This window comes from Bacteroidales bacterium (genome assembly GCA_041671145.1).
GTDB lineage: Bacteria > Bacteroidota > Bacteroidia > Bacteroidales > JAHJDW01 > JAQUPB01.
This window is the reverse complement of record JBAZBZ010000017.1, coordinates 1-57,671: the sequence shown is the minus strand read 5'-3', so window position 1 is coordinate 57,671 and position 57,671 is coordinate 1. Positions and strand designations below refer to the sequence as shown.

The 57,671-nt window shown below is 34.8% G+C and carries 28 protein-coding genes (1 of these 28 running past the window's edge); 12 read left to right on the top strand and 16 right to left on the bottom strand.

What is annotated here, in order from left to right; translation table 11 throughout:
* Positions 1-41 carry the beginning of a GxxExxY protein gene (locus tag WC223_07440; protein ID MFA6924073.1) on the bottom strand. It extends 334 nt beyond the left edge of the window, so the window shows 41 of its 375 coding nt (coding positions 1-41); its start codon is at positions 39-41; the stop codon falls past the left edge of the window.
* A 39-nt stretch (positions 42-80) separates the two neighbouring features.
* Positions 81-626, bottom strand: a complete 546-nt coding sequence (locus tag WC223_07435; protein MFA6924072.1) for an RNA methyltransferase — start codon at positions 624-626, stop codon at positions 81-83.
* 120 nt (positions 627-746) lie between these two features.
* On the opposite strand from WC223_07435, the gene xerD reads away from it, so the two are divergent.
* The 3 genes from xerD to WC223_07420 all read left to right on the top strand — a co-directional run bounded on the left by xerD (position 747) and on the right by WC223_07420 (position 5,102).
* Positions 747-1,646, top strand: coding sequence for a site-specific tyrosine recombinase XerD (xerD, locus tag WC223_07430; protein ID MFA6924071.1), 900 nt, complete (start codon positions 747-749; stop codon positions 1,644-1,646).
* A 220-nt stretch (positions 1,647-1,866) separates the two neighbouring features.
* Positions 1,867-4,455 (top strand): gliding motility-associated C-terminal domain-containing protein, encoded by a 2,589-nt coding sequence (locus tag WC223_07425; protein MFA6924070.1) that lies wholly within the window; start codon positions 1,867-1,869, stop codon positions 4,453-4,455.
* Positions 4,456-4,493: 38 nt separating this feature from the next.
* Entirely contained in the window at positions 4,494-5,102 is a 609-nt protein-coding gene (locus WC223_07420; GenBank protein ID MFA6924069.1) for a riboflavin synthase, read from the top strand.
* A gap of 185 nt (positions 5,103-5,287) precedes the next feature.
* Here WC223_07420 and WC223_07415 read toward each other — a convergent pair whose 3' ends face one another.
* The 6 genes from WC223_07415 to ung form a co-directional block, all read right to left on the bottom strand.
* A complete protein-coding gene (locus WC223_07415) occupies positions 5,288-7,309 on the bottom strand; it encodes a DUF2723 domain-containing protein (protein MFA6924068.1) in 2,022 nt (673 codons plus the stop codon).
* Positions 7,310-7,405: 96 nt separating this feature from the next.
* Positions 7,406-8,083 carry a futalosine hydrolase gene (gene mqnB, locus WC223_07410; protein MFA6924067.1) on the bottom strand — a complete coding sequence of 226 codons (678 nt, stop codon included), beginning with the start codon at positions 8,081-8,083 and terminating at the stop codon, positions 7,406-7,408.
* 111 nt (positions 8,084-8,194) lie between these two features.
* The gene (locus tag WC223_07405) at positions 8,195-9,100 is read right to left on the bottom strand and encodes a CfrBI family restriction endonuclease (GenBank protein ID MFA6924066.1); all 906 of its coding nucleotides are present in this window, start codon (positions 9,098-9,100) and stop codon (positions 8,195-8,197) included.
* Entirely contained in the window at positions 9,097-10,479 is a 1,383-nt protein-coding gene (locus WC223_07400) for a DNA methyltransferase (protein ID MFA6924065.1), read from the bottom strand. The genes WC223_07405 and WC223_07400 overlap by 4 nt, the downstream gene beginning before the upstream one ends.
* A gap of 97 nt (positions 10,480-10,576) precedes the next feature.
* On the bottom strand, positions 10,577-12,316 hold the full coding sequence (locus WC223_07395) for a hypothetical protein (GenBank protein ID MFA6924064.1): 1,740 nt from the start codon (positions 12,314-12,316) through the stop codon (positions 10,577-10,579).
* Positions 12,317-12,417: 101 nt separating this feature from the next.
* Positions 12,418-13,101 (bottom strand): uracil-DNA glycosylase, encoded by a 684-nt coding sequence (ung, locus tag WC223_07390; GenBank protein MFA6924063.1) that lies wholly within the window; start codon positions 13,099-13,101, stop codon positions 12,418-12,420.
* 107 nt (positions 13,102-13,208) lie between these two features.
* Here ung and WC223_07385 point away from each other — a divergent pair, with 107 nt between their 5' ends.
* The 4 genes from WC223_07385 (at position 13,209) to WC223_07370 (ending at position 15,470) form a co-directional block, all read left to right on the top strand.
* On the top strand, positions 13,209-13,346 hold the full coding sequence (locus WC223_07385) for a hypothetical protein (protein ID MFA6924062.1): 138 nt from the start codon (positions 13,209-13,211) through the stop codon (positions 13,344-13,346).
* 91 nt (positions 13,347-13,437) lie between these two features.
* Complete coding sequence (locus WC223_07380) at positions 13,438-14,190, top strand: hypothetical protein (protein MFA6924061.1); 753 nt, start codon at positions 13,438-13,440, stop codon at positions 14,188-14,190.
* 23 nt (positions 14,191-14,213) lie between these two features.
* Positions 14,214-15,050 (top strand): lipoyl synthase, encoded by an 837-nt coding sequence (lipA, locus tag WC223_07375; GenBank protein MFA6924060.1) that lies wholly within the window; start codon positions 14,214-14,216, stop codon positions 15,048-15,050.
* A gap of 207 nt (positions 15,051-15,257) precedes the next feature.
* A complete protein-coding gene (locus tag WC223_07370; GenBank protein ID MFA6924059.1) occupies positions 15,258-15,470 on the top strand; it encodes a DUF6485 family protein in 213 nt (70 codons plus the stop codon).
* Positions 15,471-15,491: 21 nt separating this feature from the next.
* On the opposite strand, the gene WC223_07365 is transcribed toward WC223_07370, so the two are convergent.
* Genes WC223_07365 through WC223_07350 form a run of 4 tightly spaced genes read right to left on the bottom strand, consistent with a single transcriptional unit; the run spans position 15,492 to position 20,887 of the window.
* Positions 15,492-16,091, bottom strand: a complete 600-nt coding sequence (locus tag WC223_07365) for an aminotransferase class IV (GenBank protein ID MFA6924058.1) — start codon at positions 16,089-16,091, stop codon at positions 15,492-15,494.
* A complete protein-coding gene (locus WC223_07360) occupies positions 16,066-17,142 on the bottom strand; it encodes an aminodeoxychorismate synthase component I (GenBank protein MFA6924057.1) in 1,077 nt (358 codons plus the stop codon). The genes WC223_07365 and WC223_07360 overlap by 26 nt, the downstream gene beginning before the upstream one ends.
* Entirely contained in the window at positions 17,120-17,737 is a 618-nt protein-coding gene (locus WC223_07355; protein MFA6924056.1) for a polysaccharide deacetylase family protein, read from the bottom strand. Before WC223_07355 ends, WC223_07360 begins: the two co-directional genes overlap by 23 nt.
* Before the next feature lie 24 nt (positions 17,738-17,761).
* On the bottom strand, positions 17,762-20,887 hold the full coding sequence (locus WC223_07350; protein MFA6924055.1) for a DUF2723 domain-containing protein: 3,126 nt from the start codon (positions 20,885-20,887) through the stop codon (positions 17,762-17,764).
* A gap of 230 nt (positions 20,888-21,117) precedes the next feature.
* Here WC223_07350 and WC223_07345 point away from each other — a divergent pair, with 230 nt between their 5' ends.
* Complete coding sequence (locus WC223_07345) at positions 21,118-24,777, top strand: T9SS type A sorting domain-containing protein (GenBank protein MFA6924054.1); 3,660 nt, start codon at positions 21,118-21,120, stop codon at positions 24,775-24,777.
* A 406-nt stretch (positions 24,778-25,183) separates the two neighbouring features.
* On the opposite strand, the gene WC223_07340 is transcribed toward WC223_07345, so the two are convergent.
* Entirely contained in the window at positions 25,184-27,730 is a 2,547-nt protein-coding gene (locus tag WC223_07340; protein MFA6924053.1) for an adenosylcobalamin-dependent ribonucleoside-diphosphate reductase, read from the bottom strand.
* Positions 27,731-28,293: 563 nt separating this feature from the next.
* Between WC223_07340 and WC223_07335 the strand changes: the two genes are divergently transcribed.
* The 4 genes from WC223_07335 (at position 28,294) to mqnE (ending at position 34,150) form a co-directional block, all read left to right on the top strand.
* Complete coding sequence (locus tag WC223_07335) at positions 28,294-30,510, top strand: OmpA family protein (GenBank protein ID MFA6924052.1); 2,217 nt, start codon at positions 28,294-28,296, stop codon at positions 30,508-30,510.
* Between the two features lie 75 nt (positions 30,511-30,585).
* Positions 30,586-31,752: an AIR synthase related protein gene (locus WC223_07330; GenBank protein ID MFA6924051.1), complete on the top strand. Its 1,167-nt coding sequence runs from the start codon at positions 30,586-30,588 to the stop codon at positions 31,750-31,752.
* Positions 31,753-31,922: 170 nt separating this feature from the next.
* Positions 31,923-32,993 (top strand): peptide chain release factor 1, encoded by a 1,071-nt coding sequence (gene prfA, locus WC223_07325; protein ID MFA6924050.1) that lies wholly within the window; start codon positions 31,923-31,925, stop codon positions 32,991-32,993.
* A gap of 44 nt (positions 32,994-33,037) precedes the next feature.
* Positions 33,038-34,150, top strand: coding sequence for an aminofutalosine synthase MqnE (gene mqnE, locus WC223_07320; protein ID MFA6924049.1), 1,113 nt, complete (start codon positions 33,038-33,040; stop codon positions 34,148-34,150).
* Between the two features lie 31 nt (positions 34,151-34,181).
* On the opposite strand, the gene WC223_07315 is transcribed toward mqnE, so the two are convergent.
* From WC223_07315 to WC223_07305, 3 genes are all read right to left on the bottom strand, one after another.
* Positions 34,182-51,566, bottom strand: a complete 17,385-nt coding sequence (locus tag WC223_07315; GenBank protein ID MFA6924048.1) for a hypothetical protein — start codon at positions 51,564-51,566, stop codon at positions 34,182-34,184.
* 478 nt (positions 51,567-52,044) lie between these two features.
* Positions 52,045-56,163, bottom strand: a complete 4,119-nt coding sequence (locus tag WC223_07310; protein ID MFA6924047.1) for a T9SS type A sorting domain-containing protein — start codon at positions 56,161-56,163, stop codon at positions 52,045-52,047.
* Positions 56,164-56,548: 385 nt separating this feature from the next.
* A complete protein-coding gene (locus tag WC223_07305; GenBank protein ID MFA6924046.1) occupies positions 56,549-57,343 on the bottom strand; it encodes a DUF268 domain-containing protein in 795 nt (264 codons plus the stop codon).
* Between the last annotated feature and the right edge of the window lie 328 nt (positions 57,344-57,671).

Below are 57,671 nucleotides of genomic sequence, written 5' to 3'. Positions count from 1 at the left end.
ATTATTTGGTAGCTCTCTTCTTTGAATAATATTTTTTCCATATCATATTTTTTATTTGCCACGAATCCACGAATGGTTTTTTATATTTTTATTCGTGTATTCGTGGCTATTTTACAAAATTCCCACAAAACTATTCCAACGCTCACCACAATATTAAAAGAATGCTTTGTTCCGAACTGAGGAATTTCAATACATTCATCAACTGTTTCCATTACTTCATCGGAAACTCCGTTAATTTCATTTCCGAAAATGAAAGCATATTTTTTATTTTCATCTGCTTTAAAATTATTCAGAAAAACACTGTTTTCGGCTTGTTCAATTGCAATAATTTTATAATTATTTTTTTTCAATTCACTGATTGCATCAACTGCATTTATGAAATATTTCCATCCAACCGATTCGGTTGCACCAAGTGCTGTTTTATGAATTTCCTTATTTGGCGGTTGTCCTGTAATTCCGCACAAATAAATTGCTTCAACAAGAAAAGCATCGGAAGTGCGAAAAATCGAACCAACATTATTCATGCTTCTAACATTGTCCAAAATAATAATTACAGGAATTTTCACGGAATTTTTAAATTCTTCAACTGACTTGCGGTTAAGCTCTTCATTCTTTAGTTTTCGCATACAAAAATCATAACTATAATTTAACAAATTTAAAATTTATTATTAATTTAGTAAAAAATCTTTGCGTCTCTGCGTCTTGGCGAGAAAAAAATAACCGCAAAGACGCAGAGAAAAGAAAATATGAATTGGAATAGTTACATAAAAGGATTTGAGTCGTATCTGAAACTGGAAAAGTCGCTTTCAATCAATTCTATTGATGCTTATATTCATGATATTGTAAAATTAGTTCAATTCTTGGAATTAAAAAAACAAGAATTAATTCCCGAAAAAATTGAACTTTCGCATTTGAAAGATTTTATTAGTTGGGTGAATGAAATAGAAATATCAGCAACATCGCAGGCAAGAATTATTTCGGGAATAAAAGCATTTTATAAATATCTTTTGCTCGAAGATGTTATTAAAAGCAGTCCTGCCGAATTGCTCGAAGCTCCGAAAACAGGAAGAAAATTACCTGATGTTTTAAGTGTTGTGGAAATTGACGAATTAATTGCAGCAATTGATTTAAGCAAATCAGGAGGCGAACGAAATAAAGTTATGCTCGAAATGCTTTATAGCTGTGGCTTGCGTGTATCGGAACTTGTTAATATGAAAATTTCAAACGTATTTTTCGATGCCGGTTTTATTAAAATTACAGGAAAAGGTGATAAAGAAAGATTGGTTCCTATGGGTTCGACAGCTAAGAAACTTTTAAAATCATATATCCACAATATAAGAAGTCATATAAAAGTTTTAAAAGGGAATGAAGATATTGTTTTTCTGAATAACCGAGGTTCAAAGCTTACGCGGAATATGATTTTTATGATTATTAAAGAACTTTCATCAAAAATCGGATTAAAGAAAAAAATAAGTCCGCATACTTTCAGGCATTCTTTTGCTACTCATTTGATTGAAGGAGGTGCTGATTTGCGGGCAATACAGGAAATGCTCGGTCATGAATCAATTACTACAACCGAAATTTATACTCACCTTGACCGTGATTTTTTAAGAACCGAAATAATGCAATATCACCCGAGGGCATAAAAGTGTTTGTCCATAATTATGGTATTTTTAAAAATAAAAATATCGAATATCGAACACCGAATGTCAAATATAGAAGTTTTCTGTGTTTAAGTTTAGGTACAAACTACAAAATTCCGAAGAAATCGGGCATTATGGACAAACTCTATTTAACTATTTTTATAAGAAACTTTGTCGAAATATTCGAAAACTATCGTATATTCGTATCTCGTTTTTCTATCCAATGAAAAAGATTGCATTAATAATATTATTTCTTTTTTTTATAACACAATTATTTGCCACACATAACCGTGCCGGAGAAATAACTTATAAATGTATTGACCCTGCCCATTTTACTTATGAATTTAAAATAGTAACTTACACTTTAACTCAAAGCCCCGCAGACAGGCCTCAGCTTACCATTAACTGGGGCGACAGTGATTCGGATACCTTAAACCGTTACATTATAATACCAATAACAGATTCTATACGAAGAAATGAATATATTGGAACTCATAGTTACAGTGGAGCAGGAACTTTCAAGATTTCACTGGAAGATCCGAACAGGAATGGAGGAATAGTAAATATTCCGAATTCGGTGAATGTTGTTTTTTATATTGAAACAATAGTTGTAATAAATCCATTTCTTGGTTGCAACAATTCTCCTGAATTAAAATATCCTCCAATTGACAATGCTTGCATAGGACAAATATTTATTCATAACCCTGTTGCTTTTGACCCCGATGGTGACAGTTTAGCTTATGAACTTATAAAATGCAAAGAGCAAAATGGCAATACAATACCAGGTTATTCTTATCCGCAAACAAACAGTTCATTCACATTAAATCCCGTTACGGGCGATTTGATTTGGGATAGTCCTTTATTTCAGGGCGAATATAATGTTGCTTTTTTAATTAAGGAATACAGAAAGGGCGTATTTATAGGTTCAGTTGAAAGAGACATGCAAATTACAGTTGTAACATGCAACAACCATCCACCATATTTCGATGATATTAAAGACACTTGTGTGGTTGCAGGCACCAATCTTACTTTTAATGTTACTGCACATGATAATGATGTTCCTATTAATAATATAACTCTCACAGCTTATGGTGGTCCTTTTATTGTAAATAACCATGCTCACTTTCTTCCGCCGTATATAGGTTCTGGTTCGGTTTCATCAACTTTTTCATGGAGCACAAATTGCGAAAATGTTAAAAAGAATCCATATTCTGCTACATTCAGAGCAGTTGATAACGGTAGTCCGGTTAATTTAGTGGCTTTGAAAACCGTAAATATCAGAATAGTTGCTCCTGCTCCAACAAATTTAACAGCTTCTCCTATAGGAAATACAATAAAACTGCAGTGGGATTCATATGTATGTTCAAATGCAAAAGGTTTTAAAATTTTCAGAAAAGATAATGGTGCTTCGGGATGGATTCATGGATATTGCGAAACAGGAATACCATCAGGTATTGGATATGTGAGAATTGCCACTGTCAACAATATTAATGATACAACGTTCATTGACAATAATGGTGGCAGTGGCTTGATTCATGGCAACGATTATTGTTATATGCTCTATGCCTATTTTACTGATGGTGCCGAAAGTTATGCCTCAAATGAAACATGTGTACAACTTAAAAAAGATGTTCCCGTTATTACAAATGTTGATATTAAAACTACTGATGCTGCGAACGGTAAAATATATGTTGCATGGTCGAAGCCTGCCGGAATGGATACCATAGTAAATCCGGGACCGTATAAATATCTTATTTATCGCTCAAGCGATTTTTACGGAAATAATTTAACTTTAATTGACTCCAACTACAAAGGCATAAATGATACATTATATAATGATACTATTATTCCATTAGATACAAAAAATTATCCTCATTCATACAGAATTGTATTAAAAAATAATTTTGGTATTATTGGAGAAACACATATTGCATCTTCCGTATTTCTGTCAATTGCACCTTTCGATAACAGATTGCTACTGACATGGGAAGAACATGTACCATGGACTAACAATTCGTATGAGATTTACAGATATAATCCGGTTACAACTAATTTTGATTTTATTGCTACTGCATCAAATAAAAATTACACCGATACAGGATTGACAAACGGAAGAACTTATTGTTACAAAATAAAAAGTATAGGAGAATATTCCGGAGCAGGATTCATAAAACCAATAATTAATTTTTCGCAAGAAGTTTGCGAAACACCAGTAGATAATGAACTTCCGTGTCCGCCTGTTTTATCCATTATTCCAAACTGTGATAACGTGGAAAACTTTTTAATTTGGACAAATCCCAATCACTTCTGCTCTAATGATGTTGTTAAATATTATATTTATTATTCACCTGAAGATAATGGTTCTTTTGAACTTATTAAAACTATTACAAACCTAAGTGATACAATCTTTCTTCATAATAATCTGAAATCTATTGCAGGTTGTTATTTCATTACGGCAATTGATTCTTTTAATAACGAAAGTGCAACTACAAATAAAATATGTCTTGATATTGACAGTTGTTCACTTTATAAATTACCCAACGTTTTTACTCCTAACGATGATGGATTTAATGATTACTATCGTCCATTTCCTTATAAATTTGTTCAGAAAATTGATTTAAAAATTTATAACCGATGGGGAAATGTTGTTTTTCAAACTTCAAATCCAGATATAATGTGGGATGGCAAAGACCAACATACAAAACTCAAATGCAGCGACGGAGTTTATTATTATGTTTGTGCTGTTTATGAACAACGATTAGCCGGCTTGAAGAAAAGAACTTTGCATGGATTTGTTCAGATAATAAGATAAAATAAATTAGAAATTAGGATTTAAAAATTGAAAGATTTATGTTTACAGGAATAGTTGAAGCATTGGGAACTGTTGTTTCTCTCGAAAAAGAATTCGGAAATTTGCACATCACAATTGAAACACCGATTGCAAAAGAATTAAAAGTTGACCAAAGCATTGCACACAATGGAGTTTGCATGACTACCGTTAAAGTTTTTGCAGAAAAGAATCAATACACAATCACGGCTATTAAAGAAACACTCGACAGGAGCAATCTTGGTTTGTTGAAAACAGGAAGCAGGATAAATCTTGAAAGGTGCATGAAAATTGATGGTCGTCTTGACGGGCACATTGTTCAGGGACATGTTGACCAAACTGCAATTTGCAAAAATGTTGAAGAAACTGACGGAAGCTGGCTTTATACTTTCGAATACGATGCAGACAGAGGAAACGTAACTGTTGAAAAGGGCTCTATCTCTATTGACGGAGTGAGCTTAACGGTTGTAGGTTCGGGAAAAAACTGGTTTTCGGTTGCAATAATTCCATATACCTATCACAATACGGTTTTTCAGGAATATAAACCGGGTTCAGTTGTTAATATTGAGTTCGATATTCTCGGAAAATATATTACAAAATATCTTGAGCAACATTTCGGAAATAAAAAGTAAATATTATTATTTTGTTTAAAGTCATGCATATTGAACTCTTTAGAACAATAAATAGGATTAACAATAAATAAAATACTAATTTAAAATTTTAAAAAATCTAAAACAAAATAAATTTAAGAGTAGTAATATCAAATAACAGAAACATTAAACTACTTTTAATAACTATACTTTATTAAAAACACTAATTATTTTACTTGTTTCAATTCTTCAATTCTATTGTAAATAATATTCTGCGCATCTTTATTATTCCTGAAAAAAGGAATTGCAAGATTATAAAACTTTAATGCTTCGGTTTTGTTTTCAAATTTCTGAAACAAAGATGCTCTTTGCAAAACAAGGCCTCCATAGTATTCACGAAATTTAGGGAGCAACCTGTCAGTTGGATTATCGGCATTTATAAAATCTTTAAAATCAAAATCTGAATACTCTGCTTTTGTTAAATTTTGTTCTCTCGGAATTTTATAAACAGCCAAAATTGATTCGCGGGGATAGTTTTTTAATATTTCGTTTGTTTCTGCATCTATATAAGCAATGTAAACATCTCTGCCTTTACTTAAATTTTTGTCAATTAATGAATGAATCATATTTTCATAACATGATTGTATATAAGCTCCATCATACGATATTCCTTTTTCGAAAGGAGCTACCGCTTCAAGAAATCTGTCAACTTCTGTTTGTGACAATTTGATAATTTCGGGATAATAATTTTTCAGATATTGAATATACCAGCTTCTTTTAAGTAGTTTTATATCCAGAGAAAGAATATCCTGTCTTTTTTTCTCAACATTCTGAAAGTAAATGAAAGGGAAACAATATGGGTCCCAGTCACCAATAACTATTGAATTTTTTGTAGCAATTTTGAAAACATTATCAACATATTTTTGCGGATAATAATAATTGCTCATATCATTGTTATTGTAATTTCTATATATTCCGCTTAATGAAAATGCAACAAATAACAAAGCAACAAAATAATGTATTCTTGTTTTGAGCAAACTTAAAATGTAAAAAAAACCAGCACCTGTGAGTAATGAAAGTATCATATATGAAGGAATATAAAATACAGATACAAGTGAACCATTTTCAATGGCAACATCTTTGCTGCTTGTAACATCAAAATTCGTTTCATACGTCATAATAGGCATGCTGAAAAGCACGAATGTCAGAACAAAGTAAAACAACTTTTTATTTTGTTTATAAATAAGGAAAAATCCGATTACCGCAAAAATCAGAAATACCGGGTACCATTGCTCGGGAAGAAGTTGATTTAAATAATATTTAAACTGACTGATAAATCTTTCTGTAGTATGGGGGTCTTCAGATTTGTACTGATGACGTGTTACAACTCTGAAGAAATTAGTAAGATTCTCGGGGTTGCCCCAATCCATAGGAGGATTGTGCATTGATGCAAACGGCAGATAAAGAAATGGAAATAAACCAAGAATGAAAAATAAGAATGATTTTAAAATCGTTTTAATGTTCAATAATATTTTATAATCAACAGCTAATACAAAAACACCAAAAATAGGAATCAGCATTAAAGATGTTGTATGGCATGTAAATGACAATGCCATGATAAAACTTACAAGATATAAATATTTTTTTCTTTTTTCAATAGTATCCTGCCTTTTCCAGATAAGAGCAAGTAATATAAATAAAGAAACAAAACAACTGTTCAGTCCATATACTTCAGTCATTACGGCTTGTTCCCATGTTTCGTTGCAAAATGCGAAAAACAATCCGCTGCTTAATGCGATTAAATATTTTAAAATATTTAAAAACTTTTCATTGTTGGCTTTCCAGAATTTAGTTGAAATAAAAGTGTCTTCAATTATCAAAACCGTTGAATATGTTATTAAAGCAGAAGCTAAAGAAGTGAAAAATGCCGACATCATGTTTACTCTGTATGCAATGCTTCCGAAAGGCACGATTAGTGTAAATAATTTTCCGAAAATTGTAAACAAAGGATAACCGGGTTCATGTGGAACACCCATAAAATAGGCAGCAGTAACAAGCTCGCCACTGTCTTCAAAAGAAATTGTAGGAGCAAGAGTAAAAATGTAAATAACAAAACTCACCAGAAAAGACAATCCAAGAGTTGAATAAAAAAATAAATTTTTATTTTTAGGATAATTTATTTTTTCCTTGATGATTTGTTGTTTTGCCAGTGTGTGATGCGGAATATGCTTTTTTGTTTTTTTCTGCATAAACAAAATATTGTGTTTGTTGTTAAAATTTATTGACATTAAACTAACAGGTCTTGGAGACCTGTTAGGTTTTGAAATTTAAGTTTTTAATTTATTTTAAAAAGAATTAATTATTTTCATTGCAATATTATTAAGATTTTTTATTGCTTCGGAAATATTCCATTTATTTTTATTTCTCGGTTCAACGTAGTTTGAAATTGCACGGAGTTCGGCAAAACTTATTTTTTCATTTTTACAGGCAAAGAAAAAAGCTGCTCCTTCCATTGATTCAATATCGGGTTCAAATAATTTTCTGATTTTTTCAATGCTTTCAAAATTTCCATGAACTGTATTTACCGTAATTCCTGTAACTTCAATCAGCTTTTTTATTTCGGAATTATTAAGTACCGAATTATTTATGAGTTTTCCTTCTTCAAATATTTTACTTTCAGTTCCGAGTCCTGTTTTGTAAAGTGGAATAAAGGTTTCATTATCTTCGATTCCGAGTTCCGAAAATATTTCGGTTTTCACATTTACAACTTTTCCGATTTCAATTTCTTTTTTAAAACTTCCTGCAATTCCAAGATTTAAAACAAAGTCATATTTATTATTTTCAAAAACTTTCCCGAGCCGAAAAGCTGTCGACACCATTCCTACACCTGTTACGAGTATATCTATTATTGTATTTTTGTGTTCGTATCTTTCTAATCCGAAAGATAACTGACTCTCTTTTTTTAGAAGGTTTTTTAAAGGTTTTATTTCATCGTTTGTGGCGGAAACAAGGAGTAGGTTCATTTTGAGAATGAAAAATTAAGAATTACAATTTTAGTATCCAAATAACTTTATGTTTAATACAAGATTTAGTATGTTTTTCTTTATGTTGTTTTATAGGGTCAACAATATAACTTAGTCAAATACTTCATCAAATATTTTTTCTAAATCGTTGTCAATATTTTCATTGTAATTTTTATGAGGAATACCAATGTTTTCTAATGCTATCTTGAATCTTTTATAACCATCTTTAGATCGTAATTCGACCCAATTTATTTTCAAATGATCAAGTTGATTTTTATTTTGAATTGAAAGTTTGTCTGCAACGAATAAATTTGTTGCTCTTGCTATCACAGCATCTGCACTCTCAGGATTTCCACTTCCCATGAGCTTTACTTCACATAAATATTCTTTATTGTTTTTGATTAAATAAAAATCTATTTCTCTATCAAAACCTTTAGAGTTATCTTTTACGAATTTTGCTTTATAATTTTCTTCGTTCACAGAATAAAGCTTACAAAGTGTTTTCATTAATGGATTTTCAACTCTTTTACCTGCTGTACTCCAAAGTCCGCCCCTTAATTCTGCTCGTTTTACGGCAAGTGTATTGATTACAATTAAACTTTCACTTACATTCAAATCAACACTTACTCCTTTAAATTTTATAGTAAGAGTTAAATCTAACTCATGCTCACTTTCAACCAATTTTTTTATACTTTCGAAAAGTATGTCGTAATGTTCATTTGCTGCATCAATTATAATTTCTTTTGTAGAAGAATTAAACATATTGTGAATTGTCTTTTTGTTTAATCCTGAATTGATTGCTATTTCTTTTGCAGGTAAATCTGGATTTAAAAATTCTTTTTTATACCAATCAACAATATTTTTACTTTTCAATTTAGCATCAATAATTTTTTTGAAGAAATCAATTGCAAATTGCAAAAATTCAGCATTAATAAGCGTTACAACTTCTATTCGGTAATCATCACCTTTTAAAAGTTTCCTAATAATATTCTTTGCTACTTGTTCGGTAAGTGTCATTTTATCGTTTCTTTAAATTCGCTTAATGTTAAAAATGAAGTCGGTTTTTCTTTAAACAAACTTTCTTTTTTTAAAAAGGTCTTCATGTACTCAAAATATTTTTGTTCTTGTTCAGTAAGGAAAAACAATCTCCCTAAACTTTTTGCAGTTCTTCCTAAAGTTCCGCTACCAGCAAATGGATCAAAAATCAAATCGTTTTTAAAAGAATAATACTCTATAACTCTTTTGCATAATTCTGCGGGAAATACTGCTGAATGTATTTTATCAAATTTAGGATCAATTTTCCATACATTTGTTGTTTCATAACCTTCAGAAACTTTACTTTCTTCAACAGTTTTGTAATCATATTGACGAATATTCCAATCTAATAATTTTTCCGTTTGTTTACGATAAACCATTAAATATTCTGTAATGGAGTTTGGTTTATATGCTAATGGTTTACGATGTTGTTGAAACCCGCCAATTCTATTCTTTACACTATATTCTGGTTTTAACCAAATAATATCGTCAATAAACTCCCATCCCATCTGCATTAAATAATGGTGTATGTCAAAAGGTATTGGGTAACGTTTACTTGAATGTGCTCGACTAACTCTTGGAATAATAATAGGTGAAGTATTTACAATTAAAAATCTTCCTTCTTTTGTTACTCTATAAGTTTCTAAAAAAACTTCTTCAAGAAAATTCAGATATGCTTTGTAACTTGGATAAATTGAATAATCTCTGGCATTATAATATGGTGGTGATGTAAAAGTTAAATGAATACTTTCATTAGGAACATTTTTTAATACTTCCCGCACATCACCATTAACTATAACATTCTTAAGATATTCATATGTTTCAGCATGTGGTTTCTCATTTTCCCTTATGCGTTCTTTAGCAAAATATTCTTTGTAAATAACAGTTCTAACCATTTCGTTTTCGTGATTAATTAATGATTTTAAACTGTTATCAACTTCTTCATCGTTTTTAAATACCAATAATCCACGAATTGCTTGGCACACAATTTTGGGATCTTTATCTTTAAGAATTTTTACAAGTAGTTTATTATTATTAATATTTCTCATTCTGCCAATTGCCGAAACAGCTTCCCTGCGTACATTAGTGTCAGTGTCTGTTTTAATAATTTTATTTAATGTTTCAATATATTCTGTTTGTGTTAATTTAGCAATATTTTTTACAGCAAGTTCTCTTACCTGAGAAAATTTACTTTGAGTTAAATCCAGCAACCACTTACCATCAAAATTAATAGGCAGATGTCCTAAATTTTCTAAAATAAAAACTAAGTTGCCAATATTTGATGAATTGTCACGAACAAGTTCACCAAACAATCCGTTACCATTAATTTTTAAGTCCGTTATATATTCTTTTGTTAGCATAAAATTTATCAATTCATTTAAAACAAAAATACTCAAAATTTATTTACAATCATTAATATTTTGAGTGATGGCAAATCCCGTTTATTAAAAATGTTTTCTAAAAATAATTCACAATACCGAAATGCACTTTTGAATTTTTAAAATATATAGGATTATTAAATTGCTTGCCGAGTGCATAACTTATTGAAAATATTCCTGCTTTTGTTTCGAAGCTAATGCCTGCACCGAAGCCATAAGGAGTATCGTGAATATTTTTTTTGTTACTGCTGAAATTTTCATAATACGCCCAGTCGAAAAAGCCGAATAAATATGATTTTTCTTCAAATAAAAACCTGTATTCGGCAGTAAGTATTGAGTATTTCGATGCAAAAATTGATTCTTCATCAAACCCACGCAATGTTTTTAAACCACCGATTTTAAAAAGTTCATTTTGAAATAAATTGTCATTTATAATCCAGCCGCATTGCGAACCAAGTTTTATAACCGAACGATGTGAAACGGAAAAATAATTATCAAGTTCGCTTTCTATATGATATTGCTCCGAGTTCAATTTTATGTTATTATAAACTTCGGAATTTATTTCGCTGTTTTTCTTTATATTTTTTGTTCCGGCACCGATGCTGATTTTTATGAAATGTCCGCGTCGCGGATTTAACACGTAGTCCAAATGCTCTCTTTTAAATTCCAATCCGTAGATATTATTTTCGATATCGGCATAATCGGGTAACACTGTTGTGCTCTTAAGACCAACTGTTGAAAGTATATTTGAACTTTTATTATCAAGAAAAAATTTTAGATAATCTCTGCCCGAAAAAAAATACTGAATTCCGATATTACGGGTTATAGTAATATAAGTGGTGTCTTTTTTATAAATCGAAAATTTTAAATCAATTCCGAAAGGCGTAGAAAACAAATAGGGATATGTGAAGTTAATTTTCAAATCCTGAGTTTTTTCCTGTAAGCTGCGCCAGTTGAAACTCATAAATTCGCCCCTGCCAAATGAATTGATGAGATTGAGATGTACTTCTCCGGTCAAATCAATTTTACTCGGATTTTTATCATTTTGCTTGAAGCCGACTATTCCATCAAACTGACTTGATTTATTTTTTTGAAGATATAAAATGATTTTGGAATACTTCGGCGTAAAAATTAAATTGTATGACTTTGCTTCTTTGATAAATGAAATTTCCTTTAATCTTGCACTTATTTTTTTAATTTGCGATTCATCATAAACCGAACCTTCTTCAATTCCAAGAAAACCGAACAAATATCGCTTTGAGATTTTTGCATTTCCTTTTACTATGATGCTGTCAATATTATATTTTTTGTTTCTTTCAATATTCAAAACTGCCTTAGAAACATTTGAATCTGTTTCAATACTGTCGAGTTTTACTGAAACAAAAGGATATCCGTTGTTTTCAAAATGTTCGATTATTTTTTTGTTTAATTTAATTATATCGGAATACAGCATTGTGGTTTTTCCGTCAATATTTTTTCTGCCTGTAAATTGTTTCAGAAAATCTTCATCAACATTTGCTTTTTTAATTATCACCCATTTATAAATTTTGCCGGGAATTATTGTTGCAAGCATGGAAACCGAATCGGTTGTTCTGATGCTGTCGAAATAAGCAGCCAGATAGCCCTTTTCATATAATTTATTCAGGTAATTATAAAGTTCTTTTTTTCTTTCAAGTGTGTCGTAAAATTCTTTTTTATAGTCAATTTTTGAAATTTCGGAATGAATAGAGTTATTTTTTATTTGTAATTTATATAATTTCTGGGCATTGACCTGCAAAAAGCCAATAACAATAAATAATATTAAATTTATTTTTTTCAAATGAAGAAGAAATGTTTTTTTTATTAACTTAAAATACCTACAAATATTGTGATTTTTTCAGTTATAAAAAAGTTTTACTAAACTTTGAAAGTTTAGTAAAACTACAATATCCAGTTGATTTCTTCCAATCCCTGCTGACGAAGAATTTCGTTTGTTTTTGAAAAATGCTTGCATCCGAAAAAGCCGGTTGCCGAATATGGCGAAGGATGAGCTGCTTTGAGAATATGATGTTTTGTAGAATCAATAAGAGTTTCTTTTGCAATTGCAAAATTTCCCCATAAAAGAAAAACCACTCCTTGTTTTTTTTCTGAAATTGCTTTTATTGCAGCGTCGGTAAATTGTTCCCAGCCCTTTTTCTGATGTGAGCCGGGTTGACCTTCGCGAACCGTTAAAGTTGCGTTTAACAACAAAATTCCCTGTTTTGCCCAGTTTTCTAAACATCCGTGTGCAGGAAGAGGAATTCCTAAATCACTTTGAATTTCCTTGAAAATATTTACTAGTGACGGTGGTGGTTTTATCCCTTTCTGAACCGAAAAACAAAGTCCGTGTGCTTGTCCCTTACCATGATATGGATCCTGACCGATGATAACCACTTTTACTTTTTCAAAAGGTGTATAGTTAAAAGCCGAAAAAATGAGTGAACCAGGAGGATATATCACATATTTTGCTTTTTCTCCAACTAAAAAATTTTTAAGAGCAAAAAAACAATCAGATTGGAATTCATTAAGCAACAGTGCCTTCCAACTTTCTTCAATAATGGGGTTAACTTGGCTTGTATTTTGCATTTAGTAGTTAAGTTATATTATTTTCAATATTTTTATTTAATTTTACACGAAATTACAATAAAATAAATTATATTTGCAATTCTTGTTACGGTTAAAACTTTAAAAAGATGAAAAAGAAAGCAGTTGTTATAATATCTTTAGTAGCAATATTAGCAATCGTAATTGCGTCGTGCAAAACCCATCAGAGATGTCCTGCATACAGCAAGGCGAGTAATTTTCATACCAGAAAAGCAAGCATGAATTAATTATTGCCATTCAGATTATTTAAGAATTCGTAAATATTTCCTTTTAAATTTACACGAAATTTATTATCTTTGTTTTATTAAAGCATTTAATATGCTTAAAAAGCCGTATATATTATTTATCATATCATTTATTCTTATTACTAATTCCTATTCACAGGAATTAACTAAGGATGACAGCAGGGGTATTTTATACCGTATAGAGAGGACAGGAGGAGCATTAATTCATACAGATGGATGGGGAATCATATATAGACAAGGTAAACATATTACCGGTTTTAAAAAAAGAATGTATGAATTTGAATTTGTGAACATGAAGCATCCCAAGGAGATGAGAACTTCAAATGAGAGTTATTCAAATTCAAAAAGTTTTATTTATGGCAAGACAAATAATTTTTTCATTTTAAGAACAGGCATAGGTCTACAAAGAATTATAAATGGAAAATCAAACCCCACAAATGTTGAAATACGTTATTTGCTTTTTGGTGGTTTATCAATGGGTATGACAAAACCTGTTTATTTATACATTTTGGACAATAACAATATGCCAACAGAAGATACTTTTATAATTGAAAAATACGACCCTTCAAAACATAATTCAAATAATATCATTGGCAGAGCACCTTTCTTAAGGGGTATGGAAGAAATGAAATTTCATCCGGGACTTTATTCTAAATTTGGTATAAACTTCGAATATTCTTCCGAAGGTGGTAGAATTAAATCGCTTGAAGTAGGAGCAATTGTTGACGCTTACCCTAAAACAATAGATATTATGGCTTTCGCAAAAAACAAAAACATATTTTTATCATTCTATCTTTCTTTTCATTTGGGAGTGAAGAAAAATTAATCTGAAGTTTGGATAATACAGTTATGTTAAAAAAACCCGATTGGCTAAGAATTAAGCTGCCCTCAGCAAGAGAATATTCACAAGTAAAGTTTTATTTATGGAAACACAAATTGCATACGATTTGTGAAAGTGGCAATTGTCCTAATCTTGGAGAATGCTGGGCTGCCGGCAACGCAACTTTTATGATTCTCGGCGATATATGCACGCGTTCCTGTGGTTTCTGTAATGTAAAAACAGGCAAACCAAATGATGTTGATTTTGATGAACCAGCAAGAGTGGCTGAAGCAATTAAATTAATGGATCTTAAACATTGTGTAATTACTTCGGTTGACAGAGATGACCTTGAAGATGGCGGCTCGGGAATATGGGCTGAAACCGTTGATGCAATACGCAAACTTAATCCTGATACAACAGTTGAAACTCTTATTCCCGATTTTCAGGGGAAAATTGAAAATCTTCAGAAAATATTGAATGCAAAGCCCGACATCGTTTCCCATAATCTTGAAACGGTAAAAATCTTGACAAAAAAAGTCAGGAAACAGGCAATATACGAAAGAAGTTTAGATGTGATAAAAAATATTTCAAATGCAGGAATTAAATCTAAATCAGGAATAATGGTTGGCTTGGGAGAAACAAAAGAAGAAATTCTGGAAACAATGGATGACTTGATAAAAGCAGAATGTAAAATTTTCACTGTTGGTCAATATCTGCAACCCACAAAAAATCATCTTCCTGTTACGGAATATATTCATCCCGATATCTTTGAGGAAATAAAAAAAGCCGGATATGAAAAAGGATTTGAATTTGTGGAAAGCGGACCGCTTGTGAGGTCATCATATCATGCCGAAAAACAAATTTAAGAGCACCTCTAAAAACTCGCCTCTCATCGTTGGACTTCGAAATTCAAATCCTCATTAACAGAAAGTTAACTCCGGTTTGAATTTCTTGTCCGCCTCGATATCCGAGTTTTTAGAAGTACCCTTATTATATTGAACTCTCCAAGGGTTTTATGCAGGGTTCAATACAGAGTTTAACAACTTTAATTCATCACTTAAAATTTTATACAAATGAGAAATTGTAATCAACAAAAAAACATGACTAACTGCAATTGTACACACGAACCTTGCAGCAGAAAAGGCAATTGCTGCGATTGCTTGCATTTTCACCGTCGTGCAGGAGAACTCCCTGCATGTTTTTTCCACGATGAAATTGAACGTAATCTCGACCGTTCAGTTGAGACATTTATTTCCGCATGGCAGCAAGGAAAGAAAAGGGTTTAAAGTTGCTAAATGACAAAAAAATTAAAAATAAATGTTCCCAATACTAATAAAATTATTTTCATCAATATCGAGCATTGCATTGAGCAAACATGCTTTTTGAAATTTCTTCAAATCATCGGGATAGATTTGTTTTTCAAAAATTATTTTTTTCTGTAAAAAAATTTCTCTTTTTGTTCCTTTTAGTAATGGAGTAAAGGGAGTGAGCCATTTACTTCCATCAAAAAAAACAATATTGCTGAAAGAAGTGTCGGTGATAAAATTATTTTTTACAATTAAAATATCATCAAAGTCATGATATTTATTTTTGAGGTTTTCAAATAAATTTCTGTCAGCAAATTTGTAACTGTAATTAATTTCATTACAAACAACAATTTTAAGTGTCTCGATTTTTTTAGGTTTATAGGAAATAAATTCTATTTTCTCAATTTCTTTTTTATAAAGTACTCTGCATCGGTATAAGCCATGAGCAAGGTTTCCGGGAATATAAATATTTTTTTCAAGTTCAATAAAATCACTGCAATTGAATAAATCTTTTCTTGATTTGTTCAACCTTTGGTTGTGAAAATTAATATTACAAAATTCTTTATTTAAAACTTTAATTGTTTCCAGTAACTGGCACATAAACTTTATCAATTAATTCATTGTATTCCGATTTCATATCGCTGTATGCAGTGATGCCACCGCCGCTTTTATAAAAAAGAGTGTTATTGTTTTTTTCAATAAATCGTATCATAACGCCACTATCAAGGTTACGACCATCGAAATAACCAAAAATTCCGGTATAATAACCTCTTTCATATTTTTCGGTTTCTTTAATAATTTCAATTGTTTTTTTCTTCGGAGCTCCGCTTATTGAGCCGGCAGGAAGTAGTGAAAAAATAATGCTTCCGAGAGTGTCATTAAAATTTTCTGAAAGTTGTCCGGTAATTTTTGAACTTATTTGCAGCAAATCTTTATTATTGGTTTTTATTTTTTCAACATATCTGAATTTTTCAACTCTTACATTTTTTGCAACAATACTGAGGTCGTTGCGGAGCAAATCAACAATAGTGGAATGTTCGGCAAGTTCTTTTTTGTCGTTAAGAATAATTTTTTCGGCATCAGGAATTGATGCGTCAATAGTGCCTTTCATCGGAAATGAGGAAATCTGGTTATTGGAAATTTTTATAAATATTTCGGGAGAAAAAACAACAAATTCATCCTTATATAAAAGTTTATATCGGGCATTACTGCGAAGAAAAATTTCTTTAAGACAAAGATTAATTTCAATTTTTGTGGGTTGTGTGAGATTCAAAAGATATGAATTTCCGTAATTAATGTTTTCAATTATTTTATTAAAAGCAATTTCGTATTGCTCAATACTGATAGGAAATTTTTTAAAAATAATATTTTTGTTAATAGAAAATTTTTTTTCGTAATTCTTAAACCCATTGATGTCAAAAAGAATTTCTTTATTTTTTATAGATGGTGGCTTTAATATCTGAAAATTCACTTTACCCCTAACCCTGAAGGGAGACGAATTTTCAGATGCCCACACTTCATCAAGTTTAAAAACTAAAGGATTTAAGAATTCGAAATCAATAATAAAAAAGAAAGGGATTTTATTTTTCCCAAACTCGTTCATTTGATTTATTGCATCTGACTTTTTATCAAGCCAAAGCTTTGAATTCATATCCTTTTTCGGAATAATGGTGTAGAAATTTGGGTAAAGCATAAAGCATATTTTTTTTGGCTTTCAAACTGTCGTGAAAAACAACAATAGAGCCGTTTTTTGTATACTTTATTACATTATCAAGACATTTTTCGGGAGAAATTTTTTTGTCAAAATCGCCGCTCAATACCGACCACAAAATAATTGAATATTTTTTTTTGAGCTTTAAAACCTGCAAAGGACGGATTTTTCCGTAAGGAGGGCGAAAAAGACGGGTGTGAAGCAGGTCATCACATTTTTGTATGTTGGCAAAATATTTTTTCGAAAGTGTAGTCCATCCGCTTATGTGATTAAAAGTGTGATTTCCCACAGAATGTCCGGCATTTAAAATTGATTTATAAACTTCACTATGCTTCTGAACATTTTCCCCCACACAAAAAAAGGTAGCTTTAGCATTATACTGAGCAAGTATTTTCAGAACTTCATAAGTTACTTCAGGAATAGGACCATCATCAAATGTAAGGTAAATTTCGTTTTTTTTATTCACCGGAATATTCCAAACAACACTATTCCCCGAAAGACGAGAAATTAAAAACGGTGATTTTACATAATACATTTTTATGTAGTTAAATTTCGCAAATTATTTGCTCGTGTTTTGCTGATACTGGCTGTAATATTTGCTAAACACCGTTTCGATTTCTTTAGCCAGCTTATCCTGTTTATACATTTTTGCTATTGACGCAAGTCGGTTCATCACAGATAATGCTCTTTGTTTATCATCCTCGATGTATTTTGCATCAATAGGTTTTAAAGAAAAATAATATTTCAAATAGCCGTCATAATAATCAGCAACTTTTTTAATAATAGAATTTCCTTTATCATTTTTCCCAATTTGATAATAAAGTTCACCTATGGGGGACATGAAATAATCATAAGGAGCACAATTTTCGGGCGTAACTTCTTCACACCTTTTCAAAACAGCCAGTGCCGAATCTTTTGAACCTTCCTTTATTAATGTTTCTGCCAGACGCGTGAAATTGCTTCTGAAATTCATTATCATCCTTCTATTGGTTTCGTCAAGATAAACTTTAGGATTGTTCATATTACCCCATTTGAATTTATTCATAACATTATTATACATTATTTCTGTATTGACAACACCTGACTGACCTCCTTCGTTAGCTGTATCTTTAATAGGAATAAAGCGGTATGCTAATCCTTCAAGCTGAAAATATTTTTCAAGGTCAATATAGCTTTCGTGCCCTGTGGTTATGGCAAAATATATAGGACGTTTCCAGTTAAAATTGGCAAGAAGGTCAAGCACCATAAGCTGGCTTTTCATAATTCCTCTTTCATTGTAAGTCCATTCAATAGCAGGAAGTATGTCTTTGATTTTATCTTTACTAACTGTATTGGTTTTTATAACATTATTTATATCAACAGGAATATAAAATTTTCGTGTAGGAAAATAATCAAGCTGTCGGCTCTGAGCAGGATATTTCGTACTCGGGTCGTCGCTTGCCACAAAATCAATCAGGTCTTTAAGGTTGGTATATCCCTGCAAACTTTTGTTTTCAATAATATAAATATATTCACGATTACTTTCCCGATATTTTTCTTCAGTTAAAGAAAAAGGAACCGGGTCAGAATTGTAAGCTTTACGTTTCATCTGGTCGATATACCAGCCGGTATTAAGTAAACTTAAATTACAAACTCTCACATCGGTACGAACACCTTCAACTTCCTGAGCGTACCAAAGAGGGAAAGTATCGTTGTCGCCGTTTGTAAATATTATTGCATTTTTATCACAACTGTTCAAATAATTAGATGCCCAGTCAATAACTGTAAATCTATTTGAGCGGTCATGGTCATTCCATCCTTCTTTTGCCATAATTGTCGGAACAAGTAAAAGACAAGCTGTTGTAGTAGCTGTTGCAATTATGGTTTTATTTACTTTGATTTTTTCAGACAAGAAATCATAAATAGCCATTGCACCTAATCCAATCCATATTGCAAATGCGTAAAATGAGCCGACATAAGCATAATCACGTTCACGAGGTTGTAACGGGTATTGGTTGAGATATAGTATTATTGCCAGTCCCGTCAAAAGAAACAGAAGAGATACAATAAACATATCTTTTTTATTCTTATTGTAATGGTAGAATAAACCTATAATTCCGAGGAGAAAAGGAAGCATGTAAAATTTATTTTTGCCTCTGTTGTTTTTGAGCTCAGGAGGCAAGTTATTCTGGTCGCCGAGACGGGCATCATCAATTAAACTTATTCCGCTAATCCAGTTTCCGTTAGTTGGGTCTCCATGTCCTTGAATATCGTTTTGCTTTCCTGCAAAATTCCACATAAAATATCTGAAGTACATCCAGCCAATCTGATAATTGAAAAAATAAGTAAGATTGTTTATAAATGTAGGTTTGTAAACTGTGTGGTCTCCGCTGTTATCAGTTATCTGAACAGGCACACCTTTAACATTTCCCCATTTTTTATATTCTTCGACATGGTCTTTTTCGAAGTTCCACATTCTTGGAAAAAAAGTACAGAACTCAGGAGCATAATTTGGAATAGAATTTTTTCTATCATCTATTACCACATATTTTCCTAGTTTTTCATCTTTTCCGTAAACCGGAGAGCCGTCTTTAAATGGTTTATCCTGGTCATAAGGCGGCTGAAAGTCATTATTATTCTCATCTTTACTGAAAACAAAATATGGTCCGTATGAAACCGGAGTTTCACCATATTGCTCCCTGTTCAAATATGATAATAAATTTACCGCATTGTCAGGGTTATTTTCGTCCATAGGTGTATCTGCATTTGAGCGGATTATTAAAACAAGAAATGTAGAATATCCTATTAACAGAAATGCAAAAGATAGTATTATTGTGTTTAAGTTTACTTTGTTCTTTTTCTTAGTATAATTAAGTCCCCAAATAATTAATCCTATTAATAAAATTGCAAAAAATATAGTTCCGGAATTAAATGGTAAGTGAAATGCATTTACAAATAATATTTCAACCTTTGCAAATAAATTTACTACCTGAGGAATAATAACACTTTGAACCAAACCAAGCAGTACAATTGAAAGAATACCTGTTATTATCAAACCTTTTGTTGTGGGTTTATACTTTTTAAAATAATAAATATATGCTAATGCAGGTATGGTTAAAAGATTAAGAAGGTGCACTCCAACAGAGAGTCCAATAAGGTAAGCAATAAGAACCAACCATCTGTCGGCGCCTTTTTCATCGGCAACCTGTTCCCATTTAAGCATTGCCCAGAATACTATTGCAGTATAAAATGATGATGAAGCATAAACTTCACCTTCAACAGCAGAAAACCAGAAAGAATCCGAAAAAGTATAAGCTAAAGCACCAACTAAGCCGCTGCCAAGTACTATAAAAATTTTTTCATTTGTTATTTCATTATTTTTAAATGCAATTTTTTTTGCGAGAGCAGTAATTGACCAGAACAAAAACAAAATTGTGAAACCGCTTGCAAGATTTGACATAATATTAACCATCTCGGGAACAAGTTTTACATTTCCACTTGATAGTAAAGTAAATAATTTTCCGACAAGCATAAATGTGGGTGCTCCCGGCGGATGCCCCACTTCAAGTTTATAGCAACAGGCAATATATTCGCCGCAATCCCAAAAACTCGCTGTCGGTTCTTTTGTTAAAATATAAACTGCACTGGCAATAATAAAAACAAACCAACCGGTTATATTGTTCAATTTTCTGAATTGTTCAACCATATATTTATTAATGTTAAAATTTAAATTAACTGCGAATTTATAAATTATTTTCAAAAGTTAACAAAAAGTATACTATTAAAAAATTATAAATAATAAGGAAATAGTTTGTATACAAAAAATAAAATTTAATTATAACATTAGTTAACGTAAAATATAGAAATTTAGTTTATTGATAAATTTATATTTAATAAATTTGAGCAATATGTTTAATTGATAAATTCAGAAAGCTTATGAAAAAAACTTACAAAAAAATTCTACTATTATTCATTGCACAATTTGCAATTGTTTTTGTTTCTAACTCGCAAGTGCCAACTTTATCGCCCCAAGCAGCAACTATTTGGGATGCATATTTTCCAAAGGGCTCGTACAGGGCAAACTCGGACAGATTGTTTCCTGTAATTCCTACTATAGGTTATAATGCAGTTGCAACTTCATATTCATTTTATTACGATACGGAAGTTGCGCAATTAGCTCCGGGAATCGCAGAGCTTCATGCAAGAGGAATGAAATATTATATGTTCCTTGAATTTTCTGTTTTGGAAACAACAGTAGATTCACTTATGAAAACAGACCCGTTGATTACCGATTCATGTTTTGGCGCATGTATTGGTTTTGACAGTTCCGTGGCATGCGGAGGTAAAAGCTTTAACCGACCTGCATACAGAGATTTTGTTGCTCGTTGTGTAAAACGTGGAATTGATGCCGGTGCCGATGGAATACAGTTTGATATGGCAGGTGCAGAATTTATTGATTCGTTTGACCCCGATGATTTAGCTGCTTTCAGAACATACATGATAGCAAACTATTCGTCCACAGTTTGGACATCAGAAGGAATTACAGATATGACTACTCTCGATTACAGGAAATGGCTGCGTGATGTTAAAGGAATTACAACTTTTACTTGCAGCTTCGATGATGGCACATCAGATCCACCGCTTTCAAAATATTGGCTTTTATTTAAGCTTCATCAGATTCAGCAATCATGGAAGAGCTTTTCGGATACAGTTAAAAATTATGCAATGTCGAAATATGGCAGAGAATTCAGAATTATCGGCAATAACTCAAGCTTTGGCAAAGGCGGACAACACGGACTTCTGACAATGGGAGATGTTTGTGGCGAATATTTTGGATACGGAGCCAGTTATCCTTTAATGGGTACAACCACTACAATTCACAAGCTAATGCAAAGCATTGGTAAGCGTCATTTAATTTGGAGTATTCCGAGTGATGATAATGAATGTAATTGCGAAAACGAAGAATTTGATGTGCACATGGTGGCTGAATCGTTTGCAAGCGGAGGTATGGCAGAGTTTGCAGGAAAAGAATATGAAAGAGATGCTTATGCAAAATATTTTTATTTAATTCAGCGACAAAGAGATTTGTTAAACAAAATGAATCCTGTCGGTGAAATTGGTGTTATACTTGCAATGCCTACTACTGTGTGTGCATGGGGAATGACCGACCCGAATTTAGGTGTTCAGCTTCTGATGCAGGATATAGGTCGCTCGTACGAAGTTGTAAATGCAGGTTCTAACCTAGGTTGGCCCGATTCTCTTAAATTAAGTCAACTTATAAAATACAAAATGGTTGTTTTGCATGAAGCAATTAAATTGACAAATAATCAGGTTAGCGTGCTTCTTAGTTATGTAAACCAAGGTGGAAAATTAATGGTTTTTGGAACAGAATTGTCTCCCGGATACACAGGTGCGCAGGATGAAAGCGGAAATACAAGAAGTAATATTACATGGTATAATCTTGTTAACGGAGTTACAAGAATTTCAAATTATGGTTCCGGAAAATTTATTCTTGTAAGAGAAGATGCTGATGCCAGCGATGGTTACGGAAAAACATATTTTCGTTATAGAAATTGTGGCGATGCTCCTAAAGAAACAATTGCTGCAAATATTTTAAGCAAAGTACGCAGATATGCTGATTCGGTTCTTACAAAAGAAAATATAAGATTTACGCTTCCGCAAAAAGTTATGATTTTCAGAAGTCAGGATACAGTTACAAAAACGATGTTATATCATTTAATAAATGGCGATGTAAGCTTAACAACACGTTTACATAATACACTTACAAACAAAATTGTTAAACTTGCATTAGAAGATAATCTAAAAACAAAAGATTCTGTTTGTGTAACAATCTTCAATCCCGATAACCCCGAAGGTATTTTGCTTGGAAATTTAAAAGTTGATACGGGCAGAGTTAAAATAACTGTTCCGGATTTATTTATCTGGGATATGATTAAGATTACTGAAAAATCAAGTCCTGCAGCTATTGCTGTAAAAAACCTGAATGTTACAAATGCTGTTTCAACATATAGATTAAAAAATAATGGTAAGCCGTATTTCACATGGCATATCGAAAGAGGCACACAACAAAAATATCAATTGCAATTGTGGAACAATTCCACTTGGTATGGCACTCCAACGTTTGAATCTGGATGGATTGCAAGCACCGATACATTTTATAATTACACAGGAACAAATCTTACAAACGGAATGAGTTATATTACAAGAGTAAGAATAAAAAATTCTTCCAACGATACATCCGATTGGACAATGAAAACATTTCATATAAATCAGAAACCAACTTCACCTTCACATAATTATGGAATTTCTGCAGTTATTGAAACAAGAGCTAATGTTCCGTTCTGGTTCTCTGAAGGAACCGATCCGGAAGGAGATTCTTTAAATTATTTTTGGCAATTATATACCGATAGTATTTATGATAATTATACTGATTCAACAAATCTGGATTTTCTTTACAGTTCACCATACAGCTGGCACAGACCAGAATTAGGGCATGATGGAGTTGACGATACTTTAAAAGCAACAATAAATGTCGATAACTTCGGTTTTTGGTGGAAAGTATTTTCATTCGACGGATTAGATACAAGCGTTGCAAGCAGATGGGCAAGATTTACATGGGACCATATTGATGACCCTCCCAAAACATTTGGATTAATTTCTCCGGCTAATGGCTCATCTCTTAATACAAGCGGAGCTCCGATGAATATGAACTTTATGTGGCAAAATAACGGAGATATGGATCCTAATCAAACTCTCAAAAACTGGGACCTTATGATGTCGGAAAAACCGGATTTTTCTTCAGCAAATTATACTTATACTAATGTTACTTCATTACCAAAAAACACAAGTCCTTTCCCATATACCGGTCATAAAATTATTTATTGGAAAGTTAAAGCTTATGATAAAACAGTTAATTACAAAATGAGTAATCAAATCTGGAAGTTATACATTGACAATGGCTCTAACACTGCACCTGCAAAGCCGGTATTGGTTAATCCATGCAACGGCTGCAGTGCAGACACTTCAACATTTTTAAACTGGCAATTTTCAACCGACACTCAGGGCGATACAATTTTCTATCGCCTCGAAGTTGATTCTATGCCGGGCATTACCGGACCTTTTATTATTGTTGACAATATTTTTGATGTCACCTCTCCGAATGTTGAAAAGAAACTTAAAAGTCAGCCGAATTTTAATCTGATAAAAAACGGCAGAACATACTACTGGCGTGTAAGAGCAAGTGACAGGTATATAAACGGAATATCACAATGGTCGAATGTATGGAGTTTTGTTTTTGATAATACTGTTGGTATAAGCGAACAAAAGAATAATAATTTAAGTTTGGTTTATCCTAATCCTGTTGGAAATATTTCGGTACTTGATTTGAGCAAAACAAACAAGACCGGCTTAACTCTTACTATTTACAGTTCACTTGGACAGGAAGTGGTGAAAACAAATAATTTTAAAAACAATAAATTTTATATTATTAATAACAATTATAGTCCCGGAATTTATACTTATAAGGTTTATTGCAAAGATGAATATATTGGCAATGGTAAATTTGTGGTAAAATAATAAGGATAAAAACTTTTTGGAAGCTTGGAACTGGCAGGAGGCTCGATAAAAAATCTTCACTTTATCAGATTTGCAAAGTTGACAGTGGTTATGTCAACAGTCACCATCATCAGGCAGTAGAAAAAATTGCAAAAAATTTTATTGCAGTTGCATTCTCACCCGATAAGTTAATTGAAGCAATTGAATTAAAAGATAAATTACAACATCCTTTTATTTTAGGGGTTCAATGGCATCCTGAACGAATGTTGGAAAAAGACAAATTGTCAACTCCAATAGCAGAATATTTTATCGATAGGATTAAAAAATCGAAAATATAATTTTATGGTATACAGGATGTCTTAAAAAAATCCTTTGAGTTACTTTGTGAAACACAGAATCCTTTTGGAGGATTAGTTTTATTTATAAATTACCCGCACTTAGAATAATCGCAGCTTTTGCAGCTCAAGCAACCTTCTTTATAAACCAATCCTTCGGGGTCACCACAGCTTGGGCATGTTTTTTCTGCTGCTTCCGTTCCGTCAGGAATATATTTTTTCAAAGCACGCACCACACCGTTTTTCCAAGTATTTATAGATTCGTTATCGAAATGAAGATTGCCTACAATATCAGCAACGAATGGCAATGGCATTCCGTGGCGCAGTATACCTGAAATTAATTTGGCATAATTCCAGAATACTTTATCAAATGAACGCGACAGTCCTTCGATAGTGATTTTATATCCGTCTTTATCTTCAAACTGAAAGTCATATCTGGTTTCGCCATTTTCGGCTTTATTTTTAATAACCCATCCTTTATTTATTGCCGGAGGAAGATAAAATCCTTCGGCTTTACCTGTAAATATTTCATAAGGTTTGTTATTTAGCAATCCTACAACTGCCACCCATTTTTCATAATCATTCTGGAAACGCACTATTTCTGCTTCAAGCCGCTTTGGTCTTTGAGGGGCTTTTGTTTCCTGAAATTCGCCGGTTGCATCATCTCTTTGAGAGTTGCTAACCAAAACTCCCGACCTTGAACCTTCACGATAAATCGTAACTCCTTTACAACCGCTTTCCCATGCTGTAGTGTATATTTTGCTTACCATTTCTTCTGTAAATTCTGTCGGAACGTTAACGGTAACACTAATTGAATGGTCAATCCACTTTTGAATCATTCCCTGCATTTTAACTTTGGCAAGCCAGTCGACATCATTGGCTGTTGCCTTATAATAAGGAGATTTTTTTATTATCGGGTTCAATTCTTCATCATTATAATTTTTAACTTCATCAACATTATATCCGTTAACTTTAAGCCATTTTAAAAATTTTGGATGAAACACATTATATTCTTCCCATGTATCGCCAATACCATCAACAAAGTCAACTTTTGAATTTTTATCGTTGGGATTTACTTTTTTTCTTCTTTTATAATTAATTTTAAATACAGGTTCGATTCCCGATGTTGTTTGAGTGCAAATGCTGACGCTGCCAGTTGGAGCAACAGTAAGCAATGCAATATTTCTGCGTCCGTACCTTGTCATGTCATCATAAAGTTGTGGGTCAGCATTTTTTATTCGCTGTATGAAAGGATTATTTTTTTCTTTTTCGGCATTATAAATTAAAAAACGACCTCTGAGTTTTGCCAATTCAACAGAAGAACGATATGCTTCGATTGCAAGCAACTTATGAACTTCAACCGAAAAACTTGTTGCCTCATCGGTTCCGTACCGGCAGCTCAAAGCAGCAAGCATATCACCTTCAGCAGTTATACCTATTCCTGTTCTTCTTCCTTCAATACATTTTTTCTTTATGTTTTTCCATAAATTTACTTCTATTCTTTTTACTTCGGCAACTTCGGGGTCATTTTCTATTTTCTTTAATATAGTATCTATTTTTTCAAGTTCAAGGTCGATAATATCATCCATTATTCTTTGTGATGCCTTTACATGTTTAATAAATAATTCAAAATCAAAGCTTGCTTCTTTAGTAAATGGATTATCAACATAGCTATAAAGATTTAATGCGATAAGACGACAGCTATCATAAGGACATAATGGAATTTCACCACATGGATTTGTAGAAACCGTTTTAAAACCCATATCGGCATAACAATCGGGAATGGCTTCTTTAATAATTGTATCCCAGAAAAGAATTCCCGGCTCGGCAGAACGCCATGCGTTATGTATTATTTTATTCCATAGCTGACGTGCATCAATTTCCTGTGTTTTTGTTGGATTATCTGAATCAACAGGAAATTTCTGCAAATATTTTTTATTTTCAACAACTGCTTTCATGAATTCATCGTCAATCTTAACCGAAATATTTGCTCCTGTAACTTTTCCTTCTTCAAGCTTGGCATCAATAAATTTTTCAACATCAGGATGCCTTACCGAAATACTCAGCATTAATGCTCCTCTTCTTCCATCCTGAGCTACTTCACGTGTGGAATTGGAATATCTTTCCATGAAAGGAACTATACCGGTAGAAGTCAATGCACTATTTTTTACAGGACTTCCCATTGGTCTTATGTGAGATAAATCATGTCCTACACCTCCTCGTCGTTTCATAAGCTGTACTTGTTCTTGGTCAATTTTCATGATACCGCCATAAGAATCCGAGCCACCTTCGTTTCCTATAACAAAACAATTTGACAATGAAGCTATCTGAAAATTATTGCCAATACCTGCCATTGGTCCACCTTGCGGAACAATGTATTTAAAATTTCTTAAAAGTTCATATACCTCATCTTCCGACATTGGAAGAGGATACTTTTTTTCAACACGTGTAATTTCTCTGGCAAGACGCCGGTGCATTTCATCAGGAGTGGACTCATATAAGTTATTTTCAGAATCTTTCAAAGCATATTTATTTATCCAAACACTGGCAGCTAAAGTATCTCCTTTAAAGTATTCTGTAGTTTTTGCGAATGCTTCTTCGTATGTAAATGTTTTAAATTGTAAGTTTTTGCTTGCCATTTCAGAACTTTTATTTGTATTTGCAGTAGTTTTATCATTATCGAATAAGTTCGGTCTATTCCTCTTCCCTAAAAGCTCATCATAGAAACCCTGTTCCTTGTTTATATCAATGGTTTTGTTATCTTTATCCAAATTCTTATTTTGTTCCATAGTTTCATTCATTATTAATATACTATTATAAATCAATTACTTGCGTATCATTTGTGAAATTTTTAAACGGGACGACTAAGATATACATTCATTTATTTCAAAAATTTATTACTTAAAATAAAATTATTAACAATAATTTTATATTTATTAACTACCCTTTGTTGATTAAGTTAAAAATTATTTAGAGGATTTTTTGAAAAATGCCTGCAACTTATAATTTCGTGATGTAACAAAAAAGATTTTTTTTCGTATTTATACAACATTTTTTCATTAAAAAGCAAAGTTATTGAAAATATATATTCATTAAATTTTTATAATTTTTCTTTTTATTAAAATATTTATTTACTTTAGCGGCTTAATTTTTTTACTTAAAATAACTTTAATTTTTAATATATACATAAAACTAATAACTTATGAGATTAATAAAATTAACTTTTACCCTATTATTTATTATAGGGGTAACTTTCGGATTAAAAGCTCAGAAACCAAGTAAATCGGCACTTGCTGATACGGCATATTCGTTGCAGCAATATTATGAAGCTATAGATTTATATAAAGCTGCTTATGATAAAATAAAAAAGAATAAAGCAGAAAAGGCAAGAATAAAGTATAGAATATCTTTATGCTACAGAGCATTAGAAGACACAAAACAAGCTGAAGTATGGTTTGGACAAGTAGTTAAAATGAATTTCGATGACCCTTTAGCTACTCTTTATTATGCTGATGCATTAAAATCAAATGAAAAATATGCCGACGCATTAGTACAATATACTAATTACAAGCAAAAAGCTCCAAGTGATCCGCGCGGAGCAAATGGTATTACTTCTTGTGAGCTTGCACAAAAGTGGAAGCAAACTCCAACTCGTTTTGTAGTAGAAAACATGAAAGAATTTAATTCAAAAAATGACGATTTTTCACCTACTTTTACAGATAAGAAATATAAAACTTTAATTTTTACTTCTACAAGAGAATCAAGTACAGGAAATGCTGTTGATAATATCACGGGTGAAAGTTTTTCCGACTTATATATTGTTACACAAGACAAAAAAGGAAAATGGAGCTCACCGGTACCACTACCCGAACCAATTAACTCATCAGCTAACGAAGGACCAACATGCATGAATCAAAGCATGAACACATTATATTTTACACGTTGCGGTGTAAGAAAAAAAGCAATAATGGGATGTGATATTTATGTTACTTCAAAACAAGGTCCAAACTGGGACCTTCCGCAATTAGTTAACCTTAATCCCGATACAACTATACCAGGCGTAACAATTGGTCATCCTGCAATTACAAAAGATGAACTTACATTATACTTTGCTTCAAACTTACCTGGTGGAAAAGGAGGCAAGGATATATGGATTGCCAAACGAAAAAGTAAAAATCAACCTTTTGGAAAAGCCGTAAATGTGGGTGTTCCTATTAATACAGCAGGAGACGAAATGTTCCCTTATGTTCATGAAAACGGAACTTTATATTTTGCGTCAAATGGACTGGTAGGTATGGGTGCACTTGATATTTACAAATCCACACCGAAACCTGATGGAACATTTACCGAACCAGAAAATATGAAATATCCGATTAATACTTCAGCAAATGATTTCGGAATTATTTTTGAAGGTCTATCTGAAAAGAAAGGATGTTTAACATCAAACCGAGAAGGTGGAAAAGGATTAGATGATATATACACATTTGTAATACCTCCACTTTTATATACTCTTAAGGGTGTTGTTACTGAAGATAGCACTAAAAAAGTTTTAATGGGAGCAATTGTTATTGCACGTGGTTCTGATGGTAATGTTTACGTTGACACAACCGATGCAACAGGATTATACAGCTTTAACAATACGCAGATTTTAGAAAACACATCTTATAACGTGACATGCGAAAAAGTTCCAACTCACATGAAATTTGCAAAAAGCTCAGGGCAAGCATCTACAGTGGGACTCCAAAAAAGTACCGATTTGAAACTCGACCTAGTATTACAATTAATTCCAGAAAAACCTATAGTACTTCCAGAAATTCGTTATGCATTTGACAAATGGGATTTATTGCCACAATATCAGGATTCGTTGAATGGACTTGAACAAACAATGAAAGATAATGAAAACTTGGTAATTGAATTATCATCTCATACCGATGCTAGAGGTAAAGATGCTTATAATGATGAATTATCTTTAAAGCGTGCACAGTCAGTAGTAAATTATTTGATTACAAAAGGAGTTGCCGGTGACAGAATGGTTGCCAAAGGTTACGGAAAAAGAAAACCACGTGTTTTGGACAAAACAATCATTATAACTGACACTACAGGCAAAAGTTATGTATTTAAGGCAAAAACTGCGCTTACCGAAAAATTTATCAAAAATCTTAAATATAAAGGCGAACAAGAAGCAGCTCACCAGTTAAATCGTAGAACTGAATTTAAAATTATAGGAAAGAATTATGTTGCAAAAGGAGGCGTAATTAATGCTCCTACAATACAGGTTGTAACTGATTCGACTGCTACGGAATCACCATTTAATAATGTAGTGAATCCTCAGCCAAATCAAAATCAGCAGCAACAAACGCAGCCAAATAAACCAAATCAGGCACCGCAACCTAATAAAGACGCAACTAAGCCAAAATAAAAAAGTATTAGTGAAATTAAATAAAACATAAAACATCCTGTGATTGCAGGATGTTTTTTGTTTGTAAATAAAATTATGAAAGTATCAAAATATAATCAAAGGGGAGTTTCTTCGTCAAAAGAAGATGTGCATAAAGCAATAGAAAAAATTGATAAAGGAATTTTCCCGAAAGCATTTTGTAAAGTACTTCCCGATTACATCGGCAATGCTCCTGAGTATTGTAATATAATGCATGCCGACGGTGCGGGAACAAAATCTTCTCTAGCATACATTTACTGGCGTGAAACCGGTGATTTATCTGTATGGAAAGGAATAGCACAAGATGCAATAGTTATGAATGTTGATGATTTACTTTGTGTGGGAGCAACAGACAATATGCTTTTATCATCAACTATCGGAAGAAATAAAAAATTAATTCCGGGAGAAGTTATTTCGGAAATAATTAATGGCACAGAAGAATTTTGTGAAAAGCTAAGAAAACTCGGGGTAAATGTTTTTTTAACAGGCGGAGAAACTGCAGATGTTGGGGATTTAGTTCGTACTATCATTGTTGATTCTTCTGTTACATGCAGATTAAAGCGTTCTGAAATTATTACAAACGAAAAAATTCAGGATGGAGATGTAATTGTCGGCCTTGCTTCATTCGGGAAATCAAAATATGAAAATGAATATAACAGCGGCATAGGAAGCAATGGACTTACTTCGGCAAGACATGATGTTTTGGCTAAAATTTATGCAAAAAAATATCCTGAAAGTTATGATAATATGATGCCCGTTAATCTTGTTTATTCGGGGCAAACAAAAGTTAACGATATTATGAAAGAGACAAAAATGAATATTTTCAGAATGCTTCTCTCTCCTACAAGAACTTACGCTCCAATAATAAAAAAAGTTTTAGAAAAATATCGTTCCCAGATTCACGGAATTATACATTGTTCCGGTGGAGGTCAAACTAAAGTTTTGAATTTTGTTAATAACATAAGAATAACTAAAGATAATCTTTTTCCTCTCCCTCCGATGTTCAAAATAATTCACGAACAATCAAAAACTCCATTTGAAGAAATGTATAAGGTTTTTAATATGGGACACAGAATGGAATTGTATGTTCCTGAAAAAATTGCAAAAGAAATCATTTCTATTTCAAAATCATTTGATGTTGATGCAAGGATAATCGGCAGATGCGAAAAATCTTATGTAAAAAAACTTATTATCAAAAGTGAATTCGGCGAGTTTGAGTATTAGCTGCCTTTAAATATTCCTGAAATTTTATTAATTTTGCAAAAAGATTTTAAATAGTTTAAAGTTTAATGTCTAAAGTTTAAAGTTTCGGAATTTTATTGTTTGTGCAAGAAAGCAGAAAACTTCAAAATCCTAAAATCTTAAATCCTAAATTCTAAATCCCAAATCAAATTATGTTATTAGAAAAACTTGAAGCAATTTCAAAGCGTTTTGATGAAGTTGGAGAACTCATTAGTAAACCCGATGCAATGTCAGACATGAAAATGTTCATTAAACTCAGCAAGGAATATAAAGAGTTGCAGCCAATAATTAGCGCTTTTAAAGAATACAAAAATATTTTAAATAATATAACTCATGCAAAAGAAGTAATTGCTAAGGAAAAAGATGAAGAGTTCAGAGACCTTGCAAAATCGGAGGTTGAAGAGCTTACGAAAAAAAGAGATATAATGGAAGAAGAAATCCGCACAATGCTGATTCCGCAGGATCCAGAGGATAGTAAAAATGCGATACTTGAAATAAGAGCGGGAACAGGTGGCGACGAAGCAAGCATTTTTGCAGGTGACTTATTCAGAATGTATGTAAAATACTGCGAATCGCGAAAATGGAAAGTTGAGCTGGTTGATGAAACCCCGGGAACAATGGGCGGTTACAAAGAAATTATTGCAGACGTAATCGGAGAAGGAGTTTACGGGCAATTGAAATACGAATCGGGAGTGCATCGTGTACAGCGTGTTCCACAAACCGAAACTATGGGAAGAGTTCATACCTCTGCTGCATCAGTTGTTATATTGCCCGAAGCCGATGAATTTGATGTTGATTTAAAAATGACCGATGTGAGAAAAGATACATATTGTTCTTCTGGTCCGGGCGGACAATCGGTAAATACAACCTATTCTGCAATTAGGTTAACGCATATTCCCACTGGCATTGTTGTTACATGTCAGGATGAAAAATCGCAACATAAAAATTTTGATAAAGCATTATCTGTTTTGCGAACAAGAATTTATGAATTGGAACATAGTAAATATCTCAGCGAAATTGCATCAAAGCGAAAGACAATGGTTTCAACCGGTGACCGTTCGGCAAAAATAAGAACTTATAATTATCCGCAAAGCCGTGTTACAGACCATAGAATAGGACTTTCATCGCACAATCTGCCGGTATTTATGAATGGTGATATTCAGGAATTTATTGATGCATTGCAATTGGCTGAAAATGCGGAGAAATTGAAAGAAGGAATATGAAAATAGTTTATAGTTTTCAGTTTATAGTTTAAAGTTAAATAAAAGTGATTGAATTTTTTTTTGATATAAAAAACATCAATCTCCCTGAAGATTTAAAAGGTATTGCCTCAAAAATTATTAATGGGACAAGAATTTCCGAAGTAGAGGGAATCCTGCTTTTTGAAAAAGCTGAATTATCGTTTCTTGGAATGCTGGCAAATAAAATAAAAGAAGAACGACACGGAAATAAAATTTATTTCAATAAAAATATTCATATCGAACCCACAAACATCTGTGTTAATAAATGCAATTTCTGCAATTTTTATAAATCCGAAGAAGAAGGATACGAATTATCGGAAAATGAAATTCTAAATAAAATAAAACAATTTGACGGAAACATAACAGAGATTCATATTGTTGGTGCCACACATCCCGACAGAGATGTTTTTTATTATGAAAATATTTTAAAGAAAATAAAACAAATTCTTCCCGCTATTCATATAAAAGCTTTCAGTGCAGTTGAACTCGATTATATGTTTGCAAAAGCAGGAATTAAAATTGAAGAGGGTTTAAAAATCCTGAAAAATGCAGGATTAAATTCCATTCCCGGTGGTGGTGCCGAGATATTTAATGAAATCGTGAGAAAAGAAATTTGTTCCGAAAAAATTAATGCAACCCAATGGCTCGAAATTCACGAAACAGCTCATAGCCAAAATATTCCTTCAAATGCAACAATGCTTTACGGACATATTGAAAATTTCGAAAACAGGATTGAACATTTGTCAACACTCAGAAAATTGCAGGATAAAACAGGCGGATTCAAAACATTTATTCCTTTAAAATTCAGAAATAAAAATAATGAACTTATGAATATTAAAGAATCAACCATAACTGAGGACTTGAGAAATTATGCTGTTTCAAGAATTTTTCTCGATAATTTTGAACACATAAAAGCATACTGGCCGAACATCGGAAAAAAGATTGCCCAATTATCTTTTGCTTTCGGTGTTGATGATGTTGACGGAACAATTAACGACACAACAAAAATATTTTCCGATGCAGGAGCAGAAGAAAAAAATCCCGCGATGAATGTTGATGAAATAATTGATTTTATTAAACAAACCGGACGACAGCCAATTGAAAGGGATTCGAATTATAATGTTTTGAAAATATATTAAAGCCGTAAGAAAAAATTGTGTGCGGCATTGACTAATACACAAACTTCTTCACAATACTTTCCCTGTCATCGCTGATTCGTATGAAGTAAACGGCACCTCTTGCGAAATTGCCGGAGTTGATTTTTATTTTTGAATCATTTTTCAAAGTTGTATAGGTATTGCGGTAAACCAAAGAGCCGTTTATTGTAAAAATTTCAACATTTAATGAAGGTGTTGAAATGTTTTCAACATTTATTTCTATTTCATTTCCATTAAAATATGGCTGTTCTGATATTAATTTATTTGTATTTGCATTTGTGTTTACTTCTATAACATCACTGTATTTGTATTTACCGTCATAATCGTTTTGTTTTAAACGGTAATAAACTACTCCCTGCGAAGGATTTTCATCTGTTGCAGTATATTTCAAAGTTCCGTTATAGTTACCGTGCCCTTTCACTGTCGCAATAGTTTCAAAATTCTTTAAATCGGTTGAGCGTTCAACTACAAAATAATCGTTATTTATTTCCGATGCTGTTGCCCAGTATAAGTTTACTTTATTATTTTCATATATCCCATAGAAGGAAAGTAATTCTACCGGTAATGGCGAGCCGCTATCGCCAAGTGTCCATCTTGTTCTCTGGAATGAATTAACCGGCGATAATAAAACGTAACTACTTGTTACTTCCGATGGTGCTACTTCTCTCCATGTAGAACCGGTATTTGTGGAAAAAAAAGATGTTAAGCTGGTTTCATTAATACTATTTAATTCACTGCCAAAATATTCAAGTTTTAATGAAGTTAAGTTCAGCCCCGTAGTTGAAGGAGTTATATCATAATATCTAAGTATGCTATTATTGCCTTGTCCTACTTGAACCTCATGTCCTCTTCTAACGGTTACTGAACCAAGATTTACATTTGCAGCATCAAGAGTAGCACCAAGATTTCCGGGATTTAAGGAAGCATGGTCAACGGTAACTCCTGAAATTTCGATATATCCAGATGAGCCATATATTCTGTTGGTGCTGGTTTCGCCTGAAATATTACACGTTGAGCAAAGAGTTATGTTTTTTCCGTTCAGATTAAGGGTTCCGGAAGTCATTGTTAAAGTGCCATTAACAGTAATGCTGTTACTCAAACTCAAATCCAATCCGCTGCCGTTTAGTGTAAGATTTCTTAAATTGGCTGCATCGGTTGGAAGTTCTTTTCCTGCTGTTACCGGTAATGTTGAGATATAATTTACATCTGTGTTTACTCCAAAAGTAAATGTGCCTGCTCCGGTAATACTACCATTCTGTCTTACTATAGTTTTACCGGCTGATGTTGTGATACCAAATCCATTTTGGTCCAAGTCGCCATTTGTTAATGTAAAATTATTTGTTATTGCAAGAGCTGATAGTAGCTGAACATTATTGGCACTAACAACAAGATTATAAAAATCATCTGAATTTGTAGTTACTGTTTGTGTGCCTGCTCCGTTAAAAGTAACCGTTCCTTGCCGACAGGTAAATGTACCTAAATTATTAAAGTTACCTGCAACATTTAAAGAATAATTATTCGAATTATCAGCATCAAGTTCTGTAGATACCCCAATTGTAAGGGTGCCTCCAATTGTTAAATTTGAACTTAACCATTTCCTGTTTCCTCCGCTTATTTCTAAGTTTCCATAATTAGAAGGAGTGGCGGGCAAACCAAATACAGAATTGGAAATAATTTTTACAGTACTGCCGCTTGTAAATGAGTACGTCTTTGGCGGGAACCATGGTGCCGAATTTCTTGTTGTAATATAAGTGGCGGCATCGGCAATTGAAAAAACATCTGCTGCATTTGCGGTTGTAAATCCGTCATCTTCAAATGTTCCGCTTGTTAATCGCAAGAAACCATTTACGGAAATATTACCTGTTAATATTGCCCCCTGTGCGTCGTCAAGTTCAAGATTAAGATAACCGGTACCGCTTACACTATGTTTTGCAGAGCCACCGGATAATAATATTTTGCCGGTACCTGAATGTGTTCCGGCTATAGAAGTATTACCTTTTACAGTTATTGTATTTCCATTGTCAGCTATGGTACCTGCACTTATTGTAAGGTTTCCATTAACTGTAACGGGAGCTGTTGCTTTCAGTGTTTTTGTTCCTGTACCGGCGGAAACAAGATTTCCAAAGTTAGTTGGCTGTGATGTAAACGCAAAAGTTCCGTTACCATTAATATTTACAGTACTTGTATTATCAAAGCTGTAAGTCATGTTAGTCGGAAAACACGGGTCAGTTATTTTGGTTGAAGTATAAGCTGTATTAGCTTCAAGGGTGAAAGTTTTACCGCCAGCTCCTGTTATTCCAAATGTTCCGTCTGCAAGCGTAGCTGTGCCTGATACTGTTATATCTCCGTTCACCGTAGTTGCTGCGGCAAATGCTTTTGTACCTGATGTTGAAATCGTAAGATTATAATATGATGTTGCAGGCAATTTAATTGTCTGTGCTCCTGCAAAATTATAGTTAACTGTATTTCCATTTGCATCTGGAGTTAATGTCGTTACTCCTACCGCGCCTGTAAAACCGATATTAAGCACTGCATTTACACCTTGTGTCAGTCCTCCCGCCCCAGCTAACGCAGTATTCACTGTCAATGTGCCATTATTGGTAAGTGTAATTGCTGTCGTTATATTTCTTATTGATAATGTTCCTGTCAGTGTCTGGTTGTTTGTGTTAAATGTTTGCAGTCCTGTTCCGTCTGTGAATGTGCCGCTATTGGATATTCCACCTCTGAATGTAATTGCTGAATTTCCTGAGTTGTTCCATGTGCCGCCATTATTAATTGTTACCAGACCTGTAAATATTTTGGCTCCTGCCGCATTGCTTATTACAAGAAAACCGGTTGAGCCATCGCCAACGGTTGTTGTACCTGTAACAGTTATTGCAAAACCTGCAGCAGTGAATGTTGTTCCATCACCTATTCCGAGATTGCCGCCTATTGTTAATGTTGTGCCTGTTGTCATCGCTGATGTTTCGCTTAATGTTACATTTCCGGTTACTGTAAGAACTGCTGTATTTGTCATTGTTGCCGAGCCGCTCATTACAAGGTTTCCGCTTATTGCTGTAACTGCACATGTTTTTGCACCACTGGTACCCAATGTAAGATGATAATAAGTTGTAACTTTTACTGTCTGCGCTCCTGCATAATCATAATTAACTGTATTTCCGTTTGCAGTAGCAGTTAATGTTGTAATTCCAACTGCACCTGTAAAGCTAATGTTAAGTGCAGCACCTGCTGCCTGTGTTAAGCCGCCTGTTCCTGCCAGTGCAGTTGTTACTGTCAATGTGTTATTATTGGTAAGAGCAACTGCACCTCCCGTAACTGTTATGCTCGGTATAGAAAATGTGCCTGTTAATGATTGAGAGTTTGTATTAAATGTCTGTATTCCTGTGCCTGCTGTGAATGTTCCGCTGTTGGTTATTCCTCCCTGAAAAATATCTGTTGCATTTGCTGAATTGTTCCATGTGCCGTTTGCTCCTATTGTTAATAGTCCGGTAAATGTTCTTGTACCTGTTACGGAATTTACTGTTATTCCACCTGCAGTTGCTCCGTTTCCAATAGTGGTTGCACCGGTTACAGCAAGCGATGTTGTAAATGCATTTAATGTTAATGTTCCCTGCGGAACTGTTAAAGTACCGCTTATTGCTGTTGTTCCTGTACTGCTCAATGCTGCTCCGTTTGCATCATCCAATTCTAAGTTTCCATAGACAGCCGGTGTTCCGCTAAGGGTATGTGAACCTGAACCACTGTTCAGATATATTTTTCCTGAACCGGAATGTGTTCCGTTATTTGTTATGTTTCCTTTTACCGTAATTGTATATCCGCCATCTGCCAATGTACGTCCTGCGTTTATTGTTAAATTTCCATTAATTGTTAATGCTGAAGCAAGCGTAATTGTTGGAGAATTAGCTGAGCCAATGGTAACACTTTCAAAAGTTGTAGGTGATAATCCGGTTAAAGTGTATGAGCCAACACCATCAAATATAGCAGTACTTCCCGGTTGAAAAACTATTCCTGCCGGAAAGAAAGGGGCTGAAGTTTTATATGTTGTATATGATTGCCCGGAAGCTATGATTAGGTTTGGATATGTGAGCGTATATCCGCCGTCTGAAAATGTAATAGCTCCGGTAATTGTTAATACACAATTAACAGTAACATCACCGCCGAGAGTTTTTGTGCCGGAACCGGAAAGTGTTAAATTGCAATATGTTCCTGCAACAATGGTTTGAGATGCGCCGTTATATTCAACAGTATTGGAACTTGCAGAAGCAGCCATTGTTGTTAAAGTGGCTGTTCCACCAATGTACAATAATGCACTTGCTGCCTGTGTTAAAGTGCCTGCTACACCCGCCAGAGCCGTAGCTACAGTTAATGAATTATTATTGGTAAGAGAAACACCTGTAACAGTTACGCTCGGTATAGAGAATGTTCCTGTAAGAGATTGCGGGTTTGCGTCAAAAGTATATATGCCTGTGCCTGCTGTGAATGTTCCGTTGTTGGTTATTCCTCCTCTGAATGTTATTGCTGAGTTTCCTGAATTGTTCCATGTGGCACCGCTGTTTACTGTTACCAATCCTGTGAAAATTTTAGTTCCTGTTGCTGATGATACTACCAATGAGCCGGTTGCTCCGCCGCCAACTGTTGTTGTACCTGTAACTGTCAATGCAAAACCGGCTGCAGTAAATGTAGTGCCGTCTCCGATAACAAGATTGCCTCCAATTGTAAGACCAACAACTGTTGTTGCTGTTGCCGTACCGCTCAAAGTTAAATTTCCGGTAATTGAAGTTGTACCGGCAGACATTGTTTTTGCAGTAGTACTACTAAGATTTAAATCATTATAATTAGCTCCATAGACAGTTTGTGCTCCTGCATTATTATAATCAACAGTATTTGGATTGGTGGTAGCATTCAGAGTAATTGTTGTAATAGTGGAACCCTTATATTGTAAAGTGCTTCCGCTTCCCTGCAGCCATGTTCCTGTACCTGTTAATGAAGCTGCAGCTGTACTTGTCAATGTAGCAGTTGTGCTATTTGTAAGCGTAATACCTGTAACAGTAACAATATTAGCAAAATTAAAAGTATTCCCTGTTAATGCCTGCGCATTTGTGTTAAATGTAGCTCCGCCGCCTGAAAAAGTACCATTATTGATTATGCCATTTCGAAAAACCACGATTGTCGTTCCTGTTGCCACCGTAGAAGTAAAAGTACCGCCTGCATTTATTGTAACTGCTCCGATAAAAGTTTTCACACCTGTATTACTGCTTATTGTTAATGTACCGCTTGCTCCATCACCAACAGTAGTTGTACCCGTTACTGTGAGTGCAACACCGGCAGGAGTGAATGTAGTGCCATCGCCGATAACAAGATTGCCGCTGATTGCCAAAGTATTACCTGTGGTCATTGCTGCGGTTCCGCTTAATGTTACATTGCCGCTTACCGTCAAAGCCCCTGTATTAGTCATTGTTGCCGAGCTGCTCATTACAAGGTTTCCGCTTATTGCTGTAACTGCACATGTTTTAGCACCACTGCCGGCTAATGCAAGGTGGTAATAAGTTGTTACTTTTACTGTCTGCGCTCCTGTATAATTATAATTAACAGTGTTTGCATTTGCACTGGCGGTTAATGTAGTAATTCCAACTGCTCCTGTAAAGCCGATATTAAGCGTTGCGCTTGCTGCCTGTGTTAATCCGCCTGTTCCTGCCAATGCAGTATTTACTGTAAGGGTATTGTTATTGGTAAGTGTAATTGTTGTTACAGTTACTTGGTCTATTGAAAATGTTCCGGTCAGTGCCTGTGCATTTGTATTAAATGTTTGTATTGCTGTTCCTGATGTGAATGTTCCGCTGTTGGTTATACCATTCTGGAATATGTCTGTTGCATTTGCCGAATTGTTCCACGTTCCATTTGCTCCTATTGTTACCAAACCGGTGAATGTTCTGGTGCCGGTTACAGAATTTATTGTTATTCCTCCTGCCGTTGCTCCGTTTCCGATTGTTGTTGCTCCTGTTACCGTGAGAGATGTTGTAAATGCATTTAATGTTAATGTTCCTTGTGTAATAACTAAAGTGCCGCTTATAGCTGTTGTTCCCGTACTGGTCAGAGTTGCACCATTTGCATCGTCCAATTCCAGATTTCCATAAATTGCAGGTGTTCCGCTAAGAGCATGTGTTCCTGAACCACCGCTCAGATAAACTTTTCCTGTTCCGGAATGAGTTCCTGTATTTGTAATATTTCCTTTTACAGTAATAGTGTAACCGCCATCAGCAAAAGTTGCAGTAGTTATTGTCAAGTCCTTATTTACAGTTATTGCTCCTTGTGCAGTTTTAGCTCCGGCTGCTGTTACCTGCAAATAGCCGTAGTCAGCTCTGGTGTCCACTTTTTGTGTGGCTGCTCCACCAAAGTTTATAGTAGAATTAGCACCTAAAGTTATTGCAGGAGTATTGGTTGTTGATATGGTTGAATTTGCATCAATATTAAATCCATCTAAATCTGTTGTTGTGAGTGTTCCGTTTATTGCAACAGTAACGCTGGCGTCGTTGGCTATAAGCTGCCCCGTAGTTGCTGTGATGGTTCCATCAACTGTTAAATCAGTTCCCGTTCCATTGTACAAAGTAAGATTGAATGTTGCCAATGCCAATGTTCCGCCACTTGCAACTGTGAGCTGGTCGGCTGTGGCTGCTGCACTTAATGTTACAGTATAGCTGTTGCGTAAGGTAATTCCTTTACTGTTGATGTATGTCGGGGCAACTGTTGTTCCTATTCCCAAGCCAACTCCCGGGTCAACCGGCGATGAAGTTACTTCCCATACTGCTGCTCCGTTCCAGTTGCCTGTTGCCTTTGACCAGTAATATAAATCTACATTTCCATAATAAGAAGTATAATCGTTATTGTCTAATTTTCCTGTTATTTCTGACAATGAACCGGTTGTTAAAATATGAGAAGTTGTGTTAGTTGAGCTTGTTAAATCCGGTGTCCATGAGGATTCATAGCGTTGAGCTAAGAAATTTGCCTCATCTGTACCAACAACATCGGCAGCAGGATATGTAAATGCTGCAGAGTAGGTATAGGTTGTAAGAGCAGAAGCAGTAAAACTCCAGTATCTTGTTATATAGTTGTCCGACTCAAGATTGGATGGGTGTTTGGCATCAGTTACTTTTACTCCAATAGCTGCTGATGTTGCGTTAGCAGTAAATGTTAAAGTTACAGGGCTGTATTCAGTCGTTCCTGTTATTTCACCGACAGGATATGTAAATGCAGAGGCACCGGTTGCAAAAGTTTTTTTAAGCTGTCCTGTTCCATTAATAACCACCATATTTGAAGCAGATGGCGAACCACCTATTGCAGCTGCTGAACCGAGATTTAAATCGTAATTTCCGAGAGCCAGCAAACCGGTTGTAAGTGTTAATGTTCCGTTTATCGTTGTGCTGCTGCTTAAAGTTGCTCCGTTTGCATCATTTAATATTACATTCGTGAAAGTTCCTGCCCCTGAAACAGCGTGTGCAGTTGAGCCACCAGTAAGAGTAATGCTGCCAGCGCCGGAATGCGTACCATCATTTACCACATCAGCATTTACTTGCAATACAAAGCTACCATCAGCAAGAGTGGTTCCTGTGCCAATGTTTAAGTCATTGTTAACCGTTGATGCTCCGGCAAGTGTTTTTGTGCCTGAGCCGCCTGAAGTAGTCAAATCATAATAATTAACACCATATATTGTTTGTGCACCACCACGTATATAATTAACAGTATTTGCATTAGTGGTAGCATCAATTGCAATTACCGTAATAGTAGAACCGGCATAATTTAAAGTGCTGCCGCTTCCCTGCAGCCATGCTCCGCCAACGCCTGTGAGCGAAGCTGCCGCTGTACTGGCCAAGGTAGCAGTTGTGCTGTTTGTAAGTGTTATGCCTGTAACAGTTACGATATTAGCAAAATTAAAAGTATTTCCTGTTAATGCCTGCGCATTTGTGTTAAATGTAGCTCCGCCTCCTGAAAAAGTACCACCGTTTATTATGCCATTTCGGAAAACCACAATTGTCGTACCTGTTGCCACTGTAGAAGTAAAAGTACCGCCTGCATTTATTGTAACTGCTCCGATAAAAGTTTTTACACCTGTATTACTGCTTATTGTTAATGTGCCGCTTGCTCCATCACCAACAGTAGTTGTACCCGTTACTGTAAGTGCAAAACCGGCAGGAGTGAACGTAGTACCATCGCCTATTACAAGATTGCTGCCTATTGTTAAGCCCACAACTGTTGCAGCTGATGCTGTTCCGCTCAGAGTTAAATTTCCTGCTATCGAAGTTGTGCCTGCTGCCAGTGTCTTTGCGCTGGTGCCGCTTAAAGTCAAATTTTTATAATTAGTTCCATAGACAGTTTGTGCACCTGCATAATTATATTCAACAGTATTTGAGTTTGTGGTTGCATCCATTGTAATTGTTGTAATAGTGGAACCGCTATATTGCAATAAAGCACCTGTCCCCTGAATCCATGAACCTGTGCCTGTAAGTGAGGCAGCAGCAGCACTTGTGATTATAACGGTTGTATTATTTGTAAGAACAATGCCTGTAACAGTAACTATACTGGCAAAATTAAAAGTGTTGCCTGTTAATGCCTGAGAGTTTGTATTAAATGTTGCTCCACCTCCTGTAAATGTTCCGTTGTTGGTTATACCGTTTCTGAATACGAGATTTCCTGTTGTTGTAACAGTTGTTGAAGTGAATGTTGTTCCGGGATTAATCGTTACTGCACCTATAAATGTTTTTACGCCTGTATTGCTGGCTAATGTTAATGTTCCCGTAATGCTTGTAGCTCCCGTAACTGTAAGTCCCGTAGTATATGAATTAACCGTCATTGTGCCGGCTGTAACGGTCAGTGTGCCGCTGATAGTTGTTGTTCCTGTTCCGGTAAATGTTGCACCATAAGTAGCATCATCAAGTTCCACATTTCCGAAAGCACTTGTACCACCTGATATTGCATGTGCTACAGAGCCGCTGTTTAAATACATTTTTCCTGCTCCGGAATGTGTTCCACTGTTTGCTATATTACCTTTTACTGTTATTGTATTTCCGTTATCGGCTAATGTATTATTTGCACTGATTGTTAATGCTCCGTTTATTGTAATCGGAATTGCAGCCGGTAATGTTTTCACAGAGGCGCCTCCTGCACCAAACGACAGGTTTCCGAAGCTTGTCGGAAAATCTGTAAAAGTAAAAGTGCCTGTTCCGTTAAGGTTTACCGTACTTGCATTATCCAAAGCATAAGTCATGCTGGTTGGAAAACACGGGTCAGTTGTTTTTGTTGATGTATATGTTGTTCCGAGACCAAGTGTGAATGTTTTTCCGCCTGTTCCTGTTATAAGGAAAGTTCCATCGGCGAATGTTACTATTCCGCTAACTGTTAAATCGCCGTTTATTGTTGTTGCTGCATTTAATGTTTTTGTGCCTGAAGTGGAAAGTATTAAGTTATGATATGTGGCTCCTTCTATTGCCTGTGTTCCGCCAAGAGCATATTCTACAGTATTTGCATTATAACTTGCATCGAGAGTGCCTGTAACCATTGGCGCTGTTGCATTGTTATAATATAAAACACCCCTATTGTTGAATGTTGAACCGGCAACCGAACCGTTCAGGACTCCTGTTATTGTTACTCCACTTGGATTAGTGTTCGTATTATATATAGTAATTGCTCCTGATACAGTAACTGCTCCTGCGAATGTTATTGCATTTCCTCCTTTTATTTCTTTTGTGTCTCCGCTGAATGTGTATGCTCCTGTTCCACTGGTAAAAGTTCCGTCATTCTGTAAATCTCCGGTTATGGTTACAGCTTCGTTTCCTGAGTTATTCCATGTTCCTACGCCATTAATGGTTACATTTCCGAATGTTTTTGTTCCAGTGGCATTTGCAATTATTAATGTTCCGCTTATTGATGTTGTTCCTGTTACTGCAAATGCAGTTGTGATTACATTTGTAGTAAGAGTACCTGTTGTAATAGTTAAGTTCCCGCTTATAGTTGTTGTTCCTGAACCCGTTAAAGTCGCTCCCTGCACATCATCTAATTGCAGATTTCCGAATGTGCTTGTTCCTCCTGATATTGCATGTGCTCCGGAACCACCGTTCAGATATATTTTTCCTGCACCCGAATGTGTTCCTGTAATCGCTATGTTTCCTTTCACTGTTATTGTATAACCGTCATCAGCAAATGTAGCTGTAGTTACTGTTAGGTCATTATTTACGGTTATATCGCCCTGTGCTGTTTTTGCTCCGGCTGCTGTTACCTGTAAATTGGCATAATCTGTCCTGCTGTCTATTTTTTGTGTAGCTGCTCCACTAAAATTTATAGTAGAATTAGCACCTAAAGTTATTGCAGGAGTGTTGGTTATCGATATGGTTGAATTTGCATCAATGTTAAATCCGTCCAAATCTGTAGTTGTAAGTGTTCCGTTTATTGAAACTGTTATGCCGGCACTATTTGATAAGAGCTGACCTGTTGTGGCTGTTAAAGTACCATCAACTGTTATATCGGTTCCTGTTCCATCATAAATTGTGAAATTATTTGCTCCTAACGTTAAGGTTCCTCCGGTTGCAATAATTAGTTGGTCTGCTGTGTAAGTGCCTGCATTGATTGTAACATTTGTAGCATTTCTAATTGTAATACCTTTATTATTGCTATATGTTGGTGCAACCGTTGTTGCTGTTCCTCCGCCAACACCCGGGTCAACAGGAGTTGACGATACTTCCCAAACTGCTGCTCCGTTCCAGTTGCCTGTTGCCTTCGACCAGTAATAAATATCGGAGCAGGAATATGAAGTAAAGTCATTATTATCTAAAGTTCCTGTTGTTTCAGTAAGAGAAGAAGTAGTTAAAGTAGAATTAGCGCCCGGAACGGTGTTGCTTGCCATGTCAGCAGTCCAGACAGAAGTGTTATATCTCTGCATTTTAAAATTCAATTCATCTGTACCAACTACATCAGCAGTAGGATAAGTAAATACTGTGGAATAAGTGTATGTAGTAAGTGCAGGAGCATCGAAACTCCAGTAGCGTGTTATGTAATTATCGGATTCGCTGTTGCTCGGATGCTTTGCATCTGTAACTTTAATGCCGATTGTTCCTGCCGTGGCATTGGCAGAAACCGTAATAACAGCAGGACTGTATTCGGCAGTACTTGTATTATCCCCCAAAGGAAAAGTAGAGGCAGCAGTAGCGCCTGTGGAAAAGTTTTTCTTTAAAAATCCCGTTCCGTTAGTTACAAACATGCTTGTGGCAGACGGAGTACCACCAAGAGTTGTTACCTGCAGGTCGGCATTTAAAATTTCCCATATACCACCTGTAACTGCTGTTAATGTTGTAGTCCCTGTTGCATATATTTCCTGATTGCCTAAAGTGCACAAAACACTTGCTCCTCTGTTCAACGTCAAAGTAGTAAAAGTAGCGGGTGCAGAAGTAAATAAGCCGTCAGGAATTGTGAATGAACTTGCATTTGCATTAAATATAAGAGAGCCGGCAGCACCAACTGTTAATGTGCCCGCTGTTCTTGCAAACGGAATAGTTCCTGTTGTTGTAAAAGCAAGACCATTATTATCAAATTCGCCTTTTGTGAGCGTTAATGTTCCGCTTAATGTTAGTGCCTGATTTCCTAGTGTAAGTTTATTATCTCTGTTAACTGTGAAATTGGTAATTGAAGGTACGGCAGTAAAAGTTCCGGAAGGTATTGCAAAGGCAGCACCTCCTGTATTTCCGGCAGTACCAAAAACAAGCGATGAACCGGCTGCTGTTGTTATTGTACCACTTGTTTTTACTATAGGTATATCGTGTGTGTGGAATGTCAATGTGTTTGAAGCTATTGAAAATGCACCGTTGGTAAGAGTCAGCTGTCCGCGTAAAGTAATGTTCTGACCTGTGCCTAAGGTAAAACCTAAAGCTCTGTCAACAGAGAGATTTGTGAAATCAAGTGCGCCACCTTCAAAAATACTTGCAGGCAATGTAAGTGCAGCACCGGTTGCAATATTGATTGTTGCACCGGTTCCTGTGAAAAGAGTTCCGCTTGTGCGTGTAATTGTATTTCCTCCCGAATAATTTAAAGTACCATTCTGTAAATTAAAAATACCGGCAGTCAATGTTAAAGCAGTAGCAACAGTAATATTAATGTTATTCAGCAATACATTACCAACCGTATTATTAATAAGAAGCGTTGATATATTGCCGTTTGCTGTCGGGGGTAATTCATTGCCTGTGGTAATGTTGCCTGATGTCGGAGAATTGTATGTAACATTGCAGGTAACGCTGCTCAAGCTCCATGTAGGAGTTGCAAGAAGCGAACCATTTGTTCTTGTAATTGTTAATGTGCTTGCTGCGCCGATTCCAAGTGTTAATACTCCCGAACCGCTTGTATTCAAAGAACCAGTTGTCAATGTATACGCTGTTTGTATAGTAAGTGGGCATTGCAAATCAATTGCTGGAGTTGAGCCGGAAGAATTATCAACTGTAAAATTCAAAATCCTGCCAGCAGTTCCTGTTGTGAAAATTCCGCTGCCTGAAATTGTTTGTTGCGAAGTACCGTTCATAATAAGTGCTGAACTGGCAGTAGTTGTATTAACAGTTCCATTGTTTACCAAGTTTCCTCTCAGATACATTGAAATTCCATTAAACCTGTATTCACCGCTTGTAATGGTTACATTACCTCCGATGTAATTGTTGCCGGCATACATCAATACATGCCTGTCAGTACCTGAAGGGTTATCAATGATAATGTTGCCAAGATAATAAGTTCCTGTATTATTAGTTCTGAAATCAAAACCGTCAACACTGCCGCCGCTTGAAGTGCTGGCACCATCGCCGAATTGTATTGTACTGCCTGTGAAATTATCACTGGCATCAAGAGTCCATAATAACAGTGTTGCATTATTATCGGAAGTTACATTTGCAGAAGGGTCAACGATAGTCATTTTTCCGCCTGTAAAATTAACTACACCCCTTATGTCAATTAAATGTCCTGCCGTAGTATAATTATCGCCTCCCGCATCTGTTCTCTGGCAATCTATTATTAAATTTCCGTTGCTGATAGTAAGGGCACCCGTACCATTATTGTCCAATCCACCATAAAGTTTTACAGTACCACTTGCACCATCAATAATCAAAGCCGCTGTTGCTGCAGTTAACGCCATTTTATCGTTACCGCTTCCGTATTCAAAAGTTCCGGCAGTAACCTGCAATGTGCCTGTAACAGTGGGTATGCCTGGCGTTGTAGATGTGCCTGCACCTGCACAAGAGATATTTGCACTTGCGTTGTTAAGCCATAACCTTGCAGTAGCGGCACAAATAGTAGCTGCACCGTAATAAGGCACAAGAGTTGAAGCACTGGATAATTTGAAAGTACCATTAGTAAGAGTTAGATTACCTCCTGCAAGAGTTCTGGCAGTCATTGTTATAACTCTTTGTACATCAAGAATAGTAGCAATAGTAGTTCCTTTGTTTATAGTAATTGCATTAAAGTTGCAGGTAGCTCCTGTACCGGAAATGCTTTTATCGTTTGCACTGCTGAAAGTAACATTACATATATAAGTTGCTACCGAACCAACCATATCGAAAACACCGTTTACAATCAGGTTTCCTGAAATGGTTAACAAATGCGTGGTAGCAAATTCTCCCACAGTAATTGTGCTTCCAAAATCAACCTGCACGTCGCCGGTAACAGCTATAGTTTTAACTGCCGCCTGCCCGCCTATTGTAAAAATAGAGTTATTTGATACAACTAAATTTCCTGTTATAGTAGTTGTATTTGCGGTACCGCCCAAAGTTGTTGGTGTTCCGCTTATTTCGAGATTTCCTGTAATATTTAATGCAGCTGTAGGAGAAAGTGCGGTGGTATTTCCGCTTATTTCAAAATCGCCTGTAACAGTAATTGCTCCCGAAGGCGTTATTGTTGCAGAGTTTCCGGTAACCGAATATTTTCCGGAAATAGTAATAGTTTGATTGGATGTTACTGTAAGTGATGATGCAGATATAATAAAATCACCGCCGACAGTTATAGCTCCTGTGTTGATTGTTTTTGTTCCTGTTCCTGCAAGTTCTATATTGTAGAATGAAGTAGCACCTGCAATTGTCTGAGCTGCTCCATCAAATAATATTTTACCGGTTGATGTATGGGTTCCGGTAGCATTACCTGTCCAGTTTCCATAAACTGTATGAGTGTAGTTACCGGAATTAAATTCGGAAGAGGCACCGAAAACAACATTTTCCTCAATATCGAGAGCATAACTGGTAGTTGTTGTATTGCTCGATGCATTAAATGTAAGTCGGTTAAGCTGTATTGCCTCTGGGTTTCCGTTAATTGCATGCGCAACATCAGTGCTGAAAGCAAGATTACAAACCTGTCCTGATGCTGTATAAAAATCCAATGTGCCATTTACTGTTAAGCTGCCGCTTATTGTTAATACATGAACAGCGGCAAAAGCACCTACATTTAAAGTGCTTCCTAAATCAACCTGCACATTGCCTGTAACATTTATAGTTTTAACTGCAGTCGTACTTCCTATTGTTAAAGTAGAGTTATTTGATACTATTAAATTTCCTGTTACAGTAGTTGTATTTGCAGCACCGCCCCATATTGTCGGCGTTCCGCTTACTTCAAGATTTCCTGTTATGTTTATTGCAGCCGATGGTGTAATGGTTGCTGTTGCTCCGGTTACCGAATATTTTCCGGTAATAGTAATAATTTGATTTGATGTAACAGTGAGAGATGCAGCCGATATTATAAAATCACCGCCAACAGTTATGGCACCGGTGTTAATAGTTTTTGTGCCTGTACCTGCAAGCTCTATATTATAAAATGCAGTAGCTCCTGCAATTGTTTGTGCTGCTCCGTCAAATTTTATTGTTCCTGTGGAAGTATGCGTACCTGTTGCGTTGCCTGTCCAGTTTCCATAAACGGTATGGGTGTAATTTCCGGAATTAAATTCTGTAGAAGCGCCGAAAACAACACTTCCTTCTATGTCAAGAGCATAATTAGTTGTTACAGATGTTGACGCTCCGAAAGTAATAGTATTAAACTGAACAGATGTTGGAGTTCCGCCAATTGCCTGATTGCTGACATTATAAAAATAAACATTGGCAATATAGGTTGAAACGGCGCCTACTACATCAAATGTGCCATTTATTGTCAGGTCGCCATAAAGATATACAAGATGTGTGGCAGCGTATGCACCAACATCTAAGGTTCCGCCACTTGCTATAGTTAAACTATCACGTACTGTTACGGTTCTTGCTGTAGTACTATTGCCGATAGTGAGAGTCCCTGAAGTTCCTTCGCCTACAGTTAAATCATAAACATCAATATTTTGATTAACTGTAACAGTATGTCCGTCCTGAACTATAAAAGTACACAACCCGCTTGTTAAGTTAGCAGCAACAGGGTCGGTTCCGCCGCCGGCAGGATTCGTATCCCAGTTCGTAAGAGTGCTGAAATTATCTGTTCCTTGTGAATAGAAAGTGTTGCCTGATGACCATATTATTAATGTTCCCGGGTCTGCATTATCCTCGTCATAATCTTCACCCGATAAGTCGCCTGCGGCACCAGATATTGTAATTACTCCGGCACCTGATGTTTTGCGGATATTATAAGCTGGGCCATTATTAAAAGTAATAAAAGAAGGACTTACACTTGAAGCATATCCGTCAAAATTAATATATTCATTGCCTGTACCATTAGAAAAGGTTCCATTACCAAGATTGTTTGGTGAAACAGAAATAGTTCCATCGCTTATAGTAAGATTACAATATTCAAAAGTATAATATCTTGCAGTTAAATTTGCAGTGGCGGCACTTTGCACAAAATAAAAACTACCAGAGCTGTTTCTGGTAATAGTAGCTGGAGTGGCAGCGGCTCCGGAAAAAGAGCATGTTCCTTCATTTGTAATGGTTTTTCCATTTGCTACTTTTAAAATAGCGCTGCTGTTAACTGTAAAAGTTGCTCCGCTGACAACATCAATATCGCCGCTTGTTGTAAGTGTATAGCCGTTTAAAGTAAATGTAGCGGAAGTAACCGTAATGTCTCCGTTTATTGTAAAAGCAGATGTTATTCTTGCGGTTCCGCTGCTTTTTGCAAATTCTATATTGTTCAGAGAACCTGCACCACTTATGCTTTGTGTAGCAACTGCACCTGTAAGTTGGATTTTTCCTATCCCTGTATGTGTTCCTGCAACTGTAATTGCAGCTCCCATGCAATTGATAGCGTAACCTCCATCAGCTAAGGTATTATTTGCACCAATTGTTAATGTTCCGTTAACGGTAAGGTTATTAGCTGCTGTTTTAATAACTGCCAGAGTAGTAGTCAGCGTGAGGTTTCCATAGCTTGCAACATCAGAAATCGTTTGGGCTAAACTTGAATTATATGTTACGGTACTTGTTGCATTAAGATTAACAGTAACAAAGTTAGTAGGAAAAGAAGTTGCCGTGGCAGCATTTCCTAATGTTAAAAATGTGCCTGCACCTAAATCAAAAGTCCCGGAAGCATTTCCTGTTATCTGGTATCCGGCATCGGTAAGGTTTGCCGTACCTGATAATGCGCAGTTACCATTTATTGTGAGCGTTCCTGCAAGTGTTTTAACTCCCGATGTTTTAAAATTAACATTATTAAATGCAGAACCACCGGGAGTTATAGTTTGCGCTGCTCCATCAAATTCAATAGTACTTGTGCTGCATGTAAATGTTCCGCTGTTTGTCCATGTGCTATAAATTGTGTGAGTGTATGATGCAGCATCAAAAGTTGAACCTGTATTAATTATCATTGTTCCTTGCAGGTCAAGAGCAATGCCGGCAGTCAGCGTATTGCAGTTTGCATTAATTGTAATATTGTTAAACTGGCAGGTTGTTGCACCTGCTCCGCCGATAGAGTGTGCTGTATTTACATTAAACACAAGATTACAAACCTGTCCGGCAGCAGTGTAAAGATCAATATATGTACTGCTACCAGACAAATCAATTATTCCACCTACATTTAATGTATGGGTTGCCGCAAAAGCACCCACTGCGATATATGAATTATTTCCCGAAATGACAATATTCCCTGTTACTGTGAGAGTACGGGCTGTAACGCTGCTTCCTATAGTAAGAGATATTGACGGCTGAGAAATTGTTAAACTCGCTAAAGCATTTGCGGGAGAAACCTCTAATGTCATGTTGTGCTGTATGTCAACTGCATTTGTTGAAGCTGCTTGACCGGGATATCCTTCTGCAGGATTGTTTATCCAACCTGAGCCATTGTATCTATCCCAGTTTGCTGCATCCGACCAGTTGCCTGTTGCGGCAGAACGATAATCGCCTGTGGTTTGTGCAAAAGCATTAAATGACAAAACCACCCAAAGCACAAGCAGGGCAACTAGTTTAACGCTATTTGCTAATAATTTATTCAAGTTTATTTATTTTGTGGATTTTTATTTTAAATTATTTGTTTTTTTGTTTCGACCAATTATATAAGTTAATACACAAATATAATATTATTTAATACTAAAAGCAAATTTTTTTATGCTTTTTTTAACAATATTTACTAACGCCATATATTATTTAATACTATGCAAATATACAATTTTATATTTTTATATACAAGTTTTTAACATAAATTTTTTATTATTTTGTATTATTAAAATACATATTCAACATAATAAATTATAATAAATTGTACTATTGATTATTGGAAAAAAGTTTGAAGCTTAAGGTTTAAAGTTGAGTTCACTCCGAAAAGTCATAAAATTAAAGTCGTAAGTATTTAGTCGTAAGTCGTAAGAAAAAAAATACTATCTTATAATTTTTTAAAAAGTTTTTTTGTGCAACACAAAGATTAACAAAACGATTGCAGAATAACAAAATAATACTAATGACTATTGGTTTTTCTTAATAAACAAACTTCTTCACAATACTTTGCCTGTCATCGCTGATTCGTATGAAGTAAACAGCACCTTTGGAAAAATAACTTGAGCTAATTTTTATTCTTGTATCATCTTTTAGTGTTGTGTAAACGTTGCGATAAACCAAGCTTCCATTTATTGTATAAATTTCAACTTTTAATTCCGGGGTTGATATATTTTTAACATTTACATCAATTTCGTTTCCATTAAAATATGGTTGTTCGGAAGTTAATTTATTTGTATTTTCATCTGTTCTTATTTCTATAACATCACTGTATTTGAATTTGCCGTCAAAATCGGTTTGCTTTAAGCGATAATATGCTACTCCAAGTGGAGGTTGAGAATCTGCTGCAGTATATTTAAGGGTTCCGTTAAAATTACCATGTCCTTTAACTACTGTTAGAGTTTTAAAACTCTTTGCATCGGTTGAACTTTCAACTATGAAATAATCGTTATTTATTTCTGATGCTGTTGCCCAGTATAAGTTCACCTTATTATTTTCATATATCCCCTGAAATGAAAGCAATTCTACCGGCAGTGGCGAGCCGCCATCGCCAAGTACCCATCTTGTTCTCTGGAATGAATTAACCGGCGATAATAAAACATAACTATTTGCTACTTCCGATGGTGCTACTTCTCTCCATGTAGAACCGGTATTTGTGGAAAAAAAAGACGTTAAGCTGTTTTCGTTAATACTATTTAATTCACCGCCAAAATATTCAAGTTTTAATGAAGTTAAGTTCAGCCCCGTAGTTGAAGGAGTTATATCATAATATCTAAGTATGCTATTATTGCCCTGTCCTACTTGAACCTCATGTCCTCTTCTAACGGTTACTGAACCAAGATTTACATTTGCAGCATCAAGAGTAGCACCAAGATTTCCGGGATTTAAGGAAGCATGGTCAATGGTAACTCCTGAAACTTCGATATATCCAGATGAGCCATATATTCTGTTGGTGCTGGTTTCGCCTGAAATATTACACGTTGAGCAAAGAGTTATGTTTTTTCCGTTCAGATTAAGGGTTCCGGAAGTCATTGTTAAAGTTCCGTTGACGGTAATGCTGTTACTCAAACTCAAATCCAGTCCGCTTCCGTTTAATGTAAGATTTCTTAAATTGGTTGCATCGCTTGGAAGTTCTGCTCCAACCGAAATTGATGATGTAGGGTTATATGATACATCTGTATTGGTTGAAAAAGTGAATGTGCCATTTATAAAATTTCCATTCTCCCTGATTATACTTATTCCTGAACCTAATGAAACTGATTTACTATTTATATCAAAATCTCCGGTTGTTGCTGATAAAAGATTATTTATTGTAGCACTTGTTTGCAATTGTGCACCATTTGAATCATCCAACTCTAATCCTCCAAATGTGCCTCCCGAAATCTGATGTAATGCTGTTCCTCCATTCAAGTATATTTTACCGCTTCCTGAACTGGTGTATGTAAAATTATTGATAACATTTCCTTTTACAGTTATAATGTTGCTGCCACCTGCAAGAGTAGTGTTATTATTTATTGTTAAATTGCCGTTTGCCGTAAATGAGTTAGCTAATGTTTTTGTTCCTACAGTTCCACCAAAGCTAATATTTCCACAATCAGGCAATCCTGATAAAATAAAAGTACCATTTCCGCTAATGTTTATAGTGCTGTTATTATCAAATGTAGTTCCCATGTTTGTAGGAAACCATGGGCTTGCTGTTCGTGTTGTTGTATAAGTGGCTCCGGAGTTTATAAAAAATGTTTTTCCCATTTGCCCTGTAATTTGAAATCCTCCGTCGGCAAATGTAGAGCTGCCTGATAAAGTTAAATCTCCGTTTACTGATATTGCAGCAGCAGGTGTTTTTGTGCCTGAACCGGAAATTATCAGATTATAATATGTAGTTGATGGTACTTTTATTGTTTGGTCGTCGGCTCTGTCGTAATAAACAGTGCTTGAAGAATTATCGGCAGCTAAAACACCATTGGTCATGGGTCTGTTGGTACTTCCGCTTGATGTGTAATGCATGATTCCTCTGTTGTCGAATGTAGAACCCGCTGCTGACCCGTTAAGTGTATTGTTAAATGTTACACCGGTTACTGCATTAGTATTGGAATTTGTAACAGTGATTGCACCGGTAACAGTAACAGGTCCGTCAAAAGTAATTGCACTTGAACCGGAAATGCTTTGGCTGTTTGTATTAAAATTATAAGTTCCCGTATTCGAAGTAAATGTAGCTCCATTATGTTCCAATCCTCCACGGAATGCTGCTGATTCGGCAACTGTAAAATTCCATACTCCTCCTGAATATATTGTTACTTTTCCAACGAATAGGTCTGTTCCTGTTGTGCTTCCGTCCTTAAGGGTTCCATAAACAGAAGTAGTTCCGTTTATTGTTGCGTTTTCAGTGTTTAAGTCAATTGTTCCGGTTGCATCAATATATAGATTGTTACTAACTGTGATGGCGTTACCGGGGGATTTTGTTCCTCCGCTGCCACTGATTTTTAAAATATCGTAAGTGGTGTTTTTTATGGTTTGGGCACCTCCGTTATATTCAACTGTATTTGTGCTTACTGAAGCAGTTAGTGTTACATCGGCTGTTGAAGATGCTATATATAAATATGCTCCGCTTATACCTTGTGTTAAACTACCCCAGCCGCCTAATGTTCCGCTTACTGTTAGAGTATAGTTGTTTGTAAGTGTTCCGGCTACTGATAATGCAGTAGCAACTGTAAGTGAAGATATTTTATTGGTACAGCTTCCACTTACTGTCAATGAAGGAATTGAAAGAGATGATATTGTTCCGTTAATTTCCTTAGAAGCTCCGCTTAGTGTATAAATGCCTGTGCCGGCAGTAAATGTTGCTCCTGTATTAACCGTAAGATTTCCTGCCATTGTTATTGCCGAATTTCCCGAATTATTCCATGTTCCGTTAACAGTAATATTTCCTGTAAATGTTTTTGTTCCAATAGAATTTGTTATTTCCAATGTTCCTGTAATAGTTGAAGTTCCGCCTATGCTGATTTGGCATTGTCCTATAGCAGATGTACCTGAATTAACAGATAATGTACCGGTTGCAGAAACTATGCCGGTTGCAGAGCCGCTTATGCTGGAGCCGGAATTTAACGTCAGATTGTTATTTATTGTAAATGTTTCAGCAGCCGTATAAGAAATAGAACCTGTAACAGAAACAGTACCATTAAATGTATTTGTACCACTGGTACTGTTATCGGCGAGTGTTCCAAGAATTGTAGTAGCTCCGGTTACCGTGATGTTATTTCCACCAAGTTGAAGTGTTCCTGCAATTACATCCAAAGTGCCGTTAACCGTAGTGGCAGCATCAGTTGATTTTGTATTCGAACCAGAAGTTTTTAAATTATAATAAGATGTTCCGTATATTGTCTGATCGCCGCTACGATTATAATCAACGGTAGTTGAAGTTGAATTTAATGTTATAGTGTTTGTTCCGGTACCGAAACTAAATGGTGCGGCTCCCCCAAGATTGAGAGTTCCGTTTTTACTGCCTGTGTTCATATCAAATGCACATGTGCCACCTCCTGAACTTGAAGTAGTTAAAGTGCCATCAATATCAAGTGTACCTGTACTAAAGTAAAATGTACCGTCATTGTTTTTACCGCTTGCCCTGCTGCTATATATTGTAAAATTACCTGAAACATTAAATGCAGTGAGAGTTGAAGTCATTCGCGTAGTGCGGCTTGAACCGGAAGGACTAACTGTACTGCCAACATTAACCAAAGCACAATTTATTGTTCCCAAACCACTTATTGTACATGCTCTGTTTGCTGAAGTTGAACTGTTCAAAGTAATTGAAGTGGTAACTGTAAGAACTACACTTGCATTTACGGCGAGTGTACCTGAAGTACTACTAAAAGAAATGGAATTACAGGTTCTGTTGCCGTCAACAGTTAAGGTAAATCCAGCGCCTATAATAATGTCATCGCTGGTTGAAGGAATTGTTCCTCCCGGCCATGGAGCATTAGGAGTTGTGGAACTCCAATTTCCGCTACCTGTTGTTGTAACAGTTGCAAAAGCATTAAATGATAATGTTACCCATAGTATAAGCAGGGCAACCAGTTTAACGCTATTTGCTAATAATTTATTCAAGTTTATTTATTTTATGGATTTTTACTTTAAATTATTTGTTTTTTTGTTTCGACCAATCATATAAATTAATACACAAATATAATATTATTTAATACTAAAAGCAAATTTTTTTGTGCTTTTTTTAACAATATTTATTAATGTCATATATTATTTAACACTATGCAAGTATACAATTTTATATTCTTATATGCAAGTTTTTAACATATATTTTTTATTATTTTGTATTATTAAAATACATATTCAACATAATAAATGATAATAAATTGTACTATTGATTATTGGAAAAAAGTTTGAAGTTTAAAATACAGGAAGGTAACTGTTCTGCGGTAAAATAAATATTTTCACCTTTTGAGACAGTTCTCACAATGCACGCTAATCGATATTTTTATAATAAAGAAATTTTATCCATCTCAAAAATTGCACATCCGTATTTGCAGTTAAAACTATTTTTAACGCTTTCGATTGTTAGTTCAGGGTTTTCGATTAAATTTCCTCTGTCATCAACATAATTAAAACTGATGATGTTGAATTTTTCTTTAAATATATTTAATAAATAATTCAAAGAAAAGACACGGTGAGAATTAAATTCTATTCTTTGCACGCCCATTGGACATGAATAATAAAATTTTCCATGTGCCTTTAATATGTTATAAATATTTTCAAATGCTTTTAAATGACCAAAAGCATCAATATTGTCATTGTATCTGCCCAAACCAAAATGCTCAATTGCATGTAATGAAGAAACAGAGTCGCAATAATTGAGCAATTCATCGGGTAATTGCATTAAATCTGCTTCTTTAAATATTACATTTTTCATTTTATTGCTTTGAGGTCTTATATCAAAACATTCTATTTCTCTGAAAACTGCAACATGGGCAACAAAGCCATCAACCCTTGAGCCAATATCAAGATGTTTTTGGGGTTTATTTTCAAATATCTTACGGGCAATTAAAAAATCCTGATGAAAATAATGACCATAAGGTGTGCCATTTTGTTTATTTTTATCGGAAAGAAGAGGATTAATAAACAATTTAAAATCATTATTGTTTTTCAGTTGTTTTCTTAGTTTAAAATATTCGCTGATAAAAGTGGGCAATTGTCTGAGAAATCCAAAGAATAATAAAACATCAAACCCCATGGAATTTGATATTTTATAAATTCGGATTAAAAAATCTTTCATTAAAAAATCAGTTAGTTATTATTTTTTAAAACAATTTTTATACTTCTTTTTATCTGTTTAAATTTTGTAAGTAATTAATATTTCTGCTGTTAATTTGCTGTTCTGTTTATTTAACTTTTTTAGTTGCTCCCTCGCACAGCCGAAACACCAGCTGGTCGCGAATATACATTGACATATGAAAAGTTCAGGATATAAGTATTCTCACTAACATCCTAACATTATAAATTAAATTTCAATTGATTACAATTAAGTTCTTTGAAATCTTGTAGATAATAGTCGTCAAACAATTGCTGTATGGGGATTTTATCAATTAATGAGAAATTTAAAA

Bases quoted from the DNA above. Each gene is read 5' to 3' on its own strand.
- WC223_07435 (MFA6924072.1), bottom strand. From the start codon at position 626: ATGCGAAAACTAAAGAATGAAGAGCTTAACCGCAAGTCAGTTGAAGAA.
- xerD (MFA6924071.1), top strand. From the start codon at position 747: ATGAATTGGAATAGTTACATAAAAGGATTTGAGTCGTATCTGAAACTG.
- WC223_07425 (MFA6924070.1), top strand. From the start codon at position 1,867: ATGAAAAAGATTGCATTAATAATATTATTTCTTTTTTTTATAACACAA.
- WC223_07420 (MFA6924069.1), top strand. From the start codon at position 4,494: ATGTTTACAGGAATAGTTGAAGCATTGGGAACTGTTGTTTCTCTCGAA.
- WC223_07415 (MFA6924068.1), bottom strand. From the start codon at position 7,309: ATGCAGAAAAAAACAAAAAAGCATATTCCGCATCACACACTGGCAAAA.
- mqnB (MFA6924067.1), bottom strand. From the start codon at position 8,083: ATGAACCTACTCCTTGTTTCCGCCACAAACGATGAAATAAAACCTTTA.
- WC223_07405 (MFA6924066.1), bottom strand. From the start codon at position 9,100: ATGACACTTACCGAACAAGTAGCAAAGAATATTATTAGGAAACTTTTA.
- WC223_07400 (MFA6924065.1), bottom strand. From the start codon at position 10,479: ATGCTAACAAAAGAATATATAACGGACTTAAAAATTAATGGTAACGGA.
- ung (MFA6924063.1), bottom strand. From the start codon at position 13,101: ATGCAAAATACAAGCCAAGTTAACCCCATTATTGAAGAAAGTTGGAAG.
- WC223_07385 (MFA6924062.1), top strand. From the start codon at position 13,209: ATGAAAAAGAAAGCAGTTGTTATAATATCTTTAGTAGCAATATTAGCA.
- WC223_07380 (MFA6924061.1), top strand. From the start codon at position 13,438: ATGCTTAAAAAGCCGTATATATTATTTATCATATCATTTATTCTTATT.
- lipA (MFA6924060.1), top strand. From the start codon at position 14,214: ATGTTAAAAAAACCCGATTGGCTAAGAATTAAGCTGCCCTCAGCAAGA.
- WC223_07370 (MFA6924059.1), top strand. From the start codon at position 15,258: ATGAGAAATTGTAATCAACAAAAAAACATGACTAACTGCAATTGTACA.
- WC223_07365 (MFA6924058.1), bottom strand. From the start codon at position 16,091: ATGTGCCAGTTACTGGAAACAATTAAAGTTTTAAATAAAGAATTTTGT.
- WC223_07360 (MFA6924057.1), bottom strand. From the start codon at position 17,142: ATGAATTCAAAGCTTTGGCTTGATAAAAAGTCAGATGCAATAAATCAA.
- WC223_07355 (MFA6924056.1), bottom strand. From the start codon at position 17,737: ATGTATTATGTAAAATCACCGTTTTTAATTTCTCGTCTTTCGGGGAAT.
- WC223_07350 (MFA6924055.1), bottom strand. From the start codon at position 20,887: ATGGTTGAACAATTCAGAAAATTGAACAATATAACCGGTTGGTTTGTT.
- WC223_07345 (MFA6924054.1), top strand. From the start codon at position 21,118: ATGAAAAAAACTTACAAAAAAATTCTACTATTATTCATTGCACAATTT.
- WC223_07340 (MFA6924053.1), bottom strand. From the start codon at position 27,730: ATGGCAAGCAAAAACTTACAATTTAAAACATTTACATACGAAGAAGCA.
- WC223_07335 (MFA6924052.1), top strand. From the start codon at position 28,294: ATGAGATTAATAAAATTAACTTTTACCCTATTATTTATTATAGGGGTA.
- WC223_07330 (MFA6924051.1), top strand. From the start codon at position 30,586: ATGAAAGTATCAAAATATAATCAAAGGGGAGTTTCTTCGTCAAAAGAA.
- prfA (MFA6924050.1), top strand. From the start codon at position 31,923: ATGTTATTAGAAAAACTTGAAGCAATTTCAAAGCGTTTTGATGAAGTT.
- WC223_07305 (MFA6924046.1), bottom strand. From the start codon at position 57,343: ATGAAAGATTTTTTAATCCGAATTTATAAAATATCAAATTCCATGGGG.